This is a genomic window from uncultured Psychrobacter sp. (assembly GCF_947495825.1).
Classification (GTDB): domain Bacteria; phylum Pseudomonadota; class Gammaproteobacteria; order Pseudomonadales; family Moraxellaceae; genus Psychrobacter.
This window is the reverse complement of the sequence record NZ_CANMAH010000009.1, coordinates 1-57,671: the sequence shown is the minus strand read 5'-3', so window position 1 is coordinate 57,671 and position 57,671 is coordinate 1. Positions and strand designations below refer to the sequence as shown.

Here is a 57,671-nt window from a genome sequence, read left to right as displayed (position 1 = left end):
GTTCAAGAGTGTTTGCTGAATTTAAATCTTTACTCAATAGTGCAACGTTAGATTTCACGTCTGTTTTGGGTGAAGCAGATATAAGCGCCAGTTTTAGTCCTTTGTATTTACCAGGAGGGTTGTTATTAATAAGTGCGCTAGTTGCCGCTGCTTTTCAAACCAAAAAACCAGGAAGTGCATTAAATAATGCATTTAAAGAATCAGGTAAAACCATTTTGTCAGCGGGTTTTGTCCTGATTTTTACGATTCCGATGGTAAGAATTTTTATTAATTCAGGCGTAAACTTATCAGATGTGGCGAGTATGCCAGTGGCAAGTGCCGAGTTGTTTGCGGGTACTTTTGGCAGTGCCTTTCCGTTAATCAGTTCAACCATTGGTGCACTAGGAGCCTTTATCGCCGGTTCCAATACCGTCTCTAATATGATGTTTAGTCAGTTTCAATACGAAGCTGCGATAAGCTTAAATATCTCACCTTCTTTAATCATTGCGTCTCAAGCCGTTGGCGCTGCCGCTGGTAATATGATTGCTATTCATAACGTGGTGGCTGCATCAGCAACGGTAGGCTTACTTGGGATGGAAGGTGCCACACTGAGGCGTACCATTTTACCCACTCTATATTATGTATTGCTCTGTGGAATAATCGTCATGGCTACCATCTATGTTTTTGAGTTTCATGGACCTTTAGCCTAATGAGTGACAAGCAGTTACTAGGCCAGGAGGGTCTCATGTATTTATCAGATGTTTCTTCTCAAAGCGCACTCAGTGCTGACCAAGTTTTGGATAAGTTGACACGTTTGTTAGGAGCCAGTCAGTTACAGGCTGATCCAGAGAAAAATGAGCACTATAGAATGGGATGGCGCTCTGGGGGCGGAAGTACTTTAGCGGTGTTGTTTCCAAAAACGCTGTTAGACATTTGGCGTAGCCTAGAAGTGTGTGTCGAAGGTAATTGCATTATTATCATGCAAGCTGCCAAAACAGGATTGACCGAAGGCTCAACACCAAGCGGTAACGACTATGATAGACTTGTGATTGTAATTAATACCCTGGCAATCAATCAGTTGTATTTAGTGAATGATAACGAGCAAGTGATTGGCTTGCCTGGGGCGACGCTACACCAACTGCAAAGTCAGCTGAACTTGGTCAATCGAGCCCCTCATTCGGTCATTGGTTCCTCGACATTAGGGGCGTCTATCATTGGCGGGGTTTCTAACAACTCAGGAGGGGCCTTGGTAAAAAGAGGCCCTGCTTATACCGAGCTTGCTTTATTTGCACAAATAAACAAACACGGTCAGCTGGTATTGGTGAATCATTTAGACATAGATTTGGGTGATTCTCCGGAAGAGATACTAACGAACTTACAAAATGGCGATTTTGATAAAAAAGAGCTACCTGACAGTGGCAAGCTGGCATCAGATAAAGAGTATATCGCAAGAGTGACAGATGTTGATGCAAGTACGCCAAGTCGTTTTAATGCTGACAAGCGCAGGCTGTATGAAGCCAGTGGCTGCGCTGGCAAGCTCGCTGTATTTGCCGTACGACTTGACACTTACCCGACCGCTGCAAGAGAGAAAACCTTTTATATAGGCAGTAACAGTGTGAATGAGCTGGCACAGTTGCGACGACAGATATTATCAAGCTTTAAAAATATTCCTGAAGTGGGGGAGTATATGCACCGAGATATATTTGACGTATCCGCTAAATATGGTAAAGACACTTTTTTGAGTATCAAACATCTTGGCACAGATGCATTGCCAAGGTTATTTTCTATCAAAGGTGCCATTGATGCAAGGCTGAATAAGTGGTCGTGGATGCCCAAACATTTTACCGATAAGGTTATGCAGTTTCTTGGTAATATGTTTCCAAAGCATTTACCCAAGCGAATGCTAGAGTACCGTGATGAGTACGAGCATCATCTCATAGTAAAGATGAGTGACGATGGTATAGAAGAGGCACAAGATTTTTTGAAGTCGTTTTTTCAATCTTCAGAAACGGGTGCGTATTTTGAATGTGATAAAGAAGAGTCAGAAAGTGCCTTTTTGAATCGCTTTGCAGCAGCAGGCGCCGCATTAAGGTATGAAGTTATACATGAAAAAGAAGTGGGTGAGATATTGGCACTTGATATTGCTATACCACGTAACGAGTTAGACTGGCTTGAAACATTGCCTAAAGAAATAGAGCAGCATTTAGAAAAAAAACTTTATTATGGCCACTTCTTTTGTTATGTATTTCATCAAGATTATATTTTGAAAAAGGGTAGTGATGCACATCTTGTCAAAAAAATGATGCTAGCATTATTGGATGAGCGAGGGGCAAAGTATCCTGCTGAACATAATGTTGGGCACTTATACGAAGCGGAACCTGACTTGCAGAACTTTTATAAAAGTCTAGATCCAACGAATACGTTTAATCCAGGTATTGGTCAAATGTCGAAAACTAAACGTAATTGCTCTTGCTGTGTGTAATAGCGAGTGTGGGTTGATCTTACTGCTCAAAAAATGAGTCAGTTGTATCCATTATTTAGTACTGAGCTACGCTAGTGCTAAGCTATAAACCATTAAACAGTCAAAGATATAACACAAAAAATATGCCATAGGTATCTAACAAATATAAAAAGGGTAAGCGTATGATTATTTCATCTGCAAATGACTACAGAGCTGCTGCCAAGCGCCGACTACCACCATTTCTATTTCATTATATAGATGGCGGGGCTTATGAGGAATATACTTTAAAACGTAATATCGAAGACTTATCACAGATTGCCCTTAGGCAGCGTGTACTTAATGATATGTCACAACTGAACTTAGAGACGCAATTATTTGACGAAACTATGTCTATGCCCGTCGCCTTGTCACCTGTGGGTCTGACAGGCATGTATGCCCGCCGCGGTGAAGTACAAGCCGCTATGGCAGCCGATCAAAAAGGCATTCCGTTTACTATGTCGACGGTTTCAGTTTGTCCGATTGAGGAAGTCGCGCCTAAAATTAACCGTCCGATGTGGTTTCAGCTTTATGTATTGAAGGATCGAGGCTTTATGCAAAATGCCTTAGAGCGTGCCAAAGCTGCGGGGTGTTCGACACTGGTCTTTACCGTAGATATGCCTGTACCAGGGGCACGTTACCGGGATGCACACTCTGGTATGAGTGGTAAAAATGCAGCTATGCGCCGTTACTTACAGTCTATGACGCATCCACAATGGGCATGGGATGTAGGCTTGCAAGGTCGACCGCATGATCTGGGCAATATTTCTGCTTATTTAGGTAAGCCAACAGGGTTAGAAGATTACATAGGCTGGTTGGGTAATAATTTTGATCCTTCTATTTCTTGGAAAGATTTAGATTGGATTCGTGAATATTGGGATGGGCCTATGGTCATCAAAGGTATTTTAGACCCAGAAGATGCCAAAGACGCAGTGCGTTTTGGGGCAGACGGTATAGTTGTGTCCAATCATGGTGGACGACAATTGGACGGTGTGTTATCCAGTGCGCGTGCTCTGCCTCCTATTGCTGATGCAGTTAAAGGAGAGATTAAAATTTTGGCAGACTCTGGCATACGCAATGGCTTGGATATTGTACGCATGTTGGCTTTGGGTGCCGATGTTTGCATGTTAGGACGTGCATTTGTGTATGCTTTAGCGGCAGGTGGCGGTGCAGGGGTAAGCAACTTGCTAGAACTAATAGATAAAGAGATGCGCGTTGCGATGACCTTGACTGGCGCCAAAACGATTGCTGATATTAATTCAGACTGTTTGGTGAAACTGAGTAATAAATAGTTATAATCCCATAAACTTAATACTGAATAGACTCTATTTAACATAATATACATTATGCGAAAACAAACCAATGGTCTTAAGAGTTGAGAAAACTAGCTTTAATGACGACTAACTATCATCAATTGACGTTTATTTTGTTTGTGCGAACAGCATCTTTATTTTCATAGCCAAACCAAATCTGCTAACTTACTATTTATATTATACTTTTATCGTGAAAAACTCATTCACAGCGTTAAGGATATTTTATGATTCATTCATCTTTTTTATTCTCAAAACCAAGCATGACCAAATTATTTAATCTCAAATCGTCAATCGCTGCTTGTAGTTTTCTTATCGCGCTAGCGTTGTCTGGTTGTCAATCTCAGATGATCGCTGATAAACCTACAGCAGATATTTCAACTGACAATCCAATGATTAATACACAAGCTGATAATGAAACGCTCACGCTGGACTATGCCAAAGATATAAAAACTGCATTGGCTCAGCAAGATTATGAAGCGCTTATTCCATATATCCATCCGACACGCGGTGTGCGCTTTTCAATGTATGCTTATATTCAGCCTGAATCTGATAAAGTCTTTAGCCGTGAGCAATATGCGCAATACCTCAATGAATCCGACATTCGTTTTACCTGGGGTCAAAAAGACGGTACTGGCAAGTTGTATATCACACCTTTACCAGACTATCTCAAAGACTGGGTGCAAGCGGATTATTTTGACACAAAGACAGCGACTATCAACCATACCTCAGCCACAGGAAACAGCATTAACAACATTGATAAAATCTATCAAAATTTAGATTATGTCGAGTTTTATAACCCTGGTGTCGATCCCCAGTTTGGTGGCTTAGACTGGCGTGCGCTGCGTTTAGTATTCGATGACTATCAAGGCAAACGTTACCTAGTCGCTATTATTAGCGACCAGTGGACGACATAAAAGTTATCCTATCTTTATAATAGTAAACATATATTCATTTTTATAAATATTAGGTCCAGTTACTTCTGTACAGCTTTTTTGAATATAATCTACATAGGTGTCTGGCGAAAAAACTTCACCATAATGTCATAAATATCAGGATAAGCATCGACTAGCTTTTGCGGAGTTTCAAAAAACACCTCGCTTAACACCGCAAAAAACTCTGCCGGATTGGTCGCGCCATAACGATCAAGACCTGACTTGCGATGCTTTTGAAAGTCTTCAAAATCGCGGCTCATAATTTTCGTCCAGCGCGTCGGATCCATATCAGGCTGCATGGGCGGAAATCCGTTGGCGCGACCATTTAACATGTCCAGCTTATGCACAAACTCATGAATGACGACATTGTGACCATCGCGCTCGCCTGAGTGCTTGGCGTCCTTCCATGACAGTATTACAGGCCCACGCTGCCACGCCTCCCCGCTTCGGTGTTGACTGCCTTCATGAACGATACCGAACTCGTCTGTCGTGGTATTATCACTCTTATATGATCCGTTATAGATGATGACTGAAGACCAGCCTTTATACCATTCAAGTCCTAAATTTAATATCGGCAGGCACGCTTGTAAGGCGATAGACAATCTGACTTTATCAGTCACCTCAAAACCCTGAGCGCCTATGATAGATTTGTCGTCCAAAAACAACGTTGCCAAATCAAAAAGACGAGTGAGATCTTCTTCACTTAATCTATCTAGTATCACAATGCGCTTGGCAGCTTGGCTCCAGTCAGCCGTGGTAAACTCACTATCGTCTATTATGCGCTGCTCACGCCAGTCTTTTATTATTTCAAACATGGTTTTTTTATCCTTTATTAATTCAATTTATCAAGACAATTAAACCCTATCTATCGCATCTATTCGCTGCATGATGTTATCAACCAAACTAAGGGCAACAATAATATACATATAGTGCTTAATATCGTTATGGTCTAACGCGTGCCAACGTATAAGCGCCCTGCTCTGTTTTCCATTTTTACAAATAAAAGCGCCTTAAAAACACAAGGATTAAGGTAAAGCGGTATTCCTTAGTCTAAAACGTTTCATTACTTTGAGCTTGTTTTTTTAATAAAACTTAAATTAAAAATTACATTGTAATATATCTCTCTTCTATCAAAGCGTCTATGATTAAAGTAAATGCCCTAGAGCTTTGCATAAAGCCTTGATAACAATAAACCATTTTGCTTTAGCTACTACCTGTGCCGCTTTGTCTTTGCATAACCGTCATTTATAAATGACTTTAATAAAATTAATATAGCTTATTAATGGACATAAATATAAAGAGATTGCTGAGGAGCTATTCAATGGTATCAACGATAGATTTGAACTCAGATATGGGAGAAGGATTTGGCGCTTGGACGATTGGTGACGGAGTCGATCCCGATATCATGCCACTTATTAGCTCAGCCAATATTGCCGCAGGTTTTCACGCCGGTGACCCTTCTATTATGGCTGAGACGTTGCGTCTAGCAGCACGTCATAGAGTATGCGTTGGGGTCCATCCAGGTTTTCGTGACTTGGTTGGCTTTGGACGTCGCCATATCTTAGCATCTGCTGATGAATTGGTGAATGATGCATTGTACCAATTAGGTGCTCTACGAGAGCTTGCTCATCTTGAAGGTCTAAAAATGCATCATTTCAAATTGCATGGCGCGTTATTCATGCATGCAGCACGAGATGAGGAGTTTGCTGAAAAGCTAACTTCTGCCCTAGCAATTGTCGCTCCCAACTTAGCTATTTACTGCTTGGCAGACACCGCAATTGATAATGCAGCAAAAAATGCTGGGTTACATAGAGTGCATGAGTTTTATGCGGATCGTGATTACGATGATGAAGGAAACCTTGTATTTGTACGCAAGGTCAAGCAACTGGATCCTAAGCTTGTGGCACAAAAAGTATTACGTGCCTGCCAGCATAATGAAGTAGAGACAATTAACGGCCAGATATTAACGGTTAAATTCGATTCTGTATGTATTCACAGTGACACCCCAGGCGCCCTTTCATTAATTAAAGCAGTACGAGCAGCTCTTGATAATGCGGGTATCGAGGTGTCAGCTCCTTAACTTAATTTTCATTAATGATAATTTCTCAAGGAAGAAGGAAGACAATCATGAAAAATTTCGAAATTGAAGAATTAACTATTACTGATATGCAAACGCATCTCCAAGATGGATCGCTAACTGTACGGGGTCTGGTTGAAGCGTACCTCGAACGCATTGAAACCATTGACAGATCTGGTCCTACCCTTAACTCTATCATTACTATTAATCCACTCGCGCTGAATGAAGCCGATCGTCTTGATTCATATTTTGCAGAAACCGGCGAATTTGTTGGGGCGTTACATGGCGTACCAGTGCTCGTAAAAGATCAGATAGAAACCAAAGATATGATGACGACCTTTGGTTCTATCGCTCAGGACGGCTACCAACCAGAAGACGACGCAACTGTTGTCAAAAAGATAAAGGCGGCAGGTGCCATTATCCTTGCCAAGACAGTATTGCCAGATTTTGCATCATCATGGTTTGGCTTCTGCTCAAAACAGGGTGAAACCAAAAATCCCTATGTTTTGTCACATGAACCAGGTGGCTCTAGTAGTGGTACAGCTGCTGGTATAGCGGCGAATCTAGGGTTGGTCGGAGTTGGCGAAGACACTGGTGGATCTATACGTTTGCCAGCCAGTTTTACCAATCTCGTTGGTGTCCGTGTCACCCCCGGCTTAATAAGTCGTGACGGCACGTCACCTCTCGTGGTGTTTCAAGACACAGCAGGACCGATGGCGCGTACTGTTACGGATGCTGCACTCCTTTTAGATACAATGGTGGGCTATGATCCAAAAGATGAATATACTACCGCAGCAAGTATTGCCAATCATCAAGGCAGCTACACGGATGCGATGGATGTTGACAGTCTCAAAAATGCGCGTCTGGGCGTTGTGCGCAACGCTTATGGGCCAAATGATAACACTGAATCGGCAGAAGTTAATCAGATTATTGACTCAGCCCTTGAACAAGCAAAGAGCGCTGGCGCAGAGCTCATCGATGTTGAAATACCAGATATGATGGAACATATTACTGAAACATCCTTATATGGTTCGCATTCGCGACACGACATCAATGAATTTTTAGCCTCACGTGAAAACATGCCAATCAAAAGCCTTGAGGAAATTAAAGAAAAGGGCTTGTTTCATCCTGTGCTAGACCTTTTGATTGATATATTTGAAGGGCCAGTAAACCCAGAAGATGAGCCTGATTATTTCAAAAAACTTGCCGCTCGTGACAAGTTCCAGCGTCTAGTTGCCGGAATCGTTGCAAAAAACAACTTAGATGCGTTGGTATTTCCCTGTATTCAGATTTTGCCACCATCGAAACAAGACATACGTGATGGCAAGCATCAGGTATTAACATTCCCAACAAATACTTTGATTGCTTCGCAGACTTGGATGCCATCGATTTGCCTACCCGCTGGATTTAGTAAAAATGGGTTACCTGTGGGTATGGAGCTGGTTGTTTTGCCCTATCATGAGCCTGATTTATTCCGGCTAGGTTACGCATTTGAACAGGCCAATAATGTGCGTCGTACGCCTAAGTATTTATAAATTTTTGGCTTTTAAGACTCGCCTGTATTGCTATAGCACTGAGTTGCTCAAATACAATGATCCACTTGATGAGTTTGACCATCTGCAGCAGTTGTCGCAATATTTGCGACAACTGCTTTTTTATCTAGTCTACCTTACCTTATTTGAAGACATTGTTAATTCGACTTTCGATTAATACTAATTAACGCTACATCAATAAAAACGGCGCAGTCTGGCTGGTCTTTGATTTTGCCACATCCCTAGGTGTACCTTGAGCAACGACTTGCCCGCCTGCATCCCCTGCTCCCGGCCCAATATCGATAATCCAATCGCTATTGCTGGCCACTTGCATATCGTGCTCAACCATAATGACGGTATTGCCCGCCTCGACGAGCGTGTCCAATTGCGCCATCAGTATCGACACATCGGCAGGATGTAGGCCAGTGGTCGGCTCATCAAGGATATAGAGCGTATCGCCACGCTGGGTACGTTGTAGCTCAGTGGCAAGCTTGATACGCTGCGCCTCGCCGCCCGACAGTTCAGTCGCTGGCTGCCCCAGCCGCAAGTAGCCAAGACCAACTTGCAAGAGAGCATCTAAAGCACGTAATATCGAGGCTTCTCCATCAAAAAACGCATAAGCGGCTTCTACCGTGAGATCCAGCACTTCAGCGATGTTTTTATCTCGGTAAGTAATCGCCAGCGTGTCATTATCATAGCGCTGACCGTGACAAACTTGGCAAGGCGCATAAACACTCGGCAAAAATAGCAGCTCAACACTGACAAACCCTAGGCCTTCACAGTTGGGGCAACGACCTTTTGGTGTATTAAATGAAAAACGGCCCGCATCATAACCGCGCGCTTTGGCCTCTGCTGTTGCCGCAAATAATTTACGGACATCGTCAAACAGCCTCGTATAGGTGGCAAGGTTTGAGCGCGGGGTGCGGCCAATGGCTTTTTGATTGATATCAATAAGGCGGCTGACCTTATCCATGCCAGCAATAATTTGGCCTTTAGTGACCGTCTCGATCTCCTGATCTAACAAATCTGCTTCATCAGTTGCAGCTTGGGTAACCACTTCTTTCCCTAAGGCTTCATTGACTAACTCAACTAGCGCCTGACTGACCAAACTTGATTTTCCTGATCCCGATACGCCAGTGACACAGGTCATCACCCCTAGCGGAAACGCAATACTTAACTCTTGGATGTTATTGCGCTCTATATCAGCAAGCTGTAGCCAAGCGCTAGGTTTTCTAAGCGGTTTTTTGTGTGTAATCTCTTTATCGGTAAAGAGATATTGCGCGGTTGTTGATTTATTGACCTGACGCAAACCCTCTACAGGGCCGCTATAGAGAATCTCGCCGCCATGCGTGCCCGCCTGTGGCCCGACATCGACCACCCAATCGGCATGACGGATGACGCTCACATCATGCTCGACGACAAACACTGAGTTGCCAGCGGCTATCAGCTCATCCAAGGCACTAAGTAGCGCTTGCGTATCGGCAGGATGCAGACCAGCAGACGGCTCATCAAGCACATACACCACCCCAAACAGCTGCGAGCGTATTTGCGTGGCTAATCTAAGACGCTGCAACTCCCCTGGCGACAATGTCGGTGTGGTGCGCTCAAGCGACAAGTAACCCAAGCCCAGTCTTGTCAATGCCTCAACACGCGCTAATATATCGCTAGCAATACGCTGTGCGACGATGGCTTTTTCACGGTTGGGGGTATCATCTTTGATTTTTGTATGTGCTGTTTTTTGCAGCGTTAACGCCAAATCGGTTAAGGTAAGTTGCGACAGCTCACCAATATCGAGACCTGCAAACGTCACCGATAGCGATTCTTTTTTGAGTTTTTTACCGTGGCACTCTGGGCATACAGAGATTTGCATAAACTGCGAGACGCGCTTTTTGACCCGTGGACTTTGCGTGGTGGTAAAGGCATTTAAGATAAAGTTTTTTGCGCTGATATACGTGCCCATATAGTTGGGCTTTTCACCTTTTTCAATCGCAGCACGAGTTTGCTCAAGGTTGTATTCAGGATAGACGGGCACCGTTGGCGTCTCATCAGTATATAAGATCCAATCGCGAGACTTTTTGGGCAATTTGTGCCACGGGGTATCAATATCATAGCCAAGCGTGGTCAATATACGGCTTAGGTTTTGTCCTTGCCATGCGCCGGGCCACGACGCAATCGCCCGCTCACGAATGGACTTGCTACCATCAGGCACCATCAACTCTTCGGTCACATCAAACACTCGGCCAATACCCGAGCACATCGGGCACGCCCCTTCTGGGGTATTGGGCGAGAATGCATCGGCATAAAGCATCTCTTGATGGGCTGGGTACTCGCCAGCTCGTGAGTACAACATCCGCAGGCCGTTCGATATGGTCGTGACACTGCCAACGGAAGAGCGTACAGAGGGCGTGCCTCGCTGCTGCTGTAAGGCGACTGCGGGTGGCAGGCCTTCTATGGCATCGACATCTGGCTCGTCCACTTGATCGATCAGACGCCTTGCATATGGTGATACTGAATCGAGATAACGCCGCTGTGATTCGGCGAACAAAGTCCCAAACGCCAGTGATGACTTCCCTGAGCCTGATATACCCGTAAACACCACCAGCGCATCACGTGGCAAATCAACGTCGACGTTTTTTAAATTATGCACACGTGCGCCTCGGACTTGAACGTGGCTGTTTGGTTGTTTGTTTCGCTGGTGATTGGGAGTGCTATAAAGGTCGCGCGAGATTGTATTATTGTGCTTAGCCATACCGCAGTCTTTCCTCTTAACTCATTGTTATTATAAGATTTGATTAACGAGAGGTTAACACACCTAGGTTGTCGGCTATGGCTGGGCTTACGTATTCATAGCATAGAAAGACAAAACGATAACTTTATACTTAAATGACATAAAAAGAGCGTGCCAAGATATTTTCTTAGCACGCTTTTTTAATCAAGATTTTACGTTTTTAATTTATTTCTTAATTTATAATGCGCCGTGTTTAATATTCGTGAGTACCACGAATTGGATAATCTTTGTCTCTGATAAACGCCAAACCCTCTGCAAGCGTTTCTAGATCAGGTCTCACAAAAGGATTGTTTGAGATATCCACGACTTGGATATCACCTTTATCATTGACCACGTAGATACCAGGTTCAGCAAACGGATGATCGGTCTCTTTTTCTGAGCGCGGGTCAGAGATATAAAGACCTAGCGTTTTCATTTGCTCGATACTCAAGCCATAAGCGATCGGAAAATTGATATCTATATCATCAAAATGGCTCTCTAGCTGTTCTTTACTGTCGCCAGATACAGCGATGATATCGACACCTGTCTCATAAAAAGACTCTTTTCTGGTCTCAAGCTCATTGAGGTATTTGGTGCACATCGGGCAATGCTGACCACGATAAATGACGACCAGTTTCCAATCATGGCCGTGTGCCGGTTTTCCCAATGACTGCATCTCGCCGTTATACAGCTGCACCTCCATCTCAGGAAACTTGGTACCAGAAAGTAATTTTTGATTATAAGCTGCTTGCATAATTTTATCCTTGTATCTTCTCGTTATTGTGACTTTTAAGATTCATTTTGACCAGTCGTTCAATATCTCACTAACGATGGTATAATTAAAAAGCCGACAATTAAGTCGGCTTTTTGTTATGAAATGATACGTATTAGCAACCTAAAGAGATATTTTTAATCTTAGCCTACTACCAGCCGCATCATTTGCGTACTGATATAACCGCCAAAGGTACCGACCGCATAGCCAAGAATACCCAAAAATACCCCAACTGGTGCGAGTGATGGATGAAAGGCAGTAGCGACAATCGGTGCTGATGACGCGCCGCCTGTATTGGCATTGGAGCCGACTGCCAAAAAGAAAAACGGCGCACGAATGAGCCTTGCGACAGCAAAGATAATGACAACGTGAATACTCATCCATAGCAGGCCAATGAGTAATAGTCGCCACTGCGAGACAATACCGGCAAGATTGATTTGCATGCCGATAGCCGCAATCAGGACAAAGATAAATACCGTACCGATTTTGGAGGCGCCCACATGATCAAGCCGGCGAATTTTGGTAAAAGAGAAGATCACCCCTATGATGGTAATGATGACCACCATCCAAAAGAAGCTACTGGCAAAGCTGTACTGTACCGCCCAGCTATAAGGCGCAAAGAACCCTGCAATTTGCCCGCCCAAAAAGTGCGCTACCCCTACCATGGCAAAGCATAAGCCAAACATCACCATGAGGTCATTTAAAGTCGCTGGACGCGCATGGTGGCGCTCATAGCTCTCAACTGCAGTGATGACTTTGTCGATACTGCTGCTATCAGCTTTTAACAATCTATCAATTTTATCGCTGTGTTTGGCCATGATGAGTATCGCGAGTAACCACAGCGAAGCGTTGGTGGTATCGACCAGAATCATCATGCCAAACAAGTCATCACTGACCCCAAACAGCTCCTTCATCGCCGCTTGGTTGGCCGCGCCGCCGATCCAGCTGCCCGCCACTGCCGAAAACCCGCGCCACAAGGTGTCATCGGTAAACATACTGGGCGACACCCATTTGGCGATACCTAAGCTGATCGGTCCACTGATGATAATGGCGATACTGGCGGCAAAAAACATGGCAATCGCCTTCCAGCCCAACCCCAATATCTTGGGCACATCCATCGACAGGGTCATCAGTAGTAAGCTGGCTGGCAAAAGGTAAGTAGCGGTAAAGCCATAAATCTGCGAGCCGACACCATCAGCGAAGACGCCCAAGCTGTTGAGGGTCGCTGGTATAAAGCAGCACAGTACGATGCCGGGCAATACGGCATAAAAACGTCGCCAAAACTTGCCAGGCAGCCCTTGGGTATAAAACACCAAGCCGATAATGGCCATGATAATACCAAAGGCTAACGGCAGGCTATCAATTGCAAAACTTGAGGTGGCGGGCATCAAAAGGCTCCGGAGTATACGATCAGTCAAAGTTTGTCAGTATAGACAAGGCAAAAAATAGGTGCAAGCTGCTATTTGGCCAAACCCTAAATGGAATAGACACAAAAAAGCCAGATATTCGTTATCTGGCTTTTAATGCTACGCTATATGGCTAAATAAATGACTTTATTAACCGTTAAAGCTAGCGTTATTACGAGTTTCTACCACGGTTACCGCCAGTTGGACGGCCTTGACCACGGCTGTCAGAGCGACCTGTTGGACGACCTTGACTGCCACTCGGACGACCACGGCCAGAGGCGGCGCGATCACCGCGCGGTGCGCTATTGCCGTCACCGCGGTTAGGACCACTACGCTTGCCTTGGTAAGGCTTGCCGCCTGAGCGCTCATTTGGTTTGCCTTGATAGCCGCTATCGTTGCTGGCACGTTGACCAGTGGCTGCGCGATCACTTGAGCGACCACGACCACCGCCAGTAGACTTGCCAGCATAACCGCCGCTTGAACGGCCACGGCCTTGACCACCACCGTTAGAACGTCCGCGACCACGGCCACGACCGCGACCTTTGTTTTCACTCGGTACGTACGTTTTCTTTGGCTCCATGCCTTCGATGACACAGACTTCCATTTTACGATCAAGATAACGGTTGATAGCATTTAGCTGTGGACGATCATCCATGCTACATAAGCTGATAGCCACACCTGTACGACCAGCACGGCCACAACGGCCAATACGGTGGACGTAGTCTTCAGTCTGACGCGGTAGATCATAGTTGATGACGTGCGAGATAGCTGGCACGTCTAGACCACGGGCAGCAACGTCAGTCGCCACTAAGATTTTGCATTTACCATTACGCAAGTCTTGCACGATACGGTTACGTTTGCTTTGCGGCAAGTCGCCATGTAAAAAGCTGGCTTTATGGCCTTGCTCTTGTAGCGACTTGGCCAGCTTTTCTGTACTGCGTTTGGTCGCGGCAAAGATAATAATTTGATCCATCTCTGGTTGGCAAACGACTTTATCAAGCAGTCTGTTTTTATGCTCAAAGTCGTCACAGTAGTACACTTTTTCTTCGATATGTGCTGACTCAACTTTGATAGACACGCGCTCAGGGTTTTTGGTAAAGCTGGCAGCGATTTTGCCGACAGGACCATCCCAAGTGGCTGAACACATAATTGTCTGACGATCGGTTGGCGCAGCGCTTAAGATATCACTGATGTCATCAGCAAAACCCATGTCTAGCATACGGTCTGCTTCATCAAGCACAAGTACTTCAAGGTTAGATAAGTCGACACGGCCTGCTTTGATATGGTCAAGCAAACGACCAGGCGTGGCGACGATGACCTGTACGCCTTTTCTTAAGGCTGTGATCTGACCGTTGTATGGCGCACCGCCGACCAATGGCACACAGAATAGACCACGCATGTCTTTAGAATACGTGCGCACGCTGTCATGTACTTGCTGAGCAAGCTCGCGCGTTGGCGTTAGGATAAGGGCTTTGGTTAGCTTATCGAAGCTAGTCGCACGGCTTAGGCGATCGAGTACAGGGATAACAAAAGCGGCGGTCTTACCACTACCGGTTTGGGCAGACAATAATAAGTCGCGACCTTGCAGAGCGAAAGGAATGGCTTGTGCTTGGATAGGTGTTGGATTGGTATAACCAATACGATCAAGCGCGGTCAAAATCGGCTTGGCAATATTAAGGTCAGTAAAGGTAACTTGATCTTCTTTGGCAGCGTCAGTAGTAGCCGCTTGATTATTAGTATCAGTATTAGAGGTGTCAGTGTTTGAAGAATCAGTACTTTCGATGATGCCGTTTTCAGCGGCGATGGTAGATAAGATATCAGTCATGAGGATCCTTGGTAAGTATAAGCTGCTGTACATTCAGCAAGCTTGATGCATACCACTGATAACCGTTCACCATGCTGCCTTTATTAAACATTACCGAAACACAAAAAAGTGTCGATAATCAAAAGCCAAGCTGCTAGAGCTAAGCTTTTAAAATAAATGCGTGCGTGCTGTCTGACGTATTTTGGTGGTAGTGCCGAGTGTCTTATCCTTGTCTGATATAGGCACATTATCGATGCTTTATCCAAAGCAGATAAGGGCGAATAGCAACCAATCTAGCCCACAATCATAGGGCAATAGATAAGATATGAGTCAAAAATAACTGAGGTTTTATAAAATGTTATTTAAGTACACAAAATCATCGGCAACAATTACTAATGGTCAATCCTAGACCCAAAATCGCAGGCGATGTTATCAATCTCATAATTCACAAAAGCCTAAACTTTCGTGGCGACGTAGTATAGCATAATGAAACTGCTATCAGTACCTATTTTTTAATGCATTGATAAAAACATAATGCTTATCAATTGATAATAGGGTTTTGTAAACCTATATAGCTGTCTTAACGCAGGGTATTGACCTCAGATACATAGGTTGGCAGCTGCCATGCTCCGCCTGCTTCAATCATACGGCACAGCCCCGTACTACTCTCATGACTTTTTACAAAACTCTTGCCAGTCCATATCCAGTCGGTTTTATTTAGGCAATCACCAATACCGCGGCCTTTTTGTACAGAACTAATCTTACCATTCGCATAATCGGTCGCCTCAGTGGTTATCAACACTGGATCGTAGGGTTTTTTATCATTCATGACCCACATTCCTGTTCCTGCATTATAAGCGCCCATCCAGCAGTTGTGCTGAATTAGTAGTTGTGATCCATTCAGACGACTGATACGCCAAGGTGATTTGTCCATTAGATTTGGGCAGTCAGTATCTACATTCGCTATCGTGCCTTTTGTCAATGCAGATAACTGTGAGGGCTTCATACTAAACTTCTCTTTACGGCTTGAAGTGGCTCTAATATTAGGCACGACGAGACGTAGCTGAGGAGCAGGTTTGGGCGGTAGTACACTACTGTTAGACTTGCTCGCGCCATTGGTGCTGACTAGTGCACTTGGCGTCCCTACTCGTCCTTGTGCCTCATCAGCCTTCAACATAACCGCCATTGCGCCCTTGTCAGACAACTGCCAACGCGAGTTGCGCATAACCAGCTCAATCTTACTAGATTTGGTCAACGCCTCAAGTAACGCTGTAACTTGGGCTGCGGTCAGCTCTGCATCACCTGCCACCGTTGAGAATGGCTTGGTTTCGCCCAAATCTTTATCATCAATAAATAACGACATACGATGACGATTACCCAGCTGCAGCAGCGCTTTGGTAGAGCTTTCTTTAGCACCGCCAATCTTGACTTTACCCATGACATTAGCATCACTACCCGCACGGCGCATGAGTAATACGGAGATGGGAGATTTACTACTTTCTGCTTGATAACCTGCCAATCGGCAAGTACGCGTATTATCACAAGCTACTTGCCAGTCTTGATGCGTCAGCTCAACCGCTGCGCTACTTGTCGAACATATTGCTATAGCACTGATGGCTAATAAGGTCGACGATACTATTTTTTTAGTAGAAAAAATACTTTTTAAAGATAGGCCACTAAAGGCTTGGTCCCGAGAGATACTGTTTGTCCGAGCCAATTTATTCTTATTATTTTTGTACTTCATACTATTATTGCCCGCAGTCATATTTGACTGTATAGGCTTATAAAATAAACCTTTCATAACTCTCACTCATCAACAGAGGAAATATATAAAATGAATTTCAATAAACACAGTAACTTGCTATCTCAACTCACTGACGTTTCGGTCTGTTATTACAATGTATCATTCTGTAAAGTCATAAGCAAACAACTTTCAGTCAACTAATAGAATTTTTTCAATCATTTATCACGAAAAAGGCTGACTAATATTGTACTAATCAGCCTGCACATTATCGTTCACTTAAAACACAAACCATTCATAAAAATCACGATTGTAAAAGCAACTATCGAATAAAATTTAGTTAAACAAAAAATGCAAGCCCTTAAAAATATCTTAGATCAACAGCAAGTAGTTGTTTAAACGATAGGTTTTAAGCTTAAGTCTACAGCGCGTTTGACCGCTGGACGCTCAGCGATATTTTGCGCCCAGCGTTTGACATACTTATACTCATCTACTTGTAAGAATTCCGCAGCATCATAGAGCTTGCCAAGCACCAATTGTCCATACCATGCCCAAATAATCATATCAGCGATGTTGTAATCGCTGTCATCATTACCGCACATATAGCTGTGGTCTTTTAAATGCTTATCTAGGACATCGAGCTGACGTTTGGTCTCCATCGTATAGCGGTTGATGGGATATTCTAAAGGCTCAGGCGCATAAGCATAAAAGTGCCCAAAACCGCCACCTAAGAAAGGCGCACTACCCATCTGCCACATGACCCAAGACAGACAATCTGCACGCGCCTTCCCTAAAGTTAACGGGATAAATTTGCCAAACTTTTCGGCCAAATACATCATGATAGCGCCCGACTCAAAGATAGCGATAGGCTCACCGGCCTCATCATGAGAGCGATCGACCAAGGCGGGAATCTTTGAGTTTGGGTTTATGTCTACAAACCCTGAGCCAAACTGATCGCCCTCAGAGATATCAATTTTATAGGCATCATACTCAGCGCCCCTGACACCCAGCTCGGCCAGCTCTTCTAAAAGGATATTTACCTTGACGCCATTTGGGGTGTTGAGTGAATACAGCTGCAAAGGCGCATCGCCTACAGGCAGCGCTTGCTCGTGGCGCGCGCCAGCGGTCGGCCGATTAATACTAGCAAACTTGCCGCCATTGTCTTTGTCTTGTACCCAAACTTTTGGCGGTGTGTAGGTCTTATTTTGCTTATTAGTATTGTTATTAGGTTGATTATTATCCTGACTCATGACATATCCTTAATGTATGGTTCTTAGTTTATGTTTATTTAGTTCACGTTTATAAAGTTATCAATGTTTTATCAGCTAACACATGCGCTTATTTATGACTTAAGCGGCAAGCCAAGGTTTACTATAGCGAGAACTTACCTGTACATTAAAGTTCTCTCTTGTAATCAGTGTAGTGCTTTCAATACTGCCTTTTATAAAACGCTACCTTGATTCACTGTTATTTTGCGCCACTCTTTCTTATACTACTCAACTTGCACCGGTTATCACCTATTATTAATAAAATCATTAGGGTGTTCGTCCGGCTCATAGTACTATTTGTACCCCTTTGCTCGTCTGACCTGTACCAATCCCATTCTAGTTTGGCTATATAAACAGACCGTTTTGCTTGTCTTAATATCAAAAATCCAATGAGAGTCACATGGTAACGCTAACCCCAACGCAAGAGAAATACCTGCCCTACGTGTTAGCGGTAGCCCTATTTATGCAGATATTAGATGCGACCATCCTAAACACCTCGCTGCCGCAGATGGCTCAAGCATTGGGCGAGTCGCCGCTTAAGATGCAATGGGCGGTCATCAGCTACGCGCTGACGTTGGCGATTTTTATACCTATTAGCGGTTTTTTGGCCGACAAATACGGCACGCGCCGCACCTTTTTGACCGCCATTGTGATATTTTCTATCGGCTCGCTACTGTGCGCAGCCTCGCCTACGTTGGATTTTTTGATAGGCTCGCGGGTGATACAAGGAATTGGCGGGGCGATGATGACGCCAGTTGCGCGCTTGATATTGGTCAAGTCTTATCCGCGCAACAAGCTACTGACCGTTATGAACTTTGCAGTGATACCAGCATTGGTAGCGCCGCTCGTGGGGCCGGTGTTGGGCGGCTATATCGTCCAGTATGCCAGCTGGCATTGGATATTTTTGATTAATATTCCGATGGGTGTTTTAGGGTTTGTTATGGGCAAAAAACTGGTGCCCTCTTTGTTTGAAGACACTAAGCGCCTTGACTGGCTAGGCTTTGGGCTGTTTGCCGCTGCGGCATGCGGATACACTCTCGCTGTAGAGTTTGGCTCGCAGGTAGGCCGCGGCATGTATGGTCTGCTGCTAGCGGTGGCAGCCAGCGTATTGCTAGGCGCTTATGTAGCACATGCCAAACGCCGCGCCGCGCCTTTATTTCCGCTTAGCCTGTTTGATATTCGTACCTTTCGTATTGGTATCACGGGCAATTTATTTACTCGTTTGGGTATCAGCGCTGTGCCGTTCTTACTGCCATTATTATTACAAGTGGTGTTTGAGTACTCACCATCACAGGCCGGCTGGTTGCTCGCTCCTATCGCCATTGGCGCCATCGGTATCAAGCCTTGGGTCAGTAAAATCATCCAGCGCTTTAGCTACCGTAAAGTCTTGGTGTTGAATACATTACTGATCGGCATACTCATCATCTTATTGGCACAGTTCAATAACCCTGATAACTGGCTATGGTTTATCCCGCTGCTTATCGTGATGGGTGCGTGTAACTCTATGCAGTTTAGCGCGATGAATACCATTACTATTGGTGATTTGGAAGGCGCCCAGACCAGTAGTGGCAACAGTCTAATGGCAGTCAATCAGCAGTTGGCGATTAGTTTTGGTATCGCCTTTGGGGCGGCAGTGCTTAACCTATTACGTGAACGCTTTACACTTGATACATTAGCTGCTTTTCAAACGACTTATTGGATACTGGGGATTTTAACCATTCTCTCAGGACTGTATTTTTTACGGCTCAAGCCTGAAGATGGTCGCGGTTTATATTAGGATATGTCTTAGGTGCACTTAAGAAGAAGCAATCGATAGTTACCTTAACGCTCTACCATCACAAACAACTATCTTGTAGACATAAAAATACCAGCTTGTCCTTTTATGTATCCTAAAAGATACTCAAAAAACAAGCTGGCAAGTATGGCGAACTGATGGCTTTTTATAGCGCGTCATCATCATGCATTTGTGATTGAATATAACGCTCGACCCCGATACTTTGTATCAAGTCTTCTTGAGTCTCAAGCCAGTCCTCATATTCCTCGTTACCATCTTTTAGCTTGACCAATAGCTGGCGTGATACATAATCGCGATGGGTTTCACATAAGGTAATCGCGTCAGTGATAATAGCAAATTTTTGCTTTTCTAAACGCAGGTTACAATCAATCATTTCAGGTACGTCTTCTGCGATAAACATCTTGCCATAATCTTGTAAGTTTGGCAGACCGCCTAATAACAAAATACGCGCAATCAAATCATCTGACCACTTCATCTCAGCGATAGACTGCTTGTAACAGTTTTCGTTTAACGCTTCAAGTCCCCAATGACGAGCGATGCGTGCATGCAAAAAGTACTGATTGATCGCAATCAATGACTGTCCGAGTACTTTATTTAAGGCGCGAATGACCTCTTTATCCCCTTTCATGTTTTCTCTCCCTAATCTATTCAATCTATTGATACGTGCTCTAAATATTGCGGCTTAGTATAACTGTGACGATACTAGACAATATCAGGAGACACTTCTGCCATTTGGCTTTGCAGATAGTTAGGTAGTCCGATCATATCGATAAGGCGTAGCTGTTGCTCTAACCAATGCGCATGATCTTCCTCGGTATCTTTGAGCTGTTCGACCAACATCTCACGGGTGACATAGTCGTGCTCTTCTTCGCAAAGGGCGATACCGTCTTTTAGGTGCTGCTGTACTTGATACTCTAAATCAAGGTCAAACTGTAGCATCTCAGGGACGGTACTACCGATTTTGATCTCATTGACGCTCATTTTTGGCGTACCGCCAAGCATCAAAACACGGCGGATAATGGCTTGCGCGTGCAAAGTTTCATCTTCCATTTCATGATGGATGCGGTCGTACAGCTTGCCGTAATGCCACTCAGCATACATCTCTGAATGAATAAAGTATTGGTCACGAGCAGCAAGCTCACCGCCCAACAAAAAATTCAAATAATCAATGACTTTTTGGCTACCTATCATAACGTGTACTCCTGTTCCTAGATTTGCACAACTTCTTATATATTTTAGGATTACTCTATTAGCACAAAAAAAGACGTCTTCGTAAGTCGATTATTCATCTTTAAATGTATTGGATATGCTACTAGAGCATCTAATAGTACTAGATAAATATAGTAGCACAAAGGCAGGGTAAGGCTTGTAACGTTATGAACTAATAATAAGATATCAGTTGAGAACAATAACTAGAATCGTTGCAAGAGCAACTGTCGTAATAAGATCAGATAAAGGTCAAGCACAATTTAACATAGTAAACGAGGATAAGTAGTTAGTAGAAGATCACTACATACTAGTAATGAGCAGTCCATTTTTGGAGTCTGTCTTATTTTAAAACTATCTTTGTCAATTAACTATCATGAACCAAAGACTTGCTTTTTATTGGCATAACAATTGCATCTATTAAACCGCATAAGCCAATATATCAAGTTTGGCATGATGCTCGTTTAAATAGTCATTGACCATAGGTTCACAGCATCCACAACAGGTAGCAACATCGAGAGAGTCTTTTAAGCCATCGAGGGTATCGATTCCTGAAGCAATAGCTGCTTGAATTTGCTTCTCTTTTACATCGTTACAGATACATACGTACATAATTTGCTCCTAACGTTATAGCTTGTTAATGTTGTTTATAATAACGATAATTATTACCATTTACAATAATTGTTTTAATATTAACAAGTTTTGAGCATTTAGGTTAGGTCTGAGGGATTAGCACTAATGCACTGGGTATAAAAAATTAGTTTACCTCAATCACAATATAAAAAAACATATTTATATATTCTTAAATATTCATATATTCCCGACGAACGGTGTTAAAATAGAGATAAGTGGATATATATACAATATTCTTGTATATCTAAATATATATTTTGTGTTATTATTGTTTTCAGTTGCTTAAATGTTATTTATTGTTTTTTCAGTTTATATTTTATGTATATTTATGTATACACAAGCTATTTGAAACATTCAGAGATTGACTGTAGCTAGACATATTTGGACTAGCTAAAATTAGACTGGTCGTCTCTATTAAACCAATACAATTATGCTTTAATTTTTTTATTGAATGAATACTTTTTAATGACTCAATTGATTAGATAGTAAGTTATCAGATTACTGGGTAATGGATTATCTATTTTATTAACCACTTAACTTCTCTCTTATTAGGATGAATAAAATTCATAAGTAAGCGTGACAATCTATTTGGAATATACTCTATGTCTAATAATAACTTTGCTATGCAGCCTCTTGATTTATTTAAAGTTCTGTCTGATCCAACTCGTTTGAAGTTGTTCCAGATTCTATTTAATAAAGAGTCGCGCTGTGTATGTGAATTGGTAGATCTACTTGACCAACCACAACCAACCGTCTCTCGTCACCTAAACCACCTAAAAAAGCTAGGAATCCTTAGCTGTTCGCGCGAAGGTACATGGATGTGGTATGAAGTAGCAGATGACTTACCAGAATGGTGCCAAGAGATATTAGAAATTACTTATAAGACGCTTCAAAGCCAGCCAGAAGCCAGCTAATAATCAAGTTTGCCTCATATACTATTTGCGTATAAAAAAAGACCTAAACAATGTAGGTCTTTTTTTTATGCTCTATAAGACAGTTTATTATCTAAGTCGACATTACGCTAAGTCCAAAAAGTCACTCACAAAAGTATTGGCTGGATGTTGAATCAACTCTTCTGAGGTCCCTACCTGCTCTACGTGACCATGATTCATGACCACAATCTCATCTGACACTGCCCGCGCTTCTTCTTGATCGTGCGTCACCATGATGCTGGTAATACCAAGCTCATGGTGAATATCCTTTAACCAAGTACGCAGCTCTTTACGCACTTTCGCATCAAGCGCGCCAAATGGCTCATCAAGCAGTAATAACTTTGGTTTTACTGCTAAAGCGCGTGCCAGGGCAATCCGCTGACGCTGACCACCAGAGAGCTGATGTGGATAAGCATTCGCCAGTTGTGGCAACTGTACCAAGTCTAATAGTTCAGCCACGCGCTTATTGATATCGGCCTTACTAGGGCGCTCATTCTTTGGTAATAGCGTCAGTCCAAATGCTATATTATCAGTGATATTTTTATGCCGAAATAGCGCATAGTGCTGAAACATAAAGCCAATATGACGTTTTTGTACTGGTGTATTGGTAACATCAAGCTCATCAAAAAGTATCTGTCCAGAATCTGCATATTCAAGACCAGCGATAATACGTAGCAAGGTGGTTTTACCGCAGCCTGAGGGTCCAAGCAAAGTGGTCAATTTACCAGTAGGAACGGTAATATTGATGTTATCCAAGGCGGTAAAGTTACCAAAACTTTTATTTACGTTACGAATTTCGATGCTCATAATGGTACCTTTGATTGTATTTTGCTTATCGTGACAAATTGTTTATGGGCGACAGTATTAGTCGTATTTAAGTCGGCCAGCTCTAACTTAGACCATTTTACTTATATATTTCCTGAGCTGTTGGCGGTCTGTGATGCTCTGGTGTCAGTGGCATTGGCGCTCACTGGTAGCTCAGGCGCAGCCGCTAGACGTTCGGATTTGGCAAACTTGCGTTCTTGTAATTTGGTCATGACTTGCTGTATGAGCAGCGTTACCAAGGCAAGTGCAGCAAGCAGGCTTGATAGTGCAAAAGCGGCGGTAAAGTTATAGTCGTTATAAGCAATCTCAACCAGCAGCGGCATGGTGTTGGTCTCGCCGCGAATATGACCTGATACCACACTAACAGCGCCAAACTCGCCCATCGCCCGCGCATTGGTCAAAATCAAGCCATAAAGTAGTGCCCATTTGATATTTGGCAAGGTGACATGCCAAAAAGTCTGCCAACCACTCGCGCCTAAAGTAAGCGCGGCCTGCTCTTCACTATCGCCTTGCGTCTGCATGAGCGGTATCAGCTCACGTGCGACAAATGGAAAAGTGACAAACAACGTCGCCAATACGATACCAGGAACAGCATATATCACCTGAAAACCCATGCTCTCAAGCCAGCCGCCCACAGTAGAGTTCAGACCAAATAACAACACAAACATCAAACCTGCTACTACAGGGGATACCGAAAACGGCAAATCAAGCAAGGTGGTGACCAGCTGCTTGCCTTTAAATTGATAACGCGTGACCAGCCAAGCAATCGCAATACCCATCACCATATTGATCGGTAAGACAATACCCGCGGTGATTAATGTCAGCTTGATAGCTTGCAGTGCTTCTGGATCAATGAGTGAAGCAATGTATAACTGCCAGCCATTCTTAAAAGCTTCATAAAACACTGCCAGTAGTGGTATGACCAACATAACGATCATAAATAAAACAGCAACAGCAATAAAGGTACGCCTTATCCAAGGCGTGTCTTTGGTTGCAGGATTGCTCTGATAATCATAGCTATTAGATATTTGCATGTTAGCGAGCTCCCACACGGCGCGACAGTTTCCACTGGGCAATATTGATGGTTAATAAAATCACAAATGAGATTAGTAGCATAAATAATGCAACGGCTGACGCCCCTTGCACATCAAACTGCTCAAGCTTACTAATAATAATGAGTGGTAAAATCTCAGATTGCATAGGGATATTGCCCGCGATAAAAATCACTGAACCATACTCGCCTGTCGCACGGGCAAACATCATGCCAGCGCCCATCAGCAGCGCTGGTAGTAGCTCCGGCAATATAACCTTGCGAAACGTGGTCAAGCGATTGGCACCCAGTACCGCCGCCGCCTCCTCAAACTCAACAGACAACTCTGCGAGTACTGGCTGCACCGCACGGACAATAAATGGAAAACTAACTACCACTAAAGCCAGCCAAATACCTAATGGGGTAAAAGCGACTTGGATATCGAACTTGGCAAACCACTGACCAATCAAACCATTAGGTGCATAAAGCGTGGCAAGAGAGATACCTGTGACCGCGGTCGGCAGCGCAAATGGCAAATCAACCAAGGCGTTAATCATTGATTTGCCCCAAAACTCGTAACGCACCAGCACCCACGCAACTAGCGTACCAAACACCATATTGGTCAGCATGGCCAAAAACGACATCCATAAGCTCAGCTTGATAGCAGCTGTCACTTGCGGCTGACTAATGGTTTCCCAAAACCCTGTCCAACCCATCTGTGTCGTGGTGTAGGCCATCATCGCAAACGGTAGGACTACCAATAATGATAAGCTAAAGACCGTAATGCCCATGCTCAGACCAAACCCTGGCAACACGTTGCGCTGACGCAAACGGGTCAGCCAACCTTTTTTGTGAAGGGATTTATTGGCAGAAGATGTTTTTGCATTCATAGTGATGTCCTATTGCCTAACTTCAGTACTCAGTTCAGAGCTTGGTTTGATACTTAATTTGGTGCTTGGCGGTAATGCTCAGGATGCCGACCTCATTGTATCGACTGCGTTATTAGCCTGCTTACGGTACAAAGGACATAGCGCAGGTGGCCATGTCCTTTATATGGTTAAACGCTACACGCCGAATTGTAAGACGTCATCGTACTTCTTAATTAGCGCTCTATTATATTGGTACCAGCTATTTATTGCGGGGCATTAGTAGCTAGTTGATCGAATACACCGCCGTCGGTAAAGTAAGTACCCATAATCTCATCCCAAGTGCCAAAGGCATCATTTGGGCGGAAAGTTTCAACGGGTGGTAGTTTGTCACCGTTTTTATCGAGGACACTTTTGACGCTAGGACGTAAGTAAAGGTCAGCGGCCAATTGCTGAGCTGGCTCACTCCATAGGTAATCAAGATACGCTTTTGCCGCCTCAGTAGTGCCTTTTTTATCCGTTACCGATTTTACAACAGCAACAGGGCTTTCTGATTTGATAGAGTATTCAGGATAAACGATATCTACTTGACCGGCGCCAAAATCAGTCGCGGCCAAGTTGGCTTCATTTTCAAAGGTGACCAAGACATCGCCAATACCGCGTTGAACAAAGGTCGTCGTTGCGGCGCGGCCACCGTTTTCATAGACCTTGACATTTTTTAGCATGTCTTTAACGTAGTTTTTAGCCTTATCTTCTTGGTTATCAAAAGCATGTAGACCATAACCGTAAGCGCCTAAGAACGCATAACGACCATTACCCGTGACTTTTGGGTTGGCCATGACGATCTCAATGCCGTCTTTGGTTAAGTCTTCCCAATCACTGATGCCTTTTGGATTATCTTTACGCACCAAAAATACAATGGTACTGGTAAAAGGCACGGCATTATCAGGGAATTTGCTTTCCCAGTCTGACTCAACCAAGCCTTCTTTTTCTAGTAGCTCAATATCTGAGCCTTGGTTCATAGTGGCGACGTCGGCTTGTAGACCATTGGCCACTGATAAGGCTTGCTTACTTGAGCCGCCATGTGACTGTTTGATTAAAATGTTGCTGTCTGGATGCTCGCTTTTATAGTGCTCAACGAACAGCGGGTTGTAGTCTTTATAATAGTCACGTGCCACATCGTAAGAGACGTTTAGTAACTCAATGTTTTGACCTTCTGCAGCCGCCGTATCATCAGCGTTTGCGGTGGTGTCGACTGCATCATTATTGCTGCAGCCAGCCAGACCTAAGCTCAAGGCTATGCCTGCAATGCTGAGAGCGCTACGAGTTTTACTTTTTTGTTGATATGGGGCGGCGTATGTCATACTTTCCTCAAAGATGCTGTTAGGTAATGCAAGTATGCTAACAGCGCCATCTTATTATGTTTAATGATGAATATGCGTATGGTATTGCCAAAAGGGAATAACCAAAGGATAAAGCCAGCCTTATCAAGCGTTTATAAAATACAGCTGAGCACAGAAATAATAAAAGCATCAACAGATACTGTTAAGCAAATTATGGTATTGCTTGAGCTGTAGACGAGCTGGTCGCTAAGCACTACTATCTTTTGTATAAAGGACTTGTATAACATATATACAATTAGTGTAACAAGATTGGCTCAGCTGTTTGAATCAATAAATCATATAAACAAGGTCTTTTTATTAAGTGTTAAACACAGCCGTAATTGATACCATACCATACGTTAAAAAGAACTATTGAGGCGTGGACTTCGGTAGTTTTCAATATCATTGAAGTACCTGCAATACCTACAAAGGAGAGCATCCTGCTTTTCTATCATGTGTCGAGCAAACCTCGACATGAATCAAAACTAATCATAAGTGCTAAGTAATGGAAAATACACCTAGAGAGATTATTGTCTATAAGCTAGATCCCCAACAAAATAACCCGACTTTAGGATACCTAAGAGCGGTCGCTGAAAAAATAGACGATGAATACATACCCCTAAACACGAGTAACTTTTGCCCAACTGGCAAAATATTTGTCACACATGGCTATGAGGAGATAGACGGTAGATATTCAGAGTTCGAGCTATTCAAGGTCTTAGCAAAAGAAACTGAATTTCGGTCCGAGTCGGAAATTAGAACAGAGCGAAACTGTGAGTACGTTACTAAGTTCTCAGAAGCATCCAGCCTAAAGCCAAGAGAAATAGTTGAGATTGTCCCCACTTCTTTGCCTAACCCTAATAATATGATTGTTAGTGTTAGTGCTATTCCCAGTACTGTGTATATCTATATTAATGACTCAGGTGTCTGCTACGGGCCATTTAAGTGGGTTAAAGACGATGAAAGCCAAATCACACTGAAAAAGCTAGACTCACCATTACCAGGTAAAGGCAAGGGGCTGGCAAGTGGAACTATCTATACCGCTGATTTCGAATCTCTAAAACAGCATGTATTAGACTGCCCAATAGATGAAGGTGACCGCTTCTATTTTAAAAGCATGGCTGACCTACATAATGATAGCAATTTGGAAAGAATGGACTATTTTTCCGATGAAGATATCGTTAATAACTTCGTCAAATTATCAAAAGACATTGGCTTTAGTAACAAAAAAATTGATCTGGCCTACCTTGAGGTAAATGTTAAGAAACACCCCAAGCATGGCCACAAAGAATCGATGGATAAACTAAAGCTGCTGCGCGAGATTTACAACGATCAGTCGTTATTCCGTAGAGAGGTAGTAGATGAGTTTGGTAAGTTCCTCCGCAGTGATATTGGCGAGGAGGTTATCAAGAACCATATTAATAATAATAAAGATCTATACCTATCTCAAATCAGAGATGATTATAGAGCCAAGCTTGAAGATGAGTTTATTAATAGAACCAATGATATTGAAAAGCTTAAAGAGAAAATTGCGCTCAACAAGCAAGAATTGATTGATCTAGGTCGAGATATCGAAGAAACCAATAAGATTAAAATTAACAGCAATGCAATCGGAACCTTAAAAGAAAACGAAAACCTTGCAGCAGAAGTGAAGCAAAAACAAAAGCTTTTAGAAACATTGTCAGAACAAATCAAACCACTCCAAGAAGCTTACAGCAAGTACAACTCAATGGCCGAGATGGAGCAGGAGCTTGCCAACATCAAGTTTGGTATTGAGTATGAATTAAAGCGTAAGCTTGAAATTAAAGAAGAAGTCACTCGATTAGAATCCTTGTATAAACAAGATGAAGATAAGCTAAGAGCACGGCTATTTGAAATGAAGCCTTTTGTGGAAGTTATTAACGGCAATGTAGGCGCAACTTCTGATATAGCTCTTAAAGATGTATCCCAAGGCGTTACATACGTTGAAACAGCCAGTGATAATGCTCAGAATATCATTAAGCATATTGAGCATGGCTTAAGAAACGAGAATAGAAATATCTCAATCTTAGATGTTATTAACGTCACTGTCTCACTACAGCAATCATTTATCTCTTTCCTTGCAGGTCTACCAGGCGGCGGCAAGACCACGCTGGCACGATTAATTGCTAAGATTTATGGCATACAAGAAAGCAGATTCTTAGACGTTCCTGTGGCTCGTGGCTGGACAGGTCAACGCGACCTAATTGGTTTCTTTAACCCAATTTCAAATAAGTTCCAACCAAGCAGCACGGGTATGTATGAGTTCTTAACGGCATTAAGCGATGAAGCTGATGATGAGGCGGTCGAAGCGGCGCTAGCACTGGTATTACTTGATGAGGCCAATTTAAGCTCTATGGAGCACTACTGGTCATCGTTTATGGGTATGACCGACTCAAGAGGCACTGAGACGCTAAGACTAGGCAACAAAGACGTTCGCGTTACAGATAACTTGCGCTTTATTGCAACAGTGAACTACGACAGTACAACAGAGTATTTGTCACCTCGCTTGATTGATAGAGCGCCTGTTATCGTACTTGAGCCAAACACGATTATCACGACATCAAACCAACGTATTGATGAGGATGTCGCGCCACTTATTGACGTGCCTATCTCTTACAATACTATGGAGAAGTACTTTGGTTTAACAGATGATGTTCCTGAGTTCGTTGGTCCTGAAATTGCGGTTTATGATGCAGTAAAAGGCGTCTTAGAAGCGCGAGACAGTGAACTTGGCAAATCTGTAATTATCAGTAACCGTAAAGAAATTGCAGTCAGACAGTATTGCAATAAAGCCCGACCGCTAATGAGAGAGTTTTCTACCGATGATGACTTGCTAGCAATCGACTATGCTATCTTGCAGATGATTTTGCCTCTACTACGAGGACATGGTAAGGGTTTCGGCAAGCGCTTAGCAAAACTAAGAGAAGTAATGGCTGATTTTGATCTAGATCGCTCCGTTAGCTATCTGGACACCATTATCAGCAACGGTAATGCTGAGTCAAATACATACGATTTCTTCTGCTGGTAAACTAAATGATTCATACAAAGGTTTATATAAACAAACAAGAGGTCACTCTAGCATCAGCGATTAATATCGCTGATGCAGATGAGGTCCAAATTGAGTTAATAAATACAGACTATGGGCACTTCCATTCACGTCAGGTTGATGTTTTGTTGGAGGACTATAAGATTCCACACACAACATCAGAGGACGGTAGATCTGTAAAAACAATAACCAATAACTTATTTCGTGAAAGCTTCGGCTACAGTAATCTGCGCATCTTTATTGATGACGAACCAGTAGGTGATTTGGTATTTAATGTATCGACAAACGAGCGCAAGTTCACCAGCATTAAAGACATGATGAATTATCTGCTTGAAAACAACGATCGCATGTTGGATTTATGCTTTTCAAGAACGAAATATAAATCGAAAAATGATGGTGATTTTAAAGCCAGTTTCGATTCAGTGATCAGTCTAGCTGAAAAAATAGTAGCAGGGTTTGTGGAGCAGGGCGGCGGCCTAAAGTCCCATCTCAGACATCGATTAGAAATGGTGAAAGAGACGGCTAATGGCAGCAATTTCTTTAATGTCAATCCATACGACATTATTGACAACCTAGATAAGCTTCACCAAGGGTATTCGCCAGACTCAGTTCAGCTGCTTGGAAAAGTCTACTCATTGGATGGTATGCCACGAGAAAACCATATCAACAGTTATGACCTTGAAGAAAACAAGGTGCTACTAGGAGGGTTACTTTCAATAAAAGAGGTATTGCTAGACATATCTGATGTTATTGAAAAGCAGTTTGATGATCTAACGTATGATAAGGAATACGAAGTTATCAAGCCATACAAAAGGCCTACTGGATATGTGATTGAGGATTTATACACTCAGTTAACGACTGCTGGCATGGAAAAACGAATAAAAACTGTTCTTGATGATGTTAATGAGCTTCTATATTTCTTTCAAAAAGAAATTAAGGTGACTCGCCAAGGGTTTCATGCCCCCAAACTAACACCATTTGCTCGAAGATCTGGGTTTTACCTAAAAATGTATAGAGACTTAAATGACTGGTACTCAATAGGCAATCCTGATATAGGTGTTGATCATGATTTAACTAAAATTAGATCAACCTCTAAGATTTACGAGCTTTTCGCCTTGTACAAGATTATTGATGCTTTGCATAGCGATGGATGGGATGTTGTAAGTTCAGTTGAACATGGTTTTTTCAAGAACTTCATACCCTCTCAAGTAGGTTTCAAAAAAGACGATAGCACACTTAACATCTTTTATGAAAAAAGGGTTAATGGCTTTGGGGCTAGCACCCAACACAATGACTTAGTGGCCCTTAATAAAAACAATCCTAGAAGCCAATACAACTACTACAATCCCGATTTCATTATTGTAAAAAAAGAACGTGATATGGTGAATTACTTTGTGCTTGATGCTAAGTACAGTAGTGCCTACACATTAGAAAAATATGGGGTTTTGGATAGCTTGTACGAGAAGTATTTTAGCAACCTTGCTGTTTATAATGAGTTAAATAAAACCTTGGATAAAAACGCCATTAAGTCTGTTAATGCTATTCACCCCTTTGGGGATAAATCACTAACAAAATGGCCATCTTATTTACCCACCATAACACCTAATGTTTCATCAATAATGATGTCAGAAAGTGCGAATGGGTTTGGTAAGATATTAAACCTCATCAATAACACCTCCACCAACAAAACGTATGCGGACTAGAAAATATTGGCATAGCTATTTTACTAAAAAGCATTGTATAGTCAGTTGAAAATGAAACTGTTATATAAACTTAAACACGCTACTGGTATAAATTTTACTTGCGTGCTGCGTTCCTAGACCCAGAGGCTGCGCAACCTACGTTTAAAAAGAGCATCCCAGTAGCGCTATGTCGTCTTTAGAGGAAATCGACTGTATATAACGGTGCTTTTTCAATTCATAAGTAATTAGGATACAAGCCCTGGTAATGCCAACCCTTCTTTATACTCACGGGCTTCTTTATGCTTGGTAAGTTCTGCATTTGACTCAAACCCTAAGATTTTTTATTAAATTTTCACCCACTCTTATCACTCTCTTAAAAGGTACTTAAATGATCGCATCTTTGACTCGTTTTTCTCGTATATTGGCAGCAGGGACGACAGCCGCCATCACCATGCTGAGCTTAAGCGCTTGCAACAACGTGACACCCGTCATGCCAAACATGCCCATCACTCAGCCCGAGCAAACAGCTGGGCCTATGATGCAGGCAGTAGTTGGCGATTATGCCGATGCAGGTTATGAAAACCGCAGCCAAGGCTATGACTGGGTGGGCGTGATGGTGCGGTCGGCGGGCAATGAGCAGATCGATATCAAGGTACGTGCACGTAGCGACATCAAAAAACCAACGTGCCAGTTTGACGGCACCGCCAGCTTAATGGGTCAAGATAAAGCGCATGGCGTTATTTTCCAAACGCCCGTTAATGACAGTATGGCTTTTTTTCAATTCAAAGATGGCAAGCTGACCATTGATAGTCAAGATAAGTACGCACTCAATCAATTTTGCTCAGGTGGCGGTACGCTAGTTGGCGACTATCAGAAGCTTTCAAGCGATTTGGAACTAACCTAAACGTATTATTTTTGAACTACCAATCTTTAATAACGAATAAAAAAAGGTGCCAGATTTATATTCTGGCACCTTTTTTTATGAGTGATGTTTATCAAAAAATCAATTGTGCTCTATACCGCAGATGCGCCAGTTAACTTTACCTCAGCACGTTGGTCTTTTGCGATACCGGCATAGTAATTACGCAAAATCTCTAGCACTTCTGGACGGCTGAAGTTCTCGGGCACCTCCAGATCTTCTGATAGCGCTTTACGCAGCTTAGTACCTGATACTTTGACGTGCTCAGATGCTTCATGCGGGCAAGTCTTATCGGACGCCATGGCATTACAAGCATTACACCAAAACGTCCAGCCAATCTTGAGTGGCTGCGTGATTAGATCGTCTTTACCGACATAGTCAAAGATAGTCTGCGCATCAAAGGCGCCATAATAATCACCGACACCCGCATGATCACGGCCGACAATCAGATGGCTACAGCCGTAGTTTTGACGGAATACGGCATGTAGTAGTGCCTCGCGCGGCCCAGCATAGCGCATATCGAGCGGATAGCCTGCCTGAATGACGGTGTCTTGTTTGAAGTAATTATCAATTAAGGTTTTGATGGCTTCTTGGCGTACCTCAGCTGGGATGTCGCCAGGCTTTAATGCCCCAAGTAATGAATGAATCAAGACCCCATCGCAAATCTCGATAGCAATCTTAGCAAGATATTCATGCGAGCGGTGCATCGGGTTACGCGTTTGGAAGGCGGCGACCGTCTTCCAACCTTTGGCATCCAAAATAGCGCGAGTCTCGCTAGGAGTTTTATAAATCTCAGGGTATAAGGTTGGGAACTCGCCTTCGCTCAACACCTCGACGCTACCTGCGATATTGACCTCGCCTTGACTCAATACTTGCTGCACGCCCGGATGCTCGCTGTCGGTGGTGGTAAAGACTTGCTGGCACTCATGTTCTTTGTCAATGGTATAGCTCTCTTCTACCGTCAAGATACCCATAATCTCGCCATCTTTTGCCACCAATGCCACTTTATCGCCCGGGTTTAGGCTATCGGCCGTGTCTTTGGGTGCCGACAAAGTGATCGGAATCGGCCAGAACAAGCCTGCGTTGTCACTGCTTTGCAAGCGCATGTCATCGACCACCCCTTGCCAGTCGGCCTGATTCATAAAACCATTTAGCGGCGTAAAACCGCCAATACCGAGCATGATCAAATCGCCACGCTCACGTGAGCTTAATGTAATCCTTGGCAAGGTGCTGGCAAGTTTTAGTGCGTGATGGCGCGCCTCACCTTTTAGCAATAACGGTTTAAGGTCCTTGCTGCCATGTGGCGGCACAAGCTTTGATGTCTGGTTAGGCGTAGTAGTAAATGTCATGTTTTTAACCTTATAGCAGCGAATAAATCGAATAGGCATAGGCTACCGAACTTTGATTATGAAAATTTATGCTGACTTTGGATATGGATATCTCTTAAAGGAATTTATGTTTATAGACGCAAGCTTATATGATGGTGCAATTACAGTGTATACACTGCGACTAGCCATAAGATTTAGCACACGCAAATCATTTTCGTCGCGGCTTTAAAGACTAAAAACAACATTGAGATTACGTCATGTATCAATATAATTACGCGGATCAGACTTTGGTAGAGGAACGAGTTGCCCAGTTTCGCGACCAGACTGAGCGGTTTTTGGCAGGCGAGCTTGCCGAGGAACAGTACTTACCGCTGCGTCTACAAAACGGTCTGTATATCCAGCGCTATGCGCCTATGCTGCGTATCGCCATTCCTTATGGGTTACTTGCTAGCTATCAATTGCGCAAACTGGCTGAGATTACCCGCAAATACGACAAAGGTTACGGCCACTTTACCACTCGTACCAACATTCAGCTAAATTGGCCAAAACTAGAAGAGGTGCCAGATATTTTGGCAGAGCTGGCCTCGGTACAGATGCACTCTATCCAAACCTCAGGCAACTGTATTCGCAATACCACCACCGACCCTTATGCTGGTATTCATCAAAATGAGATTGCCGACCCACGTCCATATTGCGAAATTATTCGTCAGTGGTCGACCTTTCATCCTGAGTTTGCTTTTTTGCCGCGTAAATTTAAGATTGCCGTGATTGGCACCGAAAATGATCGTGCGGCCACCCGTGTGCATGACATTGGTCTGCATCTCAAGAAAAATGAAGACGGCGAGCTTGGCTTTGAAGTCTTGGTCGGCGGCGGTCTTGGTCGTATCCCAGTGCTTGGCAAAGTCATCAATAAGTTCTTGCCCCGTCAGCATCTGCTGAGCTATTTGGACGCTATTTTGCGGGTTTATAACCTGCATGGCCGCCGTGATAAAGGCAGTAAATACCGCTCTCGCATCAAGATTTTGGTCGATACCTTGGGTGGCCCTGCCTTCGCCAAATTGGTCGATGCCGAGTGGGAAGCGCATACCAAAGACGGACCACTAACGCTGACAGATGCTAACTTTGAACATGCTGCCAGCTTCTTTAGTGAGCCTGATTATAAAGAATTTGACGCACTACAAGCGCAGTCTGATTTGCAGCAGCAATTAAGCGCGGATAAAGACTTTGCCAATTGGTATAACCAAAACACCGTCGCACATAAAATCGCTGGTTACCGCGCGGTGGTCATCTCCTTAAAAGCAGGACTGGTTGACGGTAAATATGTACCTTCAGGCGATGTCACCGACTCACAAATGGATGCGCTAGCCGATCTTGCAGATGAGTACAGCTTTGGCGAGCTGCGTGGTACCTATCAGCAGAACCTAGTTTTTGCTGATGTCGAAACCAACAAGCTATACGAGCTATGGCAGCAATTATCAGATCTGCACTTAGCGCGTCCTAATATTAATACCTTAACCGATATGATCGTCTGTCCCGGTTGGGATTACTGCTCGCTGGCTAATGCCACGACGCACAACATCGCAGAGCAAATTGAGAAGCAGTTTAGCGATCTGGACTACTTGTATGATTTGGGTGATATTCGACTCAATATGTCGGGCTGTATCAATGCCTGCGCGCATCATCATACTGGCGATATCGGCATTCTCGGTGTCGATAAAAAAGGCGAGAACTGGTATCAGATCAGCCTTGGCGGCAACTCAAGTAACGATGCTAAATTAGGCAAAATACTTGGCCGCTCTGTCCCAACCGAAGCGGTGGCAGATACCATTCAACAGATCGTTGATGTCTACGTCGATCTGCGCGCAACCACGGATAACGACGTTGAGAGCTTTGGCGAATTGGTAGAGCGCGTCGGTATTGATCCCTTTAAGGAGAAGGTCTATGGCTAATCATCATATCTTGGATAGTAGCGGCGTCGATATTAGCGCTCAAGACAGCTGGTATGCTCTCGCCACGGATACGCTACCAGATGGTATCGCCTCGATAGAACTTACGCTACTTGAGCTGCTGCAAAAACAAGAAAAGCCTGATGTGCTTGTGCCGCTGGCCGATCTATTGAATGGCTCAGGGGCACTGGCAACGGGCTTGGTAAAAGAAGTGTATGAGCTGATTGTCCAGCACAGTAGCCGTACTGGTCTATGGGTGACTGCTGATACCGACACAGAGGCACTGGCAGCACTGAGTGAGCTGCTATTAAAGCAGACGCTTATCGTCATACATGTGCCCAAATTTGCTGATGGTCGCGGCTTTAGCTTCGCTCAAACGCTGCGCCAGCTGGGCTATCAAGGTGAGATTCGGGTCGCTGGTGCATTTGGCCGTGATCAAATTGCTTACTTACTGCGTGTGGGCGTCGACAGCTTTGTGCTCAGTGAACACGACTTGCAGTCGGATTTTGATATTTCTCAAGCATTTACTGCGCTTGCTAGCAGTTACGACGGTCGCCGCGCTGCCGACTTACCAATGTTTGCCGGTGCTTAGTTTTTGAGTCCTTTATTAAACTTTCTCTAAATTTTTATTACCTCCATCCCATCTAAGGAACGTATTATGAGCCAGTTACACCCAAACCTAGATATCGACCAAGCCAATCAAGACCTGCAAGGCAAATCACCAGAAGAGATTGTAGCGTGGGCGCTGACGCAAGCGAAAAACCCAATCATCACCACCAACTTTCGCCCATATGAGTCTGCTATCTTGCATTTGGTCGCCAAACAAAAACCTGATATCACCGTACTCTGGGTAGACTCTGGTTATAACACGGATGCCACTTACCGCTTTGCTAATAAAGTTATCGAAGATTTAGACCTCAATGTCATTACTTATATTCCTAAGCAGACGGCTGCCCACCGTGATGTCACGATGAATGGTATCCCGGGTGTCAATGACGAACAACACGACAAATTCACCGAGCAAGTCAAACTTGAGCCGTTTCGCCGTGCACTCGATGAGCTAAAGCCAGACGTTTGGTTCAATGCCATTCGTAAGGATCAGACCGAATTTCGTCAAGGACTTGATGTGCTTAGCCTATCAAAAGATGGCGTGCTAAAAGTAGCGCCGCTATTTGAAAAAAACGATAGCGATTTAGATGTGTATTTAGATGAGCATAATTTGCCAAATGAGTTTGATTACTTTGATCCGACCAAGGTAGAAGAGCATCGTGAGTGTGGCTTGCATACGCAGTTGTAATCAAGCGTTACCGTCATTCATCGTTTAAAAAGCTCTGTTTAATAGGCTCTTTTACAATTGTAAGAGAGCTTTTTTGTCGTAAGCGCTCTTATCACTATTCCCTCCCCTATTCCACATTCCATCAAAAACTATAATAAATATGACAAAAACGACTATGCTAATGCCAATTCACTGCATGAGACGTAGCGCGTGATACCTCATAATGGAAGCATATTTTATAACATTGAATAAATAATTGGTGATGCTATGAACACCTTTCCATTATTTTTTAAACTAGAAAATCGCAAGGTACTGATCGTGGGCGGTGGCGATGTGGCGCTGCGTAAGGCAGATTTGCTTAGCCGTGCTGGGGCTGCCATTACCATTCTAGCGCCAGATATCAGCGCTGAGATACAAGCCTTGCTATCAGACGATAAGCACGAGCTGATTTATAAAAATTATGATAAATCCCATATGACAGGTGCACGAGTCATTATTGCCGCCACTGATGATGAGACGCTCAATCATCAAATTCACGCTGACGCCACCGCGCTCAATATTCCGGTAAACGTGGTTGATACCCCGCATTTATGTGACTTTATCTTCCCCGCTATCGTTGATCGTAATCCCATCGTCATCGGCATCTCATCGAATGGCAAAGCGCCAGTGCTGGCACGTTTACTGCGGGCACGTCTTGAGACCCTCATTCCGCAAGGCTATGGCAAACTGGCCAAGCTGGCTGGTGAGTTTCGCGCGGAAGTAAAAACCAAAATACCAACATTGACAGCACGTCGACAGTTTTGGGAGCGCGCCTTTGAAGGTCCGGTCAGTCAGCTGATGTTTGCCGGTAATGAGCGTGAGGCCACTGCGCAGTTACAAGCAGATCTAGACAGCACAGTAGCTGTTCTTGAAGATAGCGCTAATCATAGCGTTGACCCTAATATTCATAGTCCTGCTACAACGTCTAGCCAGCATAATAAGAGCCACAGTACAGAATCACTATCGGCAACTGCGCCTGTAGCAACAGATGAATTAACGGTTACTCAACATACTGCTATTCAAAATAACAGTCAGACAAAACTAGCCCAAGTAGCTGTTGGTGAAGTTTATATCGTCGGTGCAGGCCCCGGTGATCCAGAGCTTTTGACATTTAAGGCACTGCGTCTGATGCAACAAGCGGATATTGTCTACTATGATGCCCTAGTTTCTCCGCAAGTATTAGACTTATGCCGCCGTGATGCCGATAAAGTATTTGTCGGTAAAAAACGCAGCAACCATGCGGTCGCGCAATTGGGTATCAATGAGCTGCTCATCAATAGTGCGAAAGAAGGTCGCCGTGTGGTGCGTTTAAAAGGTGGTGATCCCTTTATCTTTGGACGTGGCGGTGAAGAAATTGAAAGCCTACGTGCGCACGGTGTGCCTTATCAAGTGGTGCCTGGTATTACCGCTGCTAACGCTGCCGCCAGTTATGCTGGTATTCCACTGACTCACCGTGACCACTCACAATCAGTGCGTTTCGTTACAGGTTTTTTGAAGGCTGGCGCACCCAATGAGAAGTTTGAAAACTTACTTGATACCAATGAAACCGTGGTGTTTTATATGGGCTTGCATTCATTGGCACGGTTGACGACAGGTTTAATTGACGCAGGGCGCAGTAGCGACACCCCAATTGCCATCGTCTCCAATGCCAGTATGCCCAATCAGCAAGTATTAACTGGCACACTTGAGAGTATCGTTGAGCTACAAGAACAGAACCAGCTGCCCACGCCTGCATTGCTCATTATGGGAGATGTGGTGGCGCTGCATGATGATTTGGCGTGGTACAATAAACACAATAAAAATACTGACGCTACAGAAGATAATTGGTTACGTGAAGGAACAGCTGTCACGGACCAAGATGCAAAAAAGCCGATAGACCAGCAAGCCCATGCGCTCTCTATGATCGCTAATTTGGCAGCGCAGCAAGAAGAAGATTTGGAGCAGTTGGTGATTGGTTAATGCTTGCTTTGCGTTACTAATGTTACATTTTTTAAAATCTAATATAGCCCTGTCAATAAAATATTGGCAGGGTTTTTTTATGTGCGTGCAATAGAGCAAACCGTACCAATTCTTGCTAGAATGAATGCTTTCTACTCATTGTCTTTAAGCGCAACTATGTCCACACCTGCCGATACCAAGTTCATGCCTATGAAACCTTTAAACATCTTACATACCTCAGATTGGCATTTGGGGCGTAGGCTGTATGGACGTATGCGTTATGATGAATTTGAAGCGTTTTTAAATTGGCTGCAGGATGCTATTAGCACGCAGCAAGTCGATGTCCTTATCGTTGCCGGTGATATCTTTGACACCATGACGCCGAGCAACCGAGCACAGGCGCTGTATTATGAATTTTTGAGTCGTGTATCTAGGTCATGCTGTCAGCATATCGTCATCGTCGCTGGCAATCATGACTCCCCTACTTTTTTGGACGCACCAAGTAATGTATTGAAATTCTTAAACGTTCACGTCATTGGCACCGCCTGCGAGGACTTAAACGATGAGGTCTTGGTATTAGATGACACAGACGACACGCCGCACTGCATTATTGCCGCTGTGCCATATTTGCGTGATAGAGACGTACGTAGTAGCAGCGCTGGCGAGTCCGCAGATAGTAAAGATGCCAACGTTATCAAAGGCATTCGTGCCCATTATGATGAAGTGGCTAGCATTGCCAAAGCGAAACAAACAGAATTAGCCGAAGCAAACCAGCGTCACATTCCTATCATCGCTACAGGGCATCTATTCGCAGCAGGTGGTACGACTACTGAAGATGATGGTGTGCGTGAGCTTTATGTCGGTTCGCTTGGTAAAGTATCTGCTGATATGTTTGATGAAAGCTTCGACTATGTGGCACTTGGGCATTTGCATGTGCCGCAGCGGGTCGGCGGCCGTGAGACCATCCGTTATTCAGGTTCGCCAATCGCGATGGGTTTTGGTGAGGCGCGCCAGCAAAAGCAGGTATTGCTCATACAGTTTGGAGAAGTAGAAAATGATTTTAGGAATCAAAAACCAGCGTCAAATAGCACATCTGAAAGCAATATGCCTAAGCTTACTGATACAGTGACCACGTTTGAAAAGTCGGTAGAAAAAGCTGCTAAAAAAGTAGCCAGTCAGGCGAATGACTTTATGGATGATTTGTTTGGCTTTGATGACTCAGTAGAAGGTGAAGAAGGTAAAGAGAGCGACAAGAATAATGTAAAGGAAGTAAGCAGTGTTGATGAAGAAATTTCTACTCAAACAGATGCTACGCAGGATACTGATCGCAATTTAACTAACTCTAAATTAACCTCTCAACTACTACATCATGATAATTCACGTCAGATGCAAGTGGTCTCCCTAACCATTCCAATATTCCAAAAATTAGCTCAGGTTTCAGGGAATTTAGAATTTATTAATCAGACTATTGATAAAACCATACAATCGCTTGAGACAGCAGAAACCGTTTGGCTAGAAGTTGTTTATACAGGCGATGAGGTTGTCAGCGAGTTACGTGAGCATATTCAGGCAATGGTAGATAGCTTGCCGTGTGAAGTATTAAAAATTAAAAATACGCGCACTTATAATAAAGTGCTAAACCAGCAGCAAACCTCTGAAACCCTACAAGACTTAAATGAGGCAGAAGTTTTTGAGCGCTGCTTAATGGCTCATCATGTCCCTGATGAACAAAAATCATCTTTACGTGACGCGTATGATCAAATTGTTTATAACTTACGTCATGAAGACACTCAGGCGGAATAACAGCCACTCATGTCAACTACTCGCTACTCACTGCTTTATTGCTTCTTACTATCATTTTGATAACCACTCTATAGACCTATCTAAAAATAAGATCCCATCATGCGACTGATTGAACTGCGACTAAAAAACCTCAACTCCCTAAAAGGTGAATGGCACATCGACTTTAGTGCCCCCGCTTTTCTGAATGAAGGCATCTTTGCCATTACTGGGCAGACGGGCGCTGGCAAGACCACCATCTTAGATGCGATTTGCTTAGCGCTTTATAGTCAAACGCCAAGATTGGGTGATATTACTGGCTCAACGAACGAGATCATGACCCAAGGTACGGGTGAATGCTCAGCAGAAGTTATTATTGAAATAGATTCTACACGTTATCAATGCTCGTGGTACCAGCACCGTGCTCATAAAAAAGCCAAGGGCAACTTATTACCGATTAAACATGAAATCAGTGAAGTTAAGACAGGCAAAGTGTTAGAGGAGAAGAAATCTAAGACATCGGCCTATATCCAAGACCTTATCGGCATGGACTTTAATCAATTTACCCGCTCCATTATGCTAGCACAAGGCAGTTTTGCGGCGTTTTTAAAGTCTGATATTGGCGATAGAGCCGCCATTTTAGAGAAAATAACCGGTACTGCTATCTATGCCAAGATATCGTTAAACGTCCATGAAAAGAAACGCTTTGAAGAAGAAGTGCTTGGTAAGCTGCAAGCAGGCGTTAATAGCTTATCGTTATTAAATCTTGAAGATGAAAAGCTACTGGCAGCAGATTTAGAAATCCTCAATCAACAGCAAAGCAAGCAGCGGCAAACATTCAAAACCTTAAGTGAGCAACTGCAATGGCTAGATAGTGTTCAGCAGCTACAGAAAAATTTATCGAACTATCAGGCCGAGTTTGCAGCAGCACAACAGACGCAGACAGACTTTATTCCAAAAGCCGAGCGCCTAGATCTTGCTAATAAAGCTTTGGAGATTGATGGTCCATTTCGAGAGCTTAACTATAGCCGAGAGATGGTCACGCGCTTGGGTGTTGAGCAGCAAGGTTTGCTCAATAAGATTCCATCTCAGCAAGAAGCGCAGGTAGAGGCCTCAATCCATTTAAACGATGTCAATGCCATTGAAAAGCAGGCCACAAATAATCTACAAGCCACCTTACCTATCATTGCCAAAACGCGCGAGTTGGATGCTGAGATAAAACAGCAATCCTATTCTTTAGCAGACGATAATCAACGTAAAGACGTATTAGTCAATAATACGCAAGGATTGCGTCAAGAAATAGCCAGCCATAAACAAACAGAGCAAGAGACTAAGGCTCAGCTTAGCAGTATAGAAAAGTATTTTAGCGACTACCAAGAGTTAAACGACCTTGATACAGATATGGCGACTTTTGATAGCAGCTGTAGCCGATTAAAAGCGCTGCTAGAGGATAACGTCAGCTTAGCGGTGGATAAGCGCGCGCAGGTCAATCAATCAAGCCAGCTACAAGCTCATTTCGATAAGCTCTCTAAGCAGCACGACGCCGATAGCTTGTCGATAACTGAGCAACGAGAGCAATTGGTCAGCGTACAACAGCAGCAAGACGCACTCATCGAAAAACAGTCGCTTGCGAGTATGCGCTTTGAGCAAGAGCAGATTAATGAGATTAACAATCAGCTTGTACAAGCCAGCTCAGCACTGCAAAAAACAGCTGAGCAAACAAAAAAAATCAAGCAGATTAAACTTGCGCTGCCGACGCTAAACAAAGACTTAGCGGATTTAGAAAAACTCATTGTGCGTCATCAATCAGATATTCAAGACGCTAAGTTTAAGAGACAAGAAAAGCTAGAGCATCTGAATTTACTACAAAAAGTCGCTAAGCTTGAAGACTACATCGCAGAACTAAAAGATGGGACGCCCTGCCCGCTTTGCGGCGCGCATGAGCATCCTTATGGCAAGCATCATCCATTATTAGACCGCAGTCACCACGATACCGGCCAACACCAACCATCTAAAACGCAACAAACTCAGCAGCAAATCGCTGAACTAGAGACCGTTGTTGATAATCTTGAGCAGGCTTTATCAAAGTACAATTTTGAATATGCCACAAAGAAAGAGACGCTTAACAACCAAGAGCAACAACTGGCGCCACTACAGCAGCAATCAAAAACCTTATATAGAGATATTCAGGAGTACATAGCCGTACTGTTTGAGCCTAAAAATAACTATTCCGAAATAATCGAAGCGATTATCCATCCGCTTACTCAGATTATGGATAACGGCAATGATACGACTCATGTAGATCATTCTTTATCCTTATTAAATAGCACCAAACAGAAACTGGCTGAACATAAACAATCTCTTAAAACCATAGTGGTCGAATATGAGCACTTAACTGAGAGTGCGGCAAAGCTCAGTATTGTTATCGAAGCTGATGAAAAACAGCAACAGGCAGTTAGTCGCGATATTAATAATCTGACAACTGACATCAAGCTTAATACGCAGAAGATTGATGGAATAAAAGATAAGATCACTGCTAATTTCTCAGAGTTAGCGCCTCTGATGACCACCGTTTCATCTCTAACGCATAAATACCCAGCGGATAAATATAAAGAGCACTTAAACTTAACTACAGCGCTCAATGCGGCAGACTTATCTGACGCACTTAAGCAACTGGGTGATAGTTTTGATAAGCAAAGGGTAATGGATAGCGCAGATTATAACCATCATATTGAAAAACTGCGGCAACAGCGCAACGCTTTAAACCAGTTAAAGCGACAGTTTAACGAGCAGAAAAACAGCCAACAGCAACTAACCAACACTCTTAGCAGTGTGACCGCGCAGATTGAAACACAGCAAATACGGCTGAGCAATGATGAAACAGCGCTCAACGAGCTAGAGCGCTTAATTGCTCATAAAACCAAGGCTATCGAACAATTAAAGCAAGATAGAAACGAGATTTTCGCAGATAAAAATACAGACAATGAAGAAAATAAATTACGCGATGCTGTCGATGAGGCTAAAGCCAAGCAAGTAGTAGCACAAAGGCAGCTAGATACCGTACAGCAGGCTCTAGAGCAATTAAAGCTTAGAGAGGAGCAGCTAGCAACAGAGCGACAGTCTGCTATTAATACGCTAAATACGCAGCAAGATACCTTTGCTAATTTGCTTGCAGAGTCGCAGTTTATCGATGAAGCCGCTTTTGTGAGTGCTCGCTTGCCCAAAGAAGAGCGCGAAGCACTACATATACGTAAATTAGAGATTAATAATGCATTGCATCAAGCTAAGTTGCAGTTGGACAGCACTCAGCAAGCGTTAGAACAAAAACTTGCCAACCCTATGACAGATAAAAGCCAAGAAACGCTTGCAAGTCAGCATCAGCAAATACAAACAGATATTGATGAGTTAAACCAAAAAATCGGTGCGATTGACCAAAAGCTCAAGGATAATGACGACCGTAAAGGGAAACAAGCAGCACAGCTTATTGCGATTGATGAGCAAAAACAAAAACTACAAGTCTGGCAACAGCTACATACGTTAATTGGTTCGGCTGATGGCAAAAAATACCGCACCTTTGCCCAAGGCTTGACGTTTGAGGTTATGATTGGACACGCCAATAGTCAACTGCAAAAAATGAGCGATCGTTATTTACTTATTCATGATGATAGCAATCCGCTTGAGCTTAATGTCATTGACAACTACCAAGGCGGTGATATCCGCAGTACCAAAAACCTCTCAGGCGGTGAAGGCTTTATTATCAGCCTAGCACTGGCACTTGGATTGTCACAGATGGCCAGTCATAACATTCGCGTCGACTCGCTATTTTTAGATGAAGGCTTTGGCACGCTCGATGAGGATTCACTTGATATTGCGCTCGATACGCTGACCAGCTTACAGCAAGAAGGTAAGCTCATCGGAGTAATCTCCCACGTACAGGCATTAAAAGATCGTATCCTGACCCAAATCAAGGTCGAAAAACTCTCAGGCGGCTTTAGCCAAATAAGCGGACAAGGCTGTCGCCGAGTTGTTAGTGAAAAAGCCTCATAATAAATTAAGGCGATTAAAAGTCAGTTAGTACACAGTGGTTGCACAATAAAAAGCCCACTGCTAATTGATTAGCAGTGGGCTTTTTTGTTATAAAAACTGCGGGTTACTTTGTGACAAGACCACTTAGCTCACTCATGAGCACTGATAGCGTTGAGAGGCTAACTTGACCATCTTCATTGTTATAAAGATCATCTAATTTATCCATCTCAGCACTGACTGCCGATAACTGATCTACGTGGCGTGATCTCCACTCGCTAAAGGCTTGCTTGGTATCTGGCTTTGATAATATCGCATCCATTAGCAGACGTAGGCTACGTGATAGCTCATTGACTAAAGCATGACGCGCACGGCGATCCCAATAATCTTGCTGCGGTAAAGTGGCGATATTCTCCATCATCCAGTCTAATTGTAAGACATGATAAGCTTCAAAATACAAAGTTGCAATCTCATCAACTGGACGCTCATATTGCTCAGCCAGTAGTGCAGCATCTAGCGCATCAACATGATAAGGCAACATCGCAAACATTGTTGCATCACTTTCGGTCAAATCATCCTGCATTAAGCTTGTGGCATCTTCTTGCAAATACTCGGCAAACTGCTGCTCAATAAACCCGCCTGATTTGGTTAATTTTTCAACACTGTCTCTAAAGCGGCTAATCATATCAGCAACTTGCAAATCTTGCCCAAAGGCATTGATGAACCAGACGACACCACGTTCGAGCGCATCACGTAGACGCAGCTCAAGATTGAGCAACAACTTTGCATCGACTTGATTGTCTAGCGCTTCAAGCTTATTCCACGCTTTTATTACATTGAACACATCGCGGCTAATCGCATAACCACGTACGATGGTTGCTAGTGATTGATCGGTCTCCTCATACAGACGGAATAGCGCTTCAATACCCAAACGATTAACCACACTATTGGTCAAGTAAGTACTGATAATCTCACGATGCAGACGGTGCTCTGTCATCTCATCAAAGAACCGCGTCGCCAGCTCATCAGGGAAGTATTTACGTAGCTCATTAACGAAGTAAGGCTCATCTGGCAGATCAGACAATAGCAGATTGTCATACACCCACATTTTGCCATACGCTAAGACGACTGCCAGCTCAGGGTTGGTCAGCCCAGTGCCTGCTTTTTGACGTTTGGCAATCTCTTCTTCCGATGGTAGATATTCAATGGCGCGGTCCAGACGACCTTCACCCTCTAACATCTGAATGAAACGCTGATGATCACTTAAATTGGCTGCTGCGCGTATGTGACTTAGCTCAATTGCTTGTGGCTGCAGATAGTTTTGGCGCAGTACCAGCTCTGCTACGGTATCGGTCATAGACTCTAACAGCTCGTTACGCTGCTTTAAGGTCATATCGCCCTGCTCGACTACTTTACCGAGTAAGATTTTGATATTTACTTCATGGTCTGAGCAGTTAACACCACCTGAGTTGTCGATAGCATCAGTATAGATGCGTCCACCTGTTTGAGCGTACTCAATACGACCTTGCTGAGTGAATCCTAGGTTACCGCCTTCACCAACGACTGCCGTACGTAGCTCATTACCATTGATACGTACGGCATCGTTAGCACGGTCACCCACATCGGCATGGCTCTCGTCCTCACTTTTCACATACGTACCGATACCACCGTTCCAGATGAGATCAACAGGTGACTTCATCAATGCTGTGATAAGCTCGTTTGGTGCAAGGTTGTCTTCACTGATATCGAACAGCGCTTTCATCTCAGCACTAATGGTAATACTCTTATCTTGACGCGAAAATACGCCGCCGCCTTGACTGATGAGCGATTTGTCATAATCATCCCACGTCGAGCGCGGCATTTCAAACAAGCGTTCACGCTCGGCATATGAAACAGCAGTATCTGGATTAGGATCGATAAAGATATGCAGATGGTTAAAGGCAGCGACTAGCTTGGTATGGGTCGATCTTAGCATACCATTACCAAATACATCACCGCTCATGTCACCGATACCGACCACGGTAAAGTCGTCGCGGTTTTGGATGTCCATGCCGCGCATACGGAAGTGTCGCTTGACCGATTCCCAGCCACCGCGCGCTGTAATACCCATGGCTTTGTGGTCATAACCAACTGAGCCACCTGAAGCAAAGGCATCATCAAGCCAAAAGTTGTACTCGCTCGATAAAGCATTAGCAATATCAGAAAAACTTGCGGTGCCTTTATCGGCGGCTACTACCAAGTACGGATCATCTTCGTCATGACGCACGGTATTGGCTGGCGGGACAATCTGTCCATCAACGATATTATCAGTCACATCAAGCATACCGCGTAGGAACGTCTGATAACAGGCGATACCTTCGGCTTGGAACGCTTCACGGCCGTCTGCCATAGTTTTGGTTTTGACGATAAACCCGCCTTTTGAACCAACAGGGACAATAACAGCGTTTTTGACCATCTGTGCTTTGACCAGACCAAGCACTTCGGTACGAAAATCTTCCATACGATCTGACCAGCGCAGACCACCGCGTGCTACTTTACCACCACGTAAATGCACCGCTTCTACGCGCGGCGAGTAGACGAAGATTTCAAACATAGGCTTAGGCTTGGGCAGATTAGGAATATCTGCGGCCAAGAACTTAAACGATAAGCGGTCTTTACGTTGACCATCGCTATCAGTTTGATAAAAGTTGGTACGTACCATCGCTTTGATGAGGTCCAAGTACCAACGTAAGATACGATCTTCATCTAGGCTATCTACATCTGCCAATGCTGCTGTAATTTTCTGCTCAATCTGCGCTGTTTTTTCGCGGCGCTCCTCTTCGCTGTACTTAGGATTCATACGTGCATCGAATAGACTGCCTAATGCCACACTGATTGCATTATTTTTGACGACCGTTTGTTGGATATAGGCACTAGAGAATGGCGCTCTTGCTTGTATCATATAACGAGACAATGCGCGTAATACGACGACATCATAAGTGTCTAGTTTGGTAATCAATACCAGCTCGTTAAAAGAGTCGCTCTCAACGCGTCCAGCCCAAATTTGTTTTAAGCTGTCCTCAAACTGACCACGTACCACTTGCATATTGACAGTATTGACGTTTTCTAGGATTAGCTCATATTCTTGCATCCAGATCGGCTGATCTGGTAAGTCAAACTCATACGTCTGTGCTGAGATAACTGATACACCGAAGTTTTCTAGAATCGGTAGTACTTTGGATAAAATTACTGGTTGATTGCGGCCGTACAGTTTTAGATGCAACTGATTACCTGCATCTCCTGTTGATTGGTATAAATGCCAAATCATAGGCTGCTCATCACTCAAGCTTGCCAAACGCTTGGTATCTTCAACCGCAGTACGCGCATCAAAACGCTCTTCGTAAGCTGCTGGGATATAATTTAAGAAGCGACGCTTTAGAGCGTTGGCTTGCTGCTCACCGACATTATCAAGCAGCATTTTTTGATAATGATCGCTCCATGATTGCATGAGTGCTGATAGCTCAGACTCAAGTGCCGCTGTATCTACCTCATTAACTTGGCCTGGTACCGTACGTACGTGTACATGTACGCGGGCGTGTTCGGACTCATTGAATTCGGTTGTGAAGCCAGATGACGTGCCACCATAAGCATCTTTGAGTACTTGCTGTACTTCAATACGCAATTCAGTATTGAACTTATCACGCGGAATATAAACCAAGCACGACACAAAACGTTGATAATGGTCGATACGGCTAAATAAGCGTAAACTCTTTTTGTCTTGTAATTGGCTGATACCAGAAACGATAGGATATAATTCTTCAACGCTGGCTTGAAACAAATCATCGCGTGGTAACGTGTTGATAACGTGCATCATTTTATAATAGGCATGGCCTGCACGTGGCAAGTCAGCCATCGCCATGATTTTATTGGCTTTTTCACGTAATAGCGGGATTTGTTGTACAGTAAGCTGATAGGCTTGTGAGGTAAGTAGACCAATAAAGCGATACTCACCGACCAGTCTGCCATTGTCATCAAACTTATGAATGCCTAAAAAGTCCATATAGACTGGGCGATGGATAGGTGATACACGGCTTGACTTAGACAACATAAGTACACGTGGTTCAGTCAAAAGCTGCTTAAGCTCGCTTGGTAGTCTATCAAAGCTTTCAGATAGCTTATCTTCTGCAGCACCTCGTAGTAGACCAAGACCACTATTACCGATTGCAAACAAATCTAGGTCCGCGCCTTTATTGGTACCACCCTGTTTACTCTCAGCAGTCGTATTAGTAACGTCAATATAGTTGCCACCTTCAAGGCGATATTCTCGGTAGCCTAAAAAGATGAAATGATCATCTAAAATCCAATCTAAAAAGGCCTGAATCTCTTGCTGAGAATAAAAGACCTCTGGTAACGGTTTTTGTGACAACTCAACTTTAATATCAGCCAAACGCGAGCGCATCTCTTTCCAGTCGCCAACCACGGTATCAAGCGTATCAACTTTGTCTAAAAGTATCTGATGTAGCGCATCTAATTCACCATTATCCTGATAAGCAATCTCGCAGTGAATGAGCGACATATGAGAAGTGGCACTTTCATGCGCATTATCGACCTGGGTCAAATTACCCTCTTCGTCACGCGTTACACTAATAATTGTATTATAAGTGCGGTGAACATCGATTCCTTGAGCTTCAAGACTCATAAGCATCGTATCTACCAAAAATGGTCGATCGTATGCCACCATTTGGATAACAGTATGCGAGCTATGGAAATGCTGCTCTTCAGCAATAGGATTAAAGACCGCTAACTGCGGCTTACTACCTTCATAGGCTTTTAGTAGCGTAAAGTGATGCAATGCCATACCTGCTAAATCAGCATCACTTATGACGTCCGCAGTTTCATGGTGCAGCGGTCGATAATAGCTGTTGATAAAGTGATCAAGTAGTGATTTGTCTTTTTGCACATAACTGGTTGCAATATCACTTATCTGGCCAATACGCTCTTTTGTGATACCAAGAGAATTGGGCATAGCATTTGTCCTTTTTATAAGTTTGATTTTTTTGATTAATTGCTGGTTGCGTTTTTGTTTGACACACTAACTAAGACGTGACCTTATTTTTGTACCATTCAAAGTTTATTGTTTAGATTGGAGCATATCCTAGTATATAAACGTCCTTAACTTGTACACCACGCTAGTCTATTGGATTGTAACGCACCTAACAGTATAGCTAAAGTGTAAAAAATTATTTCATGTATACATATTGTCTTGATAACCTTTATTCATAAGATAATTGTTCATTATATCGCTAATTTGATGGTAATAATTTTTAAATATTCTCTTATATAAATATTTTACGTTGTTGTTAAAGTATTATTAAACAAATTTCGATCAAATAGGCTTCAAAGCCAAGATTTGCATGTCGCTGTTTATTACAGTACTGCATGCAGTAAGGTTAGCAAATGGATACGAATGGCAATGAGTAGGACTTTTTTGTTAGAATACGGCAGTATGTTTGACAGTGCTTCACTGATTCGCTATTAACGCTTAATTAAGGGTAAGATGTATGATGAATATTTTGGTGATCGGCTCAGGTGGTCGCGAACACGCATTGGCTTGGCAGTGTGCCAAAGATGATAACGTGCAGCGTGTCTATGTCGCACCTGGTAACGCGGGCTCTGCTTTGGAACCCAAATGCCAAAATGTTGTCCTAGAATCTACCAATAATGACGCTGATGAGCATAGTGCTGTCATCGAATTTTGTCAAAACAAAGCTATTGATATGGTCATCGTTGGTCCTGAAGCTCCATTAGTTACAGGTATTATCGATGCTTGCCGTGACGCTGGAATCAAAGCATGGGGGCCGACTGCCTATTGCGCCCAGTTAGAAGGCTCAAAGACCTTTGCCAAAGAATTTATGGCTCAGAACAATATCCCAACCGCAGCCTATCAAGGCTTTACCGATGCTGGCGCTGCCAAAGCCTACGTCGATGAGCAAGGCGCACCGATCGTCATCAAAGCAGATGGACTGGCCGCTGGTAAAGGTGTCATCGTGGCAGAGACGATCGAACAAGCTTACGACGCCATCGATGATATGCTGGCGGACAATAAGTTCGGTGACGCTGGCAGTCGCGTGGTGATTGAGCAGTTTTTGCAAGGCGAGGAAGCCAGCTTTATCTGTATGATCGATGGTGACAACATCTTACCAATGGCGACCAGCCAAGATCACAAGCGTGCTTATGAAGGCGATACTGGTCCCAATACAGGTGGCATGGGCGCGTACTCTCCAGCCCCAGTGGTCACCCAAGACGTGCATGATAAAGTGATGGCGCAAGTAATTCAGCCAGTCGTTGATGCTATGAAAGCCGCAGGTCATCCTTATACGGGCTTTTTGTATGCAGGTCTGATGATTGATAAGTCGGGCGACCCTTATGTCATCGAATTTAACTGCCGTTTTGGTGATCCAGAAACGCAGCCTATTTTGATGCGTTTGCAGTCATCAATGGTAGACTTGATCGCTCAGGGGCTGGCAGGTCAATTGCCTCATGAAGCTAAATGGGACATGCGCCCTGCTCTCGGTATCGTCCTTGCCTCTAAAGGCTACCCTGAAACCTCATCAAAAGGCGATGTGATTGCTGGCTTGCCAGAATTGGATGCCGATAATGCCAGCTTGGTCAAAGTCTTTCATGCAGGCACCGCATTTTCTCAAGATGACACTACCATTGATTCACAAAACGAGAGTCATGATAACGATAACAATGCCAAAGAAGTGATCACAAACGGTGGCCGTGTATTATGTGTGACGGCTTTAGCGGATAGTATTTTAGACGCACAGCAAGCAGCACTAGCTGTGACAGCGGCTATTAGTTTTGATGGTGCGCATTATCGCCGTGATATAGGTCATCATGCTATTGCACGTGAGCAGTCTTAGGCTTAGCTATATTTAAGACAGTATATTTTGTCACGATATTTTGCTCTACTAATAAACTATGTGGTTTGTGCCCCAGACTTAATATAATCTGGGGTGTTTTTAGTATTTTCATTCGTGCTATGACCTACGGGTCAGTACGACTTTGTATACTAACCTTGCATGTCCCTTGTATTGTTAGTCTTAAACCCGCAAATCAGTACAACCTGATGAATGGTTATATTTATGGCACATGATACGTCTAGATCGTCTAATAACAATAAGCAATCAATCGACACTTTAAAAACCTCGGGGTTTGAACGTCGTTTATCGATTGCTAAAACCTCTTTAAATATAGGTCGTCGCTGGGCAGGTAATAGTATGTCTGGTATATTTTTGGATAAGCAGGCACGTTCGAAGCGCAATCAAGTTTTTATGGAAGCGCAAGCGAATTATGTCGCAGAAGAGCTAGGTAAATTAAAAGGCTCAGTGGTTAAGATTGGTCAAATGTTGGCGTTGTATGGTGAGCATATATTACCGCCAGAAATCACCAAAGCACTGCAAACACTTAATGATGATACAGCAACGCTCACTTGGCCAAAGATAGAACAGACCTTACAGCATATATTAGGCGACAAACTAAATGAGCTTGAAGTAGATTCGGTCCCTATTGGCACCGCTTCTCTTGCCCAAGTTCACCGTGCGACGGTATTAGAAACAGGCGAGCAAGTCGTACTAAAAATTCAATACCCCGGTGTGGCAGAAGCGATCGACTCTGATCTTGCACTGTTTAAACGCTTGTTAAAGGTAAGTAATGTCGTGCCGCAAACACGTGCGCTTGATACTTGGTTTGAAGAGATACGCGACCTACTCTACAATGAAGTGGATTATAATACTGAGGCTGCAACGACAGAACGTTTCTACAGCCGTTTGGTTGATGATCCTCGCTATGTCGTACCTAAAATTAATCGTCACTATTCAAGTAAACGTTTGCTATGTATGACTTATGAGCCTGGTGTCTCTGTCACCTCAGAAGCACTACAATTGGTATCGCATGAACGACGTAACGCTATTGGTCAAGCAGCGATAGAAGTCATGATGCAGGAGATATTCGTTTGGGGCGAGATGCAAACGGATCCAAATTTTGGTAATTACTTGGTGCGTATTAGTGATAATGCTGATGAGTTGGATAAACTTATCTTATTAGACTTTGGCGCTATTAGGCAGTTTGATAATAATCTATTAACTATAGCACGTAACTTATTACGCGCCGGCTATCATCATGACCATCAAGCAATGATAGAAGGTATGACAGGTTATGATTTTTTCAATACGATGAGTGACAAAGTTCGATCCGATATTGCATCGTTATTCTTACTTGCGACAGAACCTTTTAGTCATCCTGACGCGAATCCTGATATACCTGCAGACTGTTTAGATGAACGAAAGCGCTATATTTGGGCCAATAGTAGACTCCATTCACGTATCTCAGAACGTGCTACTAAAGCGATTCAGTCGTTCGAGTTTAATTTACCTCCAAAAGAGTTTATGTTTATTAGCCGTAAATTTATTGGGGCTTATACGTTTTTGACGGTAATTAATGCTCATACTGACTCTGAAAAGTTGGTTAAGCCTTTTTTATAGTAATTTTATTGATATTTAAATTTTGAAAATCGCTCTTTTGTAGCGGTTTTTTGGGATATTTTTTTATTTGCTTAGGCTATTTTGTATAGGTAATTATAATATAGTAACCAGCATTTATTTTTAGTGAATTACTTAGGCTATTTAACAATATCGCCTGTCAATGCGTACCAGTTATCAAACCTTGTCTTATAACCTTTAGGTTTTGTCATGGTTAGCTCCCAGCATGTTTCTCCGCGAGCTAAATACTTAACTTCAAAATGAGTACGCTGACTCTCAGTGACGACTTTATGACGACTATTAGGCAATGCCCAAACAGTCGTTGCCTGCTGAACGGCATTGTCCATGTAGGATTCGATATTAGTTGCTAGAATAACTGTCCCACCTACCTGCAAACGTGATAATAAAAATTCAAAGAAAGGCATATTGAGCCATTGCTGGTTAAGGTTGTGCTGCTCTGGATTTGGGTAAAGCAGGTAAATGCTCGTCAAACAGTTGGGCGGAAGCGCGTGTACAGTCCACGCAATAGCATCAGCGTGAATGGGTGTTAGGTTATCTGGCAGTTGTTGCTCAAATTGTTTGGTAAAGGCTTCGAATTTATTGCGTGTGCGTTCAATAGCAATCAGATGCTTATCAGGATGCTCGGCTGCAAAACTAAGTGCATGCTTACCCTTCCCTGCTCCAATTTCTAACACCAAAGGAGTATTGCTGTTATTATTTCTTATTATATTCGGGATGATAAAGTTGCGCGGTGCTGAGAGCTTTTGTGGTTGAAATGCACGCTTTTGCTGATGCGTAAGCTCAATATTTTTAGTCATATACTGCCCCTAAAGCATTTGTCTTTTGCCATTATCCGGCCACATGCTATTATATAGGCAATTTAAGTCAATAGTAATATAGCGACAGCGAGTAACGCTTTAGGTTCTACCAATTGTAACGTAGCCCAAGATATATAAAATAGATAAACTTGCACTTTGCTATTGACTAATCATGTCGATAATACCAATGAATTTGAGAATACTATTACCCTTATTATGACTGAAACGACCCCTAACACTCCCCCTAAGACCTATCCTTGCCCGCGTTGCGGCACTCAAACAACATGGCAAAATAATAAATATAAGCCATTTTGTAGTAGTCGATGCAAGCTGATTGACTTGGGCGCGTGGGCAAATGAAGACTATACTCTACCTGCAGAAACCACCCCTTTTTCTGACGAACTATAGCCCATACCTTTTATTTTCACTAACTTATCATCTTAAGGATGTTTTGCATGTCAGCTACTTATCTGATGCCTACCTATAATCGTCAGCCGATCAGCTTCACCCATGGTTCGGGAAGTTGGCTCTATACCAAAGATGAGACCCCATATTTAGATGCGCTCACAGGTATTGCAGTGTGCGGCTTGGGGCATTGTCATCCGCAGGTTACGGAGGCTATTCAGCAGCAGGCCGCCACTTTAATTCATACCAGCAATTTGTTTGGTATCGACTGGCAAGAACGTGCAGGAGAAGCACTATGTACTGCAGCACAAATGGACAGTGTATTTTTTGCCAATAGCGGTGCGGAAGCTAATGAAGCTGCACTGAAGCTGGCACGAATCTATGCCCATCAGCAAGGCTTTAAGCGTCCGAGAGTCATTGTAATGGAACAGTCATTTCATGGCCGTACTTTACTATCGTTATCAGCAACTGCCAATCCCAAAGCACGTGAAGGTTTTTATACCTTAGATGATGACTTTATCCGTGTGCCATTTGGCGATATTGCAGCTATCGAACAAGCAGCCCAAGACTATGATGATATCTGCGCCATATTTGTTGAGCCTATCCAAGGTGAAGGCGGTCTCAATACTGCAGCCAATGGATTTAGTTATTTAGAAGAGCTGCAAGCGCAATGTGACGCTAACAACTGGCTGTTTATGATTGATGAGGTACAAACAGGGAATGGCCGTACAGGCAAGTACTTTGCTTATCAGCACGGTCGCGCCCGCCCTGATGTCCTAACTACTGCTAAAGGACTTGGTAATGGCTTTCCAGTAGGCGCATGTATGGTACGCGGACGCGCTAACGGCTTGTTTGGCGCTGGCAGTCATGGTTCTACTTATGGCGGTACACCGCTTGCAAGTCGCGTAGTTCATAGTGTGTATGATGTACTGACAAATAGCGGTATCATGGAAAACGCGGTAAACGAAGGTCAATTCATTCGTAAAAGCATAACGGACGAATTGCAACAATATGATGTTAGCAGTCGCGGCGCTGGAATGATGATAGGTATTGCGTTACCCGATACTATGGACTGTAGTCAACTGGTTGCTCTTGCACGCGATGAGCACAAGTTAATTATCAATGTCACAGGTGGTCACGTTATACGATTATTACCGCCATTAAATATCAGTCGTAATGAAAGCCAACAAGTCGTTGATCGTCTAGTTGATTTGCTAAAGCCCTTACTTTAAATCGGTTTTGTAATACTCTTGACGCAGCGTTAGAAATAAAAGAGCCCTGAATAAATAATATTCAGGGCTCTTTTTATATCTTTATAACTTCACGCTTATTGACCATTAACAAGCATGGAAATATTTTTTTAAAACTTCTAAGCAGCGAGTAATCTTTGCAGGTTGCTGTTCGCGATTTAGGGTGACAGCATATAATACAAAGCTTGGTAACTGATAACCGGTCAATACTTCAATCAACTCGCCACTTTCTAACTCTTTTTTGGCATCCATCTCCATCATTCTAACCAAACCATGACCCTCTTTAGCCAAGGTAGTGGCCATAAAGACATTATTGGTGTGAATACGAGAGTTCATTTTGGTGCGCGTTTTTTTACCAGTTTCGGTCTGAGTAAGCTCGACTTGGTTAGAATCTTTCATGATATCGATACAGATCAGCTGATGCATAGCTAAATCTTTGGGGCTCTCAAGCTTTTTACGCTGACGTAAATACTGCGGTGATGCGATCAGTACTTGACGAACATCTGTCAAAGGATGACTACTTAACGTAGAGTCATTAATCGTTGGGCTCATACGTATCGCAATATCGATGCGCTCATCAATCATATCAATATAATGATTGTCTGCAAGATAAGTGATAACTAAGTCGTCATGCGCCGCCATCCATGTAGATAACGCTGGCAAAATATGATTGACGCCAAGCTCAGGCGTAGTAGCAATACGCAAACTACCTGCTAATTCGTCACGCAACTGATTAACTTTAATTCTACCTTGCTCTGCAGCACTAACAACGTCTCTTGCCGCTTCATAAAAACTTTCACCGGCTTCGGTCAAGCTTAACTTGCGTGTAGAGCGATGTAATAACACCACACCTAGCTCATTTTCTAGGGATCGGATTTGTTGGCTAACTGCACTAGTCGTGATGCCAAGCTCACGAGCCGAACCACTAAAAGAGCCATGTCCGACCACACTGGCGAACACAGCCATACCGCGTAAATTATCTAACATAGTCTCACCTGATAAACTTTCTGGTTGTTAATATAACTTAATCAGTATATCGGATTTTGTATATTTTTCATATTACCGCATATCAGGAAAACCATTTATTTCTAAATATAAAAGTAAGCAATATCAATATATTGGCGTTTTACTATGATAATTTGTTGTTAGACGCTATTTTTAAACAGTCTATTTTATTATTTAAAATCAGCCAGCAAACTATTTAATAAAGTTTAACATTCAAAATATAAGTAATCTAAAACTTTTTATAATATAAAAAAGCGATAATAAAGGTAGATTAATATAACAATTTGTAATAACTAAATTGTAAAGGATAGATAGTTATCATATACATTCAAAAGGATAAAGTACTAAGAACGATATCTTAGCAACTAAGTGAGCTTGACCTTACCCATTTTTCCTTCTCCACGAGCCGACAAATACTGCATGACAGGTGACTCAAGTAACATGGTTTCTGCAACTGAAGTGGCTTGCAAAATTCGTTGACGCTGACGAAGCTCAGGGGTTTTATTTTCATCTTGCATCACACTACTGTCTACTTGTAAGCTGATATCCGCCTCTGGAAACTGCTGTTGGAGCTTTGCGGTCAGCGCTTGAAAGGTGGTTTGCAAATGCTTGCTATCAACTCCGGTCAAAAATACTGCGTCTCCATTGCAGTTGCCAGTCATCATACCTTGGCGAGCAAGTGCCAACTCATCTTGCGCAAGGTTGCTATTCTCACGAGCCTCTTGTAGCCAATAGTCCCACTTCTCTGGTGTCCATTCTCCTGTAAGCTCTTGCGGTGGGCAACGTAGCAAAACACGGGGGTCACTAGACTGAGGGGGTAACTGAGAATCATTTCGACTTGGCTCAGAAATTGGTTCAGGCTCAGAAATTGGTTCAGGCTCAGAAATTGGTTCAGGCTCAGAAATTGGTTCAGGCTC

At 43.4% G+C, this 57,671-nt stretch carries 39 protein-coding genes and 1 pseudogene (1 of these 40 running past the window's edge); 21 read left to right on the top strand and 19 right to left on the bottom strand.

The features are described from left to right. The 4 genes from Q0895_RS10415 to Q0895_RS10400 all read left to right on the top strand — a co-directional run. Positions 1 to 689: the 3' end of an L-lactate permease gene (locus Q0895_RS10415; RefSeq protein WP_299188639.1), read on the top strand. The gene continues 1,015 nt to the left of window position 1, outside the view; 689 of the gene's 1,704 nt are visible here — the last part of the coding sequence; its start codon lies beyond the left edge, outside the window; its stop codon occupies positions 687 to 689. Between the two features lie 35 nt (positions 690 to 724). Continuing rightward, complete coding sequence (gene dld / locus Q0895_RS10410; protein ID WP_299188637.1) at positions 725 to 2,461, top strand: D-lactate dehydrogenase; 1,737 nt, start codon at positions 725 to 727, stop codon at positions 2,459 to 2,461. A gap of 161 nt (positions 2,462 to 2,622) precedes the next feature. Then, a complete protein-coding gene (gene lldD, locus Q0895_RS10405) occupies positions 2,623 to 3,768 on the top strand; it encodes an FMN-dependent L-lactate dehydrogenase LldD (RefSeq protein ID WP_299188635.1) in 1,146 nt (381 codons plus the stop codon). Between the two features lie 245 nt (positions 3,769 to 4,013). After that, a complete protein-coding gene (locus tag Q0895_RS10400; protein WP_299188632.1) occupies positions 4,014 to 4,703 on the top strand; it encodes a hypothetical protein in 690 nt (229 codons plus the stop codon). A gap of 89 nt (positions 4,704 to 4,792) precedes the next feature. Here Q0895_RS10400 and Q0895_RS10395 read toward each other — a convergent pair whose 3' ends face one another. Continuing rightward, the gene (locus Q0895_RS10395) at positions 4,793 to 5,536 is read right to left on the bottom strand and encodes a M90 family metallopeptidase (RefSeq protein ID WP_299188629.1); all 744 of its coding nucleotides are present in this window, start codon (positions 5,534 to 5,536) and stop codon (positions 4,793 to 4,795) included. A 506-nt stretch (positions 5,537 to 6,042) separates the two neighbouring features. Between Q0895_RS10395 and Q0895_RS10390 the strand changes: the two genes are divergently transcribed. Together Q0895_RS10390 and Q0895_RS10385 are read left to right on the top strand one after the other, a co-directional pair. Then, positions 6,043 to 6,801 carry a 5-oxoprolinase subunit PxpA gene (locus Q0895_RS10390; protein ID WP_299188627.1) on the top strand — a complete coding sequence of 253 codons (759 nt, stop codon included), beginning with the start codon at positions 6,043 to 6,045 and terminating at the stop codon, positions 6,799 to 6,801. A gap of 47 nt (positions 6,802 to 6,848) precedes the next feature. Continuing rightward, positions 6,849 to 8,333 (top strand): amidase family protein, encoded by a 1,485-nt coding sequence (locus Q0895_RS10385; RefSeq protein ID WP_299188624.1) that lies wholly within the window; start codon positions 6,849 to 6,851, stop codon positions 8,331 to 8,333. Positions 8,334 to 8,520: 187 nt separating this feature from the next. Here the strand turns inward: Q0895_RS10385 and uvrA are convergent, their stop codons facing one another. From uvrA to yghU, 6 genes are all read right to left on the bottom strand, one after another. Further along, entirely contained in the window at positions 8,521 to 11,079 is a 2,559-nt protein-coding gene (gene uvrA / locus Q0895_RS10380) for an excinuclease ABC subunit UvrA (RefSeq protein WP_299188621.1), read from the bottom strand. Between the two features lie 232 nt (positions 11,080 to 11,311). After that, entirely contained in the window at positions 11,312 to 11,851 is a 540-nt protein-coding gene (locus tag Q0895_RS10375; RefSeq protein ID WP_299188618.1) for a redoxin domain-containing protein, read from the bottom strand. A 161-nt stretch (positions 11,852 to 12,012) separates the two neighbouring features. Next, positions 12,013 to 13,257 (bottom strand): DUF819 family protein, encoded by a 1,245-nt coding sequence (locus tag Q0895_RS10370; protein ID WP_299188613.1) that lies wholly within the window; start codon positions 13,255 to 13,257, stop codon positions 12,013 to 12,015. A 190-nt stretch (positions 13,258 to 13,447) separates the two neighbouring features. Further along, positions 13,448 to 15,100 carry a DEAD/DEAH box helicase gene (locus Q0895_RS10365; protein ID WP_299188611.1) on the bottom strand — a complete coding sequence of 551 codons (1,653 nt, stop codon included), beginning with the start codon at positions 15,098 to 15,100 and terminating at the stop codon, positions 13,448 to 13,450. Between the two features lie 559 nt (positions 15,101 to 15,659). Beyond that, complete coding sequence (locus Q0895_RS10360; RefSeq protein ID WP_299188608.1) at positions 15,660 to 16,880, bottom strand: DUF1176 domain-containing protein; 1,221 nt, start codon at positions 16,878 to 16,880, stop codon at positions 15,660 to 15,662. A gap of 335 nt (positions 16,881 to 17,215) precedes the next feature. After that, positions 17,216 to 18,070 (bottom strand): glutathione-dependent disulfide-bond oxidoreductase, encoded by an 855-nt coding sequence (yghU, locus tag Q0895_RS10355; RefSeq protein WP_299188606.1) that lies wholly within the window; start codon positions 18,068 to 18,070, stop codon positions 17,216 to 17,218. 418 nt (positions 18,071 to 18,488) lie between these two features. Here yghU and Q0895_RS10350 point away from each other — a divergent pair, with 418 nt between their 5' ends. Continuing rightward, complete coding sequence (locus Q0895_RS10350; RefSeq protein ID WP_299188604.1) at positions 18,489 to 19,865, top strand: DHA2 family efflux MFS transporter permease subunit; 1,377 nt, start codon at positions 18,489 to 18,491, stop codon at positions 19,863 to 19,865. Positions 19,866 to 20,028: 163 nt separating this feature from the next. On the opposite strand, the gene bfr (Q0895_RS10345) is transcribed toward Q0895_RS10350, so the two are convergent. The 3 genes from bfr (Q0895_RS10345) to Q0895_RS10335 form a co-directional block, all read right to left on the bottom strand. Beyond that, complete coding sequence (gene bfr, locus Q0895_RS10345; protein WP_299188601.1) at positions 20,029 to 20,511, bottom strand: bacterioferritin; 483 nt, start codon at positions 20,509 to 20,511, stop codon at positions 20,029 to 20,031. Positions 20,512 to 20,585: 74 nt separating this feature from the next. Continuing rightward, positions 20,586 to 21,074: a bacterioferritin gene (bfr, locus tag Q0895_RS10340; RefSeq protein ID WP_299188598.1), complete on the bottom strand. Its 489-nt coding sequence runs from the start codon at positions 21,072 to 21,074 to the stop codon at positions 20,586 to 20,588. Between the two features lie 435 nt (positions 21,075 to 21,509). Next, on the bottom strand, positions 21,510 to 21,701 hold the full coding sequence (locus Q0895_RS10335; RefSeq protein WP_058368842.1) for a (2Fe-2S)-binding protein: 192 nt from the start codon (positions 21,699 to 21,701) through the stop codon (positions 21,510 to 21,512). A gap of 623 nt (positions 21,702 to 22,324) precedes the next feature. Here Q0895_RS10335 and Q0895_RS10330 point away from each other — a divergent pair. Then, a complete protein-coding gene (locus Q0895_RS10330) occupies positions 22,325 to 22,636 on the top strand; it encodes a metalloregulator ArsR/SmtB family transcription factor (RefSeq protein WP_058368843.1) in 312 nt (103 codons plus the stop codon). 102 nt (positions 22,637 to 22,738) lie between these two features. Here Q0895_RS10330 and cysA read toward each other — a convergent pair whose 3' ends face one another. The 4 genes from cysA to Q0895_RS10310 form a co-directional block, all read right to left on the bottom strand. After that, positions 22,739 to 23,461, bottom strand: a complete 723-nt coding sequence (gene cysA / locus Q0895_RS10325; RefSeq protein ID WP_366139941.1) for a sulfate ABC transporter ATP-binding protein — start codon at positions 23,459 to 23,461, stop codon at positions 22,739 to 22,741. 101 nt (positions 23,462 to 23,562) lie between these two features. Continuing rightward, the gene (cysW, locus tag Q0895_RS10320) at positions 23,563 to 24,513 is read right to left on the bottom strand and encodes a sulfate ABC transporter permease subunit CysW (protein ID WP_299188593.1); all 951 of its coding nucleotides are present in this window, start codon (positions 24,511 to 24,513) and stop codon (positions 23,563 to 23,565) included. A gap of 1 nt (position 24,514) precedes the next feature. Next, positions 24,515 to 25,399: a sulfate ABC transporter permease subunit CysT gene (gene cysT / locus Q0895_RS10315; protein WP_058368848.1), complete on the bottom strand. Its 885-nt coding sequence runs from the start codon at positions 25,397 to 25,399 to the stop codon at positions 24,515 to 24,517. 242 nt (positions 25,400 to 25,641) lie between these two features. Next, positions 25,642 to 26,739: a sulfate ABC transporter substrate-binding protein gene (locus Q0895_RS10310; RefSeq protein ID WP_299188589.1), complete on the bottom strand. Its 1,098-nt coding sequence runs from the start codon at positions 26,737 to 26,739 to the stop codon at positions 25,642 to 25,644. A 523-nt stretch (positions 26,740 to 27,262) separates the two neighbouring features. On the opposite strand from Q0895_RS10310, the gene Q0895_RS10305 reads away from it, so the two are divergent. From Q0895_RS10305 to Q0895_RS10295, 3 genes are all read left to right on the top strand, one after another. After that, the gene (locus Q0895_RS10305; protein WP_299188586.1) at positions 27,263 to 29,806 is read left to right on the top strand and encodes a hypothetical protein; all 2,544 of its coding nucleotides are present in this window, start codon (positions 27,263 to 27,265) and stop codon (positions 29,804 to 29,806) included. A gap of 5 nt (positions 29,807 to 29,811) precedes the next feature. Then, positions 29,812 to 31,527 (top strand): hypothetical protein, encoded by a 1,716-nt coding sequence (locus tag Q0895_RS10300; protein ID WP_299188583.1) that lies wholly within the window; start codon positions 29,812 to 29,814, stop codon positions 31,525 to 31,527. 367 nt (positions 31,528 to 31,894) lie between these two features. Then, positions 31,895 to 32,410 carry a hypothetical protein gene (locus Q0895_RS10295; protein ID WP_299188580.1) on the top strand — a complete coding sequence of 172 codons (516 nt, stop codon included), beginning with the start codon at positions 31,895 to 31,897 and terminating at the stop codon, positions 32,408 to 32,410. A gap of 110 nt (positions 32,411 to 32,520) precedes the next feature. Here the strand turns inward: Q0895_RS10295 and sat are convergent, their stop codons facing one another. Next, positions 32,521 to 33,774 (bottom strand): sulfate adenylyltransferase, encoded by a 1,254-nt coding sequence (gene sat, locus Q0895_RS10290; RefSeq protein ID WP_299188577.1) that lies wholly within the window; start codon positions 33,772 to 33,774, stop codon positions 32,521 to 32,523. A 236-nt stretch (positions 33,775 to 34,010) separates the two neighbouring features. Here sat and Q0895_RS10285 point away from each other — a divergent pair, with 236 nt between their 5' ends. The 6 genes from Q0895_RS10285 (at position 34,011) to Q0895_RS10260 (ending at position 44,778) form a co-directional block, all read left to right on the top strand. Next, positions 34,011 to 35,702 carry a nitrite/sulfite reductase gene (locus Q0895_RS10285; protein WP_299188574.1) on the top strand — a complete coding sequence of 564 codons (1,692 nt, stop codon included), beginning with the start codon at positions 34,011 to 34,013 and terminating at the stop codon, positions 35,700 to 35,702. Beyond that, positions 35,695 to 36,291, top strand: coding sequence for a DUF934 domain-containing protein (locus tag Q0895_RS10280; protein ID WP_299188571.1), 597 nt, complete (start codon positions 35,695 to 35,697; stop codon positions 36,289 to 36,291). The genes Q0895_RS10285 and Q0895_RS10280 overlap by 8 nt, the downstream gene beginning before the upstream one ends. A 66-nt stretch (positions 36,292 to 36,357) precedes the next feature. Then, positions 36,358 to 36,996: a phosphoadenosine phosphosulfate reductase family protein gene (locus Q0895_RS10275; RefSeq protein ID WP_299188569.1), complete on the top strand. Its 639-nt coding sequence runs from the start codon at positions 36,358 to 36,360 to the stop codon at positions 36,994 to 36,996. A gap of 246 nt (positions 36,997 to 37,242) precedes the next feature. Next, entirely contained in the window at positions 37,243 to 38,973 is a 1,731-nt protein-coding gene (gene cobA, locus Q0895_RS10270; RefSeq protein ID WP_299188566.1) for a uroporphyrinogen-III C-methyltransferase, read from the top strand. Between the two features lie 156 nt (positions 38,974 to 39,129). Beyond that, the gene (locus tag Q0895_RS10265; RefSeq protein WP_299188563.1) at positions 39,130 to 40,755 is read left to right on the top strand and encodes an exonuclease SbcCD subunit D C-terminal domain-containing protein; all 1,626 of its coding nucleotides are present in this window, start codon (positions 39,130 to 39,132) and stop codon (positions 40,753 to 40,755) included. A gap of 99 nt (positions 40,756 to 40,854) precedes the next feature. Next, a complete protein-coding gene (locus Q0895_RS10260; RefSeq protein WP_299188560.1) occupies positions 40,855 to 44,778 on the top strand; it encodes an SbcC/MukB-like Walker B domain-containing protein in 3,924 nt (1,307 codons plus the stop codon). 103 nt (positions 44,779 to 44,881) lie between these two features. On the opposite strand, the gene Q0895_RS10255 is transcribed toward Q0895_RS10260, so the two are convergent. After that, positions 44,882 to 49,759 (bottom strand): NAD-glutamate dehydrogenase, encoded by a 4,878-nt coding sequence (locus Q0895_RS10255; RefSeq protein WP_299188558.1) that lies wholly within the window; start codon positions 49,757 to 49,759, stop codon positions 44,882 to 44,884. Between the two features lie 538 nt (positions 49,760 to 50,297). Between Q0895_RS10255 and purD the strand changes: the two genes are divergently transcribed. Together purD and Q0895_RS10245 are read left to right on the top strand one after the other, a co-directional pair. After that, entirely contained in the window at positions 50,298 to 51,659 is a 1,362-nt protein-coding gene (gene purD, locus Q0895_RS10250; protein WP_299188792.1) for a phosphoribosylamine--glycine ligase, read from the top strand. A 222-nt stretch (positions 51,660 to 51,881) separates the two neighbouring features. Next, complete coding sequence (locus Q0895_RS10245; protein ID WP_299188556.1) at positions 51,882 to 53,279, top strand: AarF/ABC1/UbiB kinase family protein; 1,398 nt, start codon at positions 51,882 to 51,884, stop codon at positions 53,277 to 53,279. 137 nt (positions 53,280 to 53,416) lie between these two features. Here the strand turns inward: Q0895_RS10245 and Q0895_RS10240 are convergent, their stop codons facing one another. Continuing rightward, positions 53,417 to 54,094, bottom strand: a complete 678-nt coding sequence (locus Q0895_RS10240) for a DUF938 domain-containing protein (RefSeq protein ID WP_299188553.1) — start codon at positions 54,092 to 54,094, stop codon at positions 53,417 to 53,419. A gap of 216 nt (positions 54,095 to 54,310) precedes the next feature. Between Q0895_RS10240 and Q0895_RS10235 the strand changes: the two genes are divergently transcribed. Both Q0895_RS10235 and Q0895_RS10230 read left to right on the top strand, forming a co-directional pair. Next, positions 54,311 to 54,502, top strand: a complete 192-nt coding sequence (locus Q0895_RS10235) for a DNA gyrase inhibitor YacG (RefSeq protein ID WP_299188790.1) — start codon at positions 54,311 to 54,313, stop codon at positions 54,500 to 54,502. A 47-nt stretch (positions 54,503 to 54,549) separates the two neighbouring features. Next, positions 54,550 to 55,731, top strand: coding sequence for an aspartate aminotransferase family protein (locus Q0895_RS10230; RefSeq protein ID WP_299188550.1), 1,182 nt, complete (start codon positions 54,550 to 54,552; stop codon positions 55,729 to 55,731). Positions 55,732 to 55,836: 105 nt separating this feature from the next. On the opposite strand, the gene Q0895_RS10225 is transcribed toward Q0895_RS10230, so the two are convergent. Both Q0895_RS10225 and Q0895_RS10220 read right to left on the bottom strand, forming a co-directional pair. Beyond that, positions 55,837 to 56,736 (bottom strand): LysR family transcriptional regulator, encoded by a 900-nt coding sequence (locus Q0895_RS10225; RefSeq protein WP_299188548.1) that lies wholly within the window; start codon positions 56,734 to 56,736, stop codon positions 55,837 to 55,839. A gap of 383 nt (positions 56,737 to 57,119) precedes the next feature. Further along, positions 57,120 to 57,671: pseudogene (locus tag Q0895_RS10220) on the bottom strand (DNA polymerase III subunit gamma/tau); the annotation flags it as partial.

Excerpts from the sequence above, each read along its gene's own strand:
- lldD (WP_299188635.1), top strand. The coding sequence starts at position 2,623 with ATGATTATTTCATCTGCAAATGACTACAGAGCTGCTGCCAAGCGCCGA.
- Q0895_RS10375 (WP_299188618.1), bottom strand. The coding sequence starts at position 11,851 with ATGCAAGCAGCTTATAATCAAAAATTACTTTCTGGTACCAAGTTTCCT.
- sat (WP_299188577.1), bottom strand. The coding sequence starts at position 33,774 with ATGACATTTACTACTACGCCTAACCAGACATCAAAGCTTGTGCCGCCA.
- Q0895_RS10235 (WP_299188790.1), top strand. The coding sequence starts at position 54,311 with ATGACTGAAACGACCCCTAACACTCCCCCTAAGACCTATCCTTGCCCG.
- Q0895_RS10310 (WP_299188589.1), bottom strand. The coding sequence starts at position 26,739 with ATGACATACGCCGCCCCATATCAACAAAAAAGTAAAACTCGTAGCGCT.
- Q0895_RS10330 (WP_058368843.1), top strand. The coding sequence starts at position 22,325 with ATGTCTAATAATAACTTTGCTATGCAGCCTCTTGATTTATTTAAAGTT.
- Q0895_RS10260 (WP_299188560.1), top strand. The coding sequence starts at position 40,855 with ATGCGACTGATTGAACTGCGACTAAAAAACCTCAACTCCCTAAAAGGT.
- Q0895_RS10370 (WP_299188613.1), bottom strand. The coding sequence starts at position 13,257 with ATGCCCGCCACCTCAAGTTTTGCAATTGATAGCCTGCCGTTAGCCTTT.
- Q0895_RS10275 (WP_299188569.1), top strand. The coding sequence starts at position 36,358 with ATGAGCCAGTTACACCCAAACCTAGATATCGACCAAGCCAATCAAGAC.
- yghU (WP_299188606.1), bottom strand. The coding sequence starts at position 18,070 with ATGAGTCAGGATAATAATCAACCTAATAACAATACTAATAAGCAAAAT.
- Q0895_RS10255 (WP_299188558.1), bottom strand. The coding sequence starts at position 49,759 with ATGCCCAATTCTCTTGGTATCACAAAAGAGCGTATTGGCCAGATAAGT.
- Q0895_RS10395 (WP_299188629.1), bottom strand. The coding sequence starts at position 5,536 with ATGTTTGAAATAATAAAAGACTGGCGTGAGCAGCGCATAATAGACGAT.
- Q0895_RS10400 (WP_299188632.1), top strand. The coding sequence starts at position 4,014 with ATGATTCATTCATCTTTTTTATTCTCAAAACCAAGCATGACCAAATTA.
- uvrA (WP_299188621.1), bottom strand. The coding sequence starts at position 11,079 with ATGGCTAAGCACAATAATACAATCTCGCGCGACCTTTATAGCACTCCC.
- Q0895_RS10285 (WP_299188574.1), top strand. The coding sequence starts at position 34,011 with ATGTATCAATATAATTACGCGGATCAGACTTTGGTAGAGGAACGAGTT.
- Q0895_RS10225 (WP_299188548.1), bottom strand. The coding sequence starts at position 56,736 with ATGTTAGATAATTTACGCGGTATGGCTGTGTTCGCCAGTGTGGTCGGA.
- Q0895_RS10240 (WP_299188553.1), bottom strand. The coding sequence starts at position 54,094 with ATGACTAAAAATATTGAGCTTACGCATCAGCAAAAGCGTGCATTTCAA.
- cysT (WP_058368848.1), bottom strand. The coding sequence starts at position 25,399 with ATGAATGCAAAAACATCTTCTGCCAATAAATCCCTTCACAAAAAAGGT.
- Q0895_RS10245 (WP_299188556.1), top strand. The coding sequence starts at position 51,882 with ATGGCACATGATACGTCTAGATCGTCTAATAACAATAAGCAATCAATC.
- Q0895_RS10390 (WP_299188627.1), top strand. The coding sequence starts at position 6,043 with ATGGTATCAACGATAGATTTGAACTCAGATATGGGAGAAGGATTTGGC.
- Q0895_RS10350 (WP_299188604.1), top strand. The coding sequence starts at position 18,489 with ATGGTAACGCTAACCCCAACGCAAGAGAAATACCTGCCCTACGTGTTA.
- Q0895_RS10265 (WP_299188563.1), top strand. The coding sequence starts at position 39,130 with ATGTCCACACCTGCCGATACCAAGTTCATGCCTATGAAACCTTTAAAC.
- Q0895_RS10385 (WP_299188624.1), top strand. The coding sequence starts at position 6,849 with ATGAAAAATTTCGAAATTGAAGAATTAACTATTACTGATATGCAAACG.
- dld (WP_299188637.1), top strand. The coding sequence starts at position 725 with ATGTATTTATCAGATGTTTCTTCTCAAAGCGCACTCAGTGCTGACCAA.
- cobA (WP_299188566.1), top strand. The coding sequence starts at position 37,243 with ATGAACACCTTTCCATTATTTTTTAAACTAGAAAATCGCAAGGTACTG.
- Q0895_RS10300 (WP_299188583.1), top strand. The coding sequence starts at position 29,812 with ATGATTCATACAAAGGTTTATATAAACAAACAAGAGGTCACTCTAGCA.
- bfr (WP_299188601.1), bottom strand. The coding sequence starts at position 20,511 with ATGAAAGGGGATAAAGAGGTCATTCGCGCCTTAAATAAAGTACTCGGA.
- Q0895_RS10305 (WP_299188586.1), top strand. The coding sequence starts at position 27,263 with ATGGAAAATACACCTAGAGAGATTATTGTCTATAAGCTAGATCCCCAA.
- Q0895_RS10360 (WP_299188608.1), bottom strand. The coding sequence starts at position 16,880 with ATGAAAGGTTTATTTTATAAGCCTATACAGTCAAATATGACTGCGGGC.
- bfr (WP_299188598.1), bottom strand. The coding sequence starts at position 21,074 with ATGATAGGTAGCCAAAAAGTCATTGATTATTTGAATTTTTTGTTGGGC.
- purD (WP_299188792.1), top strand. The coding sequence starts at position 50,298 with ATGAATATTTTGGTGATCGGCTCAGGTGGTCGCGAACACGCATTGGCT.
- cysA (WP_366139941.1), bottom strand. The coding sequence starts at position 23,461 with ATGAGCATCGAAATTCGTAACGTAAATAAAAGTTTTGGTAACTTTACC.
- Q0895_RS10280 (WP_299188571.1), top strand. The coding sequence starts at position 35,695 with ATGGCTAATCATCATATCTTGGATAGTAGCGGCGTCGATATTAGCGCT.
- cysW (WP_299188593.1), bottom strand. The coding sequence starts at position 24,513 with ATGCAAATATCTAATAGCTATGATTATCAGAGCAATCCTGCAACCAAA.
- Q0895_RS10335 (WP_058368842.1), bottom strand. The coding sequence starts at position 21,701 with ATGTACGTATGTATCTGTAACGATGTAAAAGAGAAGCAAATTCAAGCA.
- Q0895_RS10230 (WP_299188550.1), top strand. The coding sequence starts at position 54,550 with ATGTCAGCTACTTATCTGATGCCTACCTATAATCGTCAGCCGATCAGC.
- Q0895_RS10365 (WP_299188611.1), bottom strand. The coding sequence starts at position 15,100 with ATGACTGATATCTTATCTACCATCGCCGCTGAAAACGGCATCATCGAA.
- Q0895_RS10295 (WP_299188580.1), top strand. The coding sequence starts at position 31,895 with ATGATCGCATCTTTGACTCGTTTTTCTCGTATATTGGCAGCAGGGACG.